Consider the following 55,891-nt stretch of genomic DNA (forward strand, 5'->3'; position numbering starts at 1 on the left):
CGATGCGCGCCCATTGCGCGTCCGTCAGCATAAAGTCCATCCTCCAAAATAATACCTACTGTTAACACTTCCTAGCTGCTTATGACTGTTAACTCTCCCGACGACACCCTCCTGCACGAAGTCGCGCTGACGCTGTTTCCCGGCGTGGGGCCGCAGCTCACGCGGCAGCTGATGAGCTATGGGGGCTCGGCGCGGAATGTGCTGCACCTGCCGCCGGGCAAGCTGCTCAAGATTCCGGGCGTGGGGCCGGCCACGGTGGCCGTACTCACCGGCAAAGAGCGTAAGGCGGCCCTGCAGCAGGCGGAAGCAGCGGTGCGGAAAGCGGAAAAGGAAGGCATTCAACTGCTGTTTTACACCAGCAAGCAGTTCCCGGCCCGCCTTAAGCAGATTCCCGACGCGCCGGTGCTGCTCTACTACCAGGGCACCGCCGACCTCAACCAGCCCAAAACCCTGGCGCTGGTAGGCACCCGCCAGGCCACCGACTACGGCCGCGAGCAAACCGAGCGGCTGGTGCGCGGCGTAGCCTCCCACCGCCCGCTGATTGTAAGCGGGCTGGCCTACGGCATCGACATTGCCGCCCATCGTGCGGCCCTACAGGAAGGGCTGGAAACGGTGGGCGTCATGGCCACGGGCCTCGACGTGATTTATCCCCACGCCCACCGCAAAACCGCCGAGAAGATGCTTACGCAGGGCGGCTTGCTTACGGAGTTTCCCTTCGGCACCCCGCCCGACAAGTACAACTTCCCAGCCCGCAACCGCATTATCGCCGGGCTAGCCGATGGCACGGTGGTAATTGAAGCCGCGAAAAAAGGCGGGGCGCTGATTACGGCCGACCTGGCCCAGGGCTACGACCGGGACGTGCTGGCGGTGCCGGGGCCCCTGGGCTCGGCGGCCTCCGAAGGCTGCCACGAACTGATCAAAACCAACAAAGCCGCGCTCTACTCCGAGCCAGCCGATATCGAGCAGGTGCTGAACTGGGACCTCGCCCTCCACCTCACCGGCAAGCCCCAGGCGCCCGCCACGTTCGACCCGCTGGATTTCACGGCGGAAGAATTCGGGTTGCTGACGGTGCTGCAGGCCGCGCCCAACCGAGAGGAGCACCTCGATGCCCTGGCCTGGAAAGCCCAGCAGCCCGTGCACCAAGTATCTTCCCTCCTGCTGGGGTTGGAGTTTCGGGGGCTGGTGCGGGCGCTGCCGGGCAAGCGGTTTGGGCTCGTCTAAACCATATCAGCCCGAACTCTCTACGCTATGCGCATGATTAATAAGACCTTTCTGCTTCTCCTATTAGCCGCTGGCTTGGGCACGGCTGGCTGGGCGTACTATCGTGGGCAGGTGCGGCAGCAGGCTACACTGCAGCAATTTATTCTGCTTGACAAACGGCTAGCAACAAATAACCAACTGGCCAAGGAACGTGCTAGGACGACCATCGAGGGAATCATACAAGGGGTAAATCAAAATCGTCTACAGCGAAGGGATTTGGATATACTATATACCGCTGAAAAAATCCATAATCGTACTGAAAGCCTGTTAGATAGTCTACGAGCCTTGCGGCAGCAGCTCAACGGCGTTGCCAGGGCCAACTCCCTGAATGTAGCTACCCCCGCCACAGTTGGCCCAACGGCTAGCACTACATTAGGCGCAAACATTTATAGCTACATAGCTTTCATTCGCCAATTCATTCCTAGCGCTGCCCCGCTGACGCAATCACCTAATGGCTTTCTACTTTCTGATGCAATAAGGGTTGAGCATTTCAAGGGAATACCGTTAGTAGCTGCCCTTGCAACCTGCACACGACTGGAAACGCAGATAAGACGCTACGGAGAAGAAGCTTTGATGAGCCAAGCCATGAAAGTCAGTACTGGCTGTTGCTTATGCTTTGATAGAATAGGCCTGTGGGCGGTAGCCGAATCCAAAACGGTGGCACCAGGTGCTATCTACCGCTGTCAGTTATTCTTAACCCAGTCCAGTAGTGGTGGACACTACTCAAAAGCCACTGTCAATGGCAAATCAGTACAAACGCTATACCCTAGATATCCTAAAGCTGAGTTTCGCGCCGGGCCTGCCGGCCCGGCACAGCCCGATACGGTACGGGCCCAGTGGAAAGGTGTTATTCAAACTAAATGGTATCCAACTGATAAGGTTTGGCAGTTGACCGTGCCTTACTATATCGTGAAGACAGATACACCATGAGCCTACCTACGAGACTATTGGCTGGCTTGACTCTGCTGGTAGCATGCGCCATCGGGTATACCTTCTACCAGCAGGCAGCCCTGCAAAGCCGGTTGGACAGGCAGCTGGAGGAACTTGACTGGACTCTCGCCGGGCTGAATGAGCGCAACAATCAGGAAGCTAAAAGCCGCTTAAAAGGCATAGAAGCCGCTACTGTTAAAAATCGAAACACAACCAGCGACCTAGCCGTCCTTCATGCTGCCGAAAGCTTGCGCCGTCAGACCAACGCCTTGCTCGACACCCTGCATGCCCGCCGCGAAGCGCTGCTTCGAGCTACGGGCAACGTGCCGGGGGCCTCTGGGCTGCGCCGCTACAACGAGACTGACAACGTAACGCGGTGCGTAGGCTCTGGCACACCCGCCGAGCGGCAGCTGCAGCAACAAGTGGCTCAATACGCAGTCCTCACCCGGCAGCCGTACCTCATCGACTCGGTGCAACTAGCTCTTCCCTCCTTCCTGGATGCGCCCGTGGTAGTGGCGCTGGCGGCCCTCACGCAGCTTGAGGCCGACGTGCTGGCCCGGGAAATGCGAATTCAGCAGGAAATGGCCCGCCGGGTTGGCGCTGAAAAAATACCCAGCAGCTTAAGAATTATGGCCTCGGCGGAATCCAATACCGTGGCCCCCGGCGAAGTATACCGCGCTGAGTTTTTCGTGACGAAAGTGTTGGCCGTAAAGGGTGCCCAGATGTACTGCAACGGGCGGCCCCTAGAAGTAGATGCCGATGGCATAGGGCATGTACGGTTTCAGGCCCCAACCCGCCCCGGTCCCGCCAGCTGGCAGGCCACGATGCGCATTCGCGTCTATGGCCGTGACAGTACGTTCCGGCTGCGGCTGCCGTACCATGTAGCCCGCCAATAATTTCTCTGCTGATGCTGCTTCTCAACGGCCACTTGCGGCCCACAGCTGCCCTTTCCCTGCCCAACCGCGGCTTCACCTTCGGCGACGGATTCTTTGAAACCCTGATTTTTGCGGGCGGACGGCTGCACTTTGGCGCCCACCACTTTGCCCGAATGCAGGCCGCCGCCGCCGCTCTTTACCTGGAATTACCCAAAGCGCTGGCATCGGCGGAGCAGCTAGAGCAAGGAATGGGGCATTTGGCAGCGGCCAATGAGCTGACGGCCGCCCGGGTGCGTCTGCACATCTGGCGGGCCGGAGGTGGGCTCTACACCCCGGAAACGTCTTCAGTGGAATGGCTGGCTACGGCGGCTCCTTTCGTGCCGAATGAAGCTCCCATTGCGCGGGCTGCTTTTGCGCTCGGCACGCACGCCATCTATTCCCCCCTAAGCTTTTGCAAGGGGCCGCAGGCGTGGCTGTATGTGCGGGCGTCCCGGGAGCGGGAGCAGCGTGGCGTCGATGAGCTGGTATTGCTCTCAGCAGATGGATACGTGGCCGAAACCACTTCCGCCGCCATTTTCTGGGTGAAGGATAAGCAGCTCTACACGCCGGCCCTGACGACGGGCTGCGTGGCGGGCGTGCACAGGGCCGACCTGCTGGCTCGCGCATCGTCTCTGGGCATACCTGCTCACGAAGTATTGGCGACTCCCGACCAACTGCTACAGGCCGAGGCGGTGTTTACGGCGAATGTGGCGGGCTGGCGGCTGATTGCCCAGTTGCAGGAGCACCCGTACGCGCCCGAGCACGCGGCTGTGCTAACTCAGCTGCTGGCTGGCAGATGAGTTGGTCGTCAATAGTAGTAGTAGCTGTCAGTAACCAAGGCGCTGACAACTATCAACTTCCAAGAGGAAATTTATGCCGAGGCGGCCAGGGCAGGTCGTGACTGATGCTGCTGCCGCCGGGCCTGCATAGTTCGCCAGCTTTCCTCATGCGCGCGCAGGTCGGCCTCTGTTATATCGTTTTCCTCCAGGATTTGGGGGAGAGGCTTGCTTCCTGCTGCCAGGGAGTATAGGGCCACCCAGGCCCGCTGCTGGCGGGTAAGCGCAGTAACCGAAGATTCTTGCCGTGCTACCATAACCGAAAACGTAAGAGCGAACTTCTATCAGTTTTGCTTACGCACCAATAACGGTAGTTGGGTTTACATTCTTATAACTTTTTCATAAAAAATAGTTGAATATTCATATCAAGCTACTGCGTTCATCGCTACTGGCAGCAGCTACACGGCCACCGGCGCTTTAATAGCGGGGTGAGGCTCGTAGTTTTCCAGCGTGAAGTCCTCGTAGCGGAAGCTGAAAATATCCTGCACTTCGGGGTTCAGGCGCATCTGGGGCAAGGGCCGCGGCTCCCGCGTAAGCTGCAGGCGGGCCTGCTCCAGGTGGTTGCTGTAAAGGTGCGTGTCGCCGCCGGTCCAGATGAACTCGCCGGGCTCCAGGCCGGTCACTTGCGCCATCATGAGCGTGAGCAGGGCGTAGGACGCAATGTTGAAGGGCACCCCCAGGAACACGTCGGCGGAGCGCTGATAGAGCTGGCAGCTGAGCTTGCCATCGGCCACGTAGAACTGAAACAGGGCGTGGCAGGGCGTAAGGCGCATCAGCGGCAAATCGGCCACGTTCCAGGCCGAGACTACCATGCGGCGCGAATCGGGCTGGGTGCGCAGCAGGTGCACCATCTGGCTGATCTGGTCGATGCTCTGGCCGTCGGGGGCCGACCAGCTGCGCCACTGCTTGCCGTAAATGGGCCCTAGTTCACCGTTTTCGTCGGCCCACTCCCGCCAGATCGTCACGCCTAGGTCTTCCAGGGACTGGTTGCTGGTGTCGCCGCGCAGAAACCAGAGCAGCTCGTGAATGATGCTTTTCAGGTGCACCTTTTTGGTCGTCACCAGCGGAAAGCCCTCGGCCAGGTCGAACCGCATCTGGTAGCCAAACACCGAGAGCGTGCCCGTGCCGGTCCGGTCGGTTTTCTGGGTACCGTGGTCGAGGATGTGTTGGAGCAGGGCGTGGTACTGGCGCATCGGAAGGGAAAGCTAAGAAGGATACAGCTTCAAAAGTAAAGAAAGTAGCCCGAGGCCGACAAGGTTTATTGACTCTAATGCCGGCTTAGCGAATATGGCTGTGCAAGAAAAAAGCCGCTCGGGTTGGAGCGGCTCTTCACGCGGGGTTAGCACAACGTCCGGTTATAACGCTGGTACTGCAAAGTAGTATTCCGGCTCCTGCTGCCGCTATTTACTTGCGCCTAGCTTCTTCAGGTGCTCAACTGCGCCGGTATTTTTCGGATTCAGGGCTAACGACTGCCGGTAGTTGCTAATGGCCAGCGCGGTATTGCCCTGCATTTCGTAGGATTCTGCCAGGCTGTCGTAGGTATTCCAGCTGCCAGGGTGCAGACGCACGTTGAGCTTGAACAGCTCAATAGCGTGCCCGATGTTGCCCTGCCGAGCCAGCGTATAGCCCCATTCGTTTACAAATTCTTCCGACAGGTGCAGCTCAGGGTGTTTCTGCTTGGCAGCCTTAAATACCTCAAGTGCCTGCTTATACTCAGTAGCTGCCAGGCTCTTTCGGAAAGCCTGGAGGGCGGGCGGCACGCCGTACACGCCTTCCTGTATCTGGTCGGCCAGGGCCCACAGCCGCCCCTGCGTTTGCGGGGCCGATTCGTTGACCAGCAGCACGAGGCCGAAGCCCAGCTCGGGGTAAAAGCTGCAGTAGCTGGCAAAGCCAAACGTACCACCGGTGTGCAGCAACTGCCGTTTGCTGTCCGGGGTCTTGCGCACACTCCAGTTCAGGCCAATGGCCTCTTCGTCCACGCTTCCCCAGGTTGTCTGATGAGTTAGGGCTACAGCTTTATTGGATTTTGCGAGCTGGTACGCCAGGTACTTCGCCATATCGGCCGCGCTGTAGCGCAAGCCCCCCGACGGCTCCAGGCTCTCGATGAAGTGGTACGGCATCCGGTTGCCTTTTTCGTTGTGCCCCACCGCTAGCAGGCTGTTCCCGGCTTTTGCCTGCAGAGTGCTGCGCATCTGCAGCGGCTGTGCAATGTATTTTTCCACCAGCTGCTCAAAGGGAGCCTGGTAGACGCTTTCCAGAATGTAGGCCAGCAGCTGCGCTCCGGTATTGGAATGTCGCGGAATCAGCCCGGGCACGGTATCCAGCTTCACGGCGTGCAGGTCGGTGTAGAAATCCTGCCTGGTGTAGGCGCGGGCCGCCCGGAGAATAAGGAACGGCACTGAATCGGGCGGGGCTTGCTGCAGGATAGCGCTCCGGTCGGGCACGTTGTCGGGCAGGGCCGAGGTGGTGTTAGCCAGATGCACCAGCTTGATGGGCTTACCGGCGTAGGCCAGGTTCGGGTAGTCTCCGGGCAAGTACTTGCGGATGTCATCCGTCAGGCTCACCCGCTTTTCCAGCACGGCCTGGGCCAGCAGGAGGCTGGCAAACGTCTTGCTGACCGAGCCGATTTCGTAGATGGTATGCTGGGTGGGCACCTTGCCTGTTCCCTTCTCCGTGGTGCCGAAATTGTAAAAGTAGGTTTGCCCGTCTTTAACAATGCCTATCGAAAGGCCCACCGCGGTAGGCTCTTTGCTGAATGCCTCCCCCACTTGTTGCATTACTAAGTCAAGCTGTTTTTGGGAGTTGCTGCTGGCGGCGGGCCTCGTGGGCTGGCCAAACGCAAACGAAGCTGTCAGCAGCAACAGGCAGGTAAGCAGGGTAGCGCGGTTTGCAGTCATAGAAGGCTGGATTTTCCCAGGACACTGCCGCTGCCCGAAAAGGTTACAGCCTTGCATCAGGTTTTAGTTAAATAATTACTACCCTAGCATTGTGACTCCATGAGGCCAAAGCAGAAAGCCACTTAGCTATAACTCCGAATGACGGGCAATTTCCGGCAATACTTCCCGCCAAGCATCTGTCTCGGCGTAGTGCTTTACTACACGCCCCCGCTCTTCCAGAAAACGGCTTAGGTAGCGTTTCAGCACCAATGCATCGACTAGCTTACCTAGCCAACCTAATGGAGACTCAAACTGGAAAACGTCACGCATGACGGTAACCGAATCTACAGACGTGAAATGATGCTCATGCCGCATAGACCGAAAGGCTCCCTGTTGCATTTCATCACAGAAAAAAGCCGGTGCCTCGAACTCGGTTATTTTACTTGTCAGGCGTTGCCACACCCCAAAATGACGAGCCCGAAACGTAACTGAGTCGCCCAACCTCAGTAGGCCACTTCGAATGTCGCCTATGATTTCTTCCTGTGTCTGACTTGCAGAAACCGCGTGCAGATCAACGCTCAGCGCCAGATAGAAGCATCTTTCCTGAGGAGCGTTGATGCGGGTGAAGACCTCAATAGTTGCCACCCGCTACAATATCTGGAATGAAATTCTTGCTTCTTCTTCCGTCTCCGCCGCCGAAGGCTCAAAACGCAGGTGCTGAAGTAGCTCACGTGCATGCTGTAGCAGAGCTGCCTCGCCGACAGCGCCCGGCGGCGTGCTATTCTCAGCCACCGTTATGCGTATCACCCGACCCGTTGCATCTACAGAAAGCCGCAGCCAGATGGTTCCATCGGTTTGGGCACGTAAAGCTTCTACAGGGTACCTGATAAAACGCCGCACAAAATCTAAATACGGTTGATCTTCAGGGAATAATCGATTAGCACGTAACCGTTGACCAATCCCACGCCTGAGCGGAGGCGCTGTGTTCCAATAGGCTGCTTTGCGCGCAGAGTCCTGCTGCGCCTGTGTTCGAGATGCACGGGATGATTGGGGTGCAGGTACCGGGCGGGCTTCCCAGCGGTTATAGGTGGCCTGTGCTTTAACCTGACCTAAGCCGGTCACAAACAGAAAGCCACATATTAATATCTTTATGTAGCACATATTCGGTAGTCGTTACCCATTAAACGAAAACACCCCACGCAGCTTGTCTTCGTGAGGTGTTTTTCATGGTATAAATGAAATAACCGGCTGCTTACATCGACTTCACCGCCGGGGCAGCGGCCGGGGCGGGCGTAACGGCGGCAGTTTTGGCGCCTTTCTTCGCGCAGCAGGAGCCGCCCGCAGCTGCTTTCTCGCCGGGCGTGCAGTTGGCTTTGGTGAGGGTGGCGGTGGCTTTCCTAGACTTTTTGCCCTTGGCGTCGTTGGGGCCTTCGTTGGCCGCGGCCGAACCAACAAAAGCAAACAGGGCGAGGGCGAGCAGAGCGTTTTTCATGGCAGTACTGGGGAAACAGGAAACAAAACCGGAAAAGCGGCGGTTGGCTATCCGCCTGCTCCAAGGTAGCAAATAACCGGCGGCCCGTTGCACGCCTCGGCCGGTAAGCCCCTGAGCGCAGCGCGTTTTCATTGCCTATGCCCCTTCGCCGACTCGCGCACCTTACTCTGCTGGCCCTCGGGCTCCTCACGGCCCTGGCCGTGTTCTTCGTCGCTCAGCTGCGCTTCAACTACAACTTCAACGACTTCTACCCCGCCGGCGACCCGGACCTGGATTACTACGAGCAATACTCCCAGCGCTTCGGCAACGACAACGACTACGTGCTGCTGGGCCTGGAAGCCCCGGCCGGCCAGACCGTGTTCGAGCCCCGGTTCCTGACCAAGGTCGATTCGCTTACCCGATTTATTCAAAGCCGCCGGCACGTGACGCAGGTATCGTCGCCCACCACGGCTACCAACCCGGTGGTGGAAGGGCTGGGCGTGTTCAACGTGCCCTACCTGCACCCAAAGGAGCCACCGCGCCGGGCCCAGGACTCGGCGCTGGTGTACCGCACCCCGGGCCTTGTGGGCAACCTGATTTCCCGGGATGCGCGGGCCGTCACGGTGCTGTTCCAGACCTCCCCCAACCTCAGCAAGCCCCCCGGCGACTCGCTGCTGGCGGCCGTGCGCACGGAGCTGGCGCGCCAGGGCATCTCCGAAACCCAGTACCATCTGGCCGGTAAGCTGGTGGCGCAGTCGGTGTTTGTGGACCGGCTGCAGGTGGAGCTGATGGTGTTTATGAGCCTTTCGGTGGTGCTAGTGACGGGGCTGCTGTGGCTCACATTCCGCACGTGGTGGGGTGTGGTCTTGCCGCTGGTGGTAGTGCTGGGGGCCATTCTGTGGGGCTTGGGCGTGATGTCGGCTTTCGGAGTGAGCATTGATCTGATGACGGCTTTGCTGCCCGTGATGCTGTTCGTAGTGGGCATGTCCGATACTATCCACATCATCACGCGCTACGTCACGGAGCTGGGCTACGGGGCCAGCAAGAAGGACTCTCTGCTGATTGCCTTGAAAGAATCGGGCTTCGGCTCGGGGCTGTCGGCGCTGACGACCAGTATCGGGTTTTTCACGTTGATGACCAGCACCATCCGGCCGATTTACAACTTCGGGCTGTTCACGGGCATTGCCGTGCTGCTCACGTTTGCCCTCAGCTTCACCTTGCTGCCAGCCATGCTGGTACTGCTGCGCAAGCCTCAGCTGCGCATTCCGCGCGAAACCGGCCACAGCTGGGACGGGGTACTGGGCCGCATGTTCCGCACGGTGCTAGCCCGGCGGCACTGGGTGGTGGCCATCAGCGCCCTGGTATTGGGGCTGTCGGTGGCTTCGGCCTCGCGCATCCGCATCAATTCGGCGTTGCTGGATGACTTGTCGCAGAATGACCCAGTGAAGCTGGATTTCGTGTTTTTCGAGCGGCAGTTTGCCGGGGTGCGCCCCTTCGAGCTGGATTTGAAGCCCGCGCCCGGCCGCACCATTTACGACCTGCAGGTGCTGCGCCAGACCGAGTTAATCGAAACCTACCTGCAGAAAACCTACGGGCTGAACTTCGTGGCCTCGCCCGTCACCCTCATCAAATCGGTGCGCAAGGCCCTGAATGGCGGCTTGCTGACCGAGTACCGCCTGCCCGACTCGGAAGCCGAGCTGCAGCGCCTGACGCGCAAGGTGAAGCTGTTTCGCAAGAAGCCGGAGTTTCGGGCCCTGGCCCTGCCCGACGGCTCTGAAGGTCGCCTCACCGGCCGCATGCCCGACGTGGGCTCCATCCGGGCCGATGCGCTGAACGCGGATTTACGCAGATTCCTGCGCACCTCGGTGGATAGCACCGTGCTGCAAACCCGCCTTACGGGCTCGGCCAATCTCATCGACAAAAACAACGAAAACCTCACGCTCAACATGATTACGGGCATGAGCATCGACGTGGTGATGGTGACGCTGATTGTGCTGCTGCTGTTCCGCTCGGTGCGCATGACGGTGGTGGTGCTCATCCCCAACCTCGTGCCCATCCTGATTGTGGCCGGGGTAATGGGCGCGGCCGGCGTGAGCATGAAGGTGAGCACCAGCATCATCTTCACCATTGCTTTCGGCATTGCCGTCGATGACACCATCCACTTTATCTCGAAGCTGAAGCTAGTGCTGCTGCAGGAGCCCAGTTTGTTTAAAGCCGTGCGCAAAACCTACCTGATGGCCGGCAAAGCCGTTATCGTTACGTCCCTGATTCTGGTGGGCGGTTTTTCCACGCTGATCTTTTCCTCGTTTGACGGCACGTTTTACGTGGGTTTGCTTATCGGCCTCACGCTGCTGTTTGGGGTAGTAGCCGAGCTGACCTTGCTGCCGATTCTGATTCTGCGGTTTTACCGGCACAAGCCTAAGGAAATACGGCAGCCGGTGCCGCTGCTGGAAGCGTAGCATAGTGTTATATGCAAACGGCCGTTCCGCTTTTGAACAGCAGAACGGCCGTTTATGATAAAGCCGGTGCTCGGCTATGGCTTCGCCAGCGTTAACCCTACCGGAGCGAGCAAAGGACCAGAATCATACATATTGATGTACACCAGCAGCGGCTTTGGGCTACCCTCCCAGGTAAGTTCGTACACATCCAGTAAGCCGTAGCCCATTATACCATTCGGCGTTTCAAAGCCGCAACAACTCCCACGCCGCCGGTAGTTGATTTTTTCTCCATTGGGGCCTCGCAGAGCGTTCAGGTACTGGTGCTCATTTGCTACTTTCTCGCTCGATATTCCTGCCACACAGACTGGTTTCTTTTGGGTTATTCCAAAATCGGCATCAGTGCTGACGCCTGATACCTGTGCCGGCTCTCGTTGTTGGGCGGCATCGTAGTAGCTTTGAGGAGCCGAAGTAGAGCCAGTTATTCGAGGACCGCTATTGAAGCCAACTGCTGGCTTGGTAGTCTTACAGGCCGAGGTAATCAGCAACGCTGATAGACTTGATAGATAGAATATACGTTTCATACACTCGATTTAAGCAAAATCACCTTTCTCTCCACTCCTGCTCCCGTTTTGTCTTGATTTATTCATTCGCATCACGCCGCCTCTATCTATTCACCCTGGCAACCAGCCTGACTTTAAGCACCTCCTTTGCCCAAACCCCAAACACTAGCTCGCCCGACGACCCGCTGCCCCGCCTGATTCAGGAGCGCCAACAAATGGTGCAGCAGTACGAGGCCGCTGCGGCCCAGCGTAACGCCTTTCTGGCCAACAAGCCCAGCAAGAAAGACCTGCAGGAAGTCGTAGATGCCCTAAAAGGCATTATCCGCAAGGACACCGAGATTGTGCGGGCCGTGCAGGCAGCTACCCTGCGCAAAACCGCCGCCGTGGTGGTCGAAAACCAGCAGGTAAAGCAGCTGGCCAGCGTGGCCCAGACCGACCAGACCAGCACCCGGGAACGGTTCCACGACCTGGAAAACCAGATTGCCAACCTGCAGGAGCGGGACCGGCAGCGCGCCAAAAAGCTCCAGGAGCTGCAGGCTACCGCCGACGAAGCTACTCAGGCCCGCACCAGTCGTGAGCTGCTGGCCGCCGGTTTGGCCGCGCTATCAGCCGGGCTGTTGTTCTACGTGCTGAAGCTGCGCGGCCGCCTGAGCGCCGCCCCGGCCCGTCGGCGGAAGTAGAATATTGCTGAATGTTGGTTAAGTAAGCCGTCATGCTGAGCTTGTCGAAGCATCTCTACCGCTTCGTTGAATCATTGCAGACGAAGCGGTAGAGATGCTTCGACAAGCTCAGCATGACGTTCTTTTATTTCAACTTCGATACATCTTCATGCTCGTTCCCGCCGCTCAGTTTCTAAGCTATGCCGAGGCGGTAGCGCTGTACAATCAACTCAAGGCAGCAGAAGTTGACGCGCTGGTGAAGACTTGCGGGCCGCCCTCCTTCCCCTTCGGTGACGGCCTGTACTACCAGCTGCTGATTGAGGAGGCCGACGTGCCACTGGCCCGGGAAACAGTGAAAGTATTTGAGCAGCAGCGCACCACGCCGAAAGCCCTCCGCTGCCCCCGCTGCGGGGCCGAGGGCGCGGCGCCGCTACCCCGCCCGAAATGGTGGCAGCGGTTGTACTACGCGGGTACTAAGCTGCACAAATGCCCAAATTGCGGCGCGGTATTTCCGGTCTGAACCCCTACTTTGCCCCGGCACACCTAACCGCGACATCGTTTTGACCTGGACCGAAGAACAGGCCCGCGCCCTCATCACCGACTCCGGCACCCTCAAGCGCGGCCAGGAGTTGGCCGCTCCCGCCAAGTGGGGCAACCTGGGCCAGACCGAAACCGCCGCCTGGGGCGAGTGCAAAGGCAGCGGCAGCAAGCCCTACCAAACCGGCATTGACCTCACCGCCCCGGCTTTCAAATGTAGCTGCCCAAGCCGCGTGTTTCCCTGCAAGCACGGCGCGGGGCTGTTGCTACTACTGGCCCGTCAGCCCCAGCTGCTGAGCGGCAGTACGCCCCCCGTGTGGCTGCAGGAGTGGCTGGACAAGCGCCAGCAAACCCAGGAAAAGCAAGTCGCCAAAGCAGAGCCAGCCGCCGCGCCAGCTACCGACTCGGCAGCTGCTGAAGCAGCTGAGGCCGCTCGTCAGAAGCGGGAAGCCCAGCGCCAGACGCGCATGCAGCGTGGGGCCCAGGAGCTGGAAACCTGGCTGGTGGATATCATGCGGGCGGGCCTGGCCGCCACCGACCAGCAGCCGCGCACTTTCTGGGAAAACCAGGCCGCCCGCCTCGTAGACAACCAATTGCCCGGCCTGGCCACAGTAGTGCGCGAGCTGCCCACCCTGCGCCACCAGGGGGCCGACTGGCCCGGCCGGATGCTGGCCCGCCTGGGCGAACTGTACCTGCTGGTGCGGACCTTCCTGCGCCTGCCTGAGCTGGCCGAGGAAGCCCGTCAGGAGGTGCTGCAACAGGTAGGCGTGAACCTGAAAAAGGAAGACGTGCAGGCCACCCAGCCAGCCGTGGCCGACGAATGGCGCGTGCTGGCCCAGACCACCACCGAAGAAGAACGCCTGACCGTGCGCCGCTCCTGGCTGCGGGGCAACACCGGACGGTTTGCGCTGGTGGTGGAGTTTTCCTTCGGGGGCCAGCCGTTTGCCACGCCCCTGCTGCCCGATGGCTCCTATGCGGGGGAGCTGACGTTTTATCCCGGTTTGCTGCCGCTACGGACCATTCCCGGACAGCTCACCTTTCTGGGAATTCAGCCCGGCAGCCCTCTCCCCACCGGGGGCATCGGCCCCGGCCAGCTGCTGGATGAATACGCCGACGCGCTGAGTCGCCTGCCCTGGCTGCGCGAGTGGCCGGCTTTGCTCAAGGGCGGTGTCCCTACTCCTGCGACTGATGGCTGGGTGCTGCGGTTTCCATTGAATTCAGCCAGCGCAGAAACCCCGGCGGATCCAACTGCCCCGGGGAAGGACTTTACTGACCTTCCTCTGCTCTGCGACGACCTGTCGGGCTGGGAGCTGCGCGCCATCAGTGGCGGTGAGCCGCTAACCGTATTCGGAGAATGGAGCGGCCAGGGCCTGCGCCCGCTCGTGGGCTGGAATACCGTGGTTGAACCTGCAAACAGCCTGGTCGATGCCTGAACACCTCATTAACCTGGAAACCAGCCTGCGGCCAGGCGCCGACTGGCAGCGGCTGCAGCGCATCGGCCTGCTCGGCACCCGTCAAAGCCCCGACGAGCTGCCGGCCGTGCCCGGCTTCACCCTCGCCGAAGACACGCCTGACCTCCGTGAGAAGCAAGCCCTGCTCACGGCCGGCGTGCTCAGCACCATCCGCAAGGCCGGATACCAACCTGCCGCTACCGGGAAACCAGCCGAAGCAGTAGCCGCTCCCGAAACCCAGGATGCGCTTGGCTCTAACGGAACCCAGCTGCTCCAGCAGCTCCTGGAAGGCCAGTACCCCGAGCTGCTGCCGGAATTTCTGGTGGCGCTGGCCGAAAACCAGCGGCGGGTGCCGCACCAGCTGCTGGTGCAGCTGCTCGAACACGCCCGCACCCGTTCTGCCCTGCACCGCGCCGCGGCCGCCGTCCTGGGACAGCGCGGGGTCTGGCTGGCGGCTCAGAACCCGGCTTGGAAGTCGTTGCTGTCGGCTTCGGAGCAGGCCACGGAGGAAACGGGCTGGGAAACCGGCACCATCGGGCAGCGGGCCTCGTACCTGGAAGCCTTGCGCCGCCGCGAGCCAACTCACGCCCGCGAGCTGCTGGCGGCAGTACTGCCCCAGGAGCCCGTTAGGCACCAGGCCCAGCTGCTGGCAACGCTGCAGGAAAGCCTTTCCGTCGAAGATGCGCCCCTGCTGACCCAGTACCTCACGGCCAAAAGCAAGGAGGTGCGCCAAACGGTGCTGCCGCTATTGGTGCGCCTGCCCGGCAGCGCGCTAACGGAACGGCTGTGGCAGCGGGCCGAGCCGTTGGTGCGCCTGAAAAGTAACCTCCTAGGCAAAAAGCTGCTGGTAGAGCTGCCCGCCACCGACTGGGATAAAACCTGGCTCACAGATGGCATTGAGCAGAAGGATAACCGCTTTCAGGGCGAAAAGGCGGCGCTGCTGGGGCAGCTGCTGGCCCTTATTCCGCCCCGCCGCTGGACTGAGCACTGGAACCTCTCCCCCACCAAAATCCTCGACCTCGCCGTCGGCACTGAATGGGACGCACTACTGCTCACGGCCTGGGCTGAAGCGACCGTACTACACCGGGATACTGCCTGGGCTGAGGCTTTGCTGGAGTGGTATTATGAGCAGCCGCGCAAGCAACTCCCTGTGCTGCCCACCGCTGGTTTGGCGCAACTTCTACCGGCGGCCCGCCTCACCGATCTGGTGCTGCCGCTCATCAACGCTACCCCGCACTTCCATTCCGAGGTACGCTGGCTGCCGCTGCTGCTGCTGGTACCCGCGCCCTGGCCCGAGCGCCTCACGCGCCGCGTGGTGGAGGTGCTGCGCACAGCCCTCGGCAAGCCCGCCGAGCTGTACCGCATCCAATATGCGGCCTCCCAGTTGCTGGAGCACATGGCCCGCGTGGTGCCCGCCGACCAATACAGCCTCTGCGCCGAACCCCTGCAGCCTCTCCTGCAGGATGTGCCCTACCTCCACAACAGCCTCGCCCGTCTGCTCAACACCCTGCACTTCCGTCAGCAGCTCGCCGAAGCCCTGCATGAACCACCCGCACCCGGTTAAACGATGCAGAGACGCGACACTTCGCGTAGCCCGCCAGAACGACCAGTCTCATGCGTCATTCCGAGCGAAGTGAGGAATCCGGGTGAATTGTTGAATGGTGAATTCAGATTCCTCGCTTCGCTCGGAATGACACGTTAAACAACTTCAGCAACGCCCAGACGCGCCGCGTCTATAGCAAACCATCCTTCCTCTATGTCCACTACTGCTCCTTCCAACGTCCTGCGCCCGCACGCCGAGGATGTGTACGCCGAAGAACTGGCCGCCCTGCGCGCCGCCGACCACGACCGGCCCAAGCCGCCGAACTGGCACCTCTCGCCCTGGGCTACCGTCACCTACCTGCTGGGCGGCAAGCTGGACAATGGCTTCGAGGTGGAGCCCAAGTACATCGGGCAGCGGAGGCTGATGGAAATTGCTGTGGCTACCCTGGCCACCGACCGCGCCCTGCTGCTGCTGGGCGTGCCGGGCACGGCCAAAAGCTGGGTATCGGAGCACCTGACGGCCGCCATCAGCGGGCGGTCGGACTTGCTGGTGCAGGGCACGGCAGGCACCTCGGAGGATGCTATCCGCTATTCCTGGAACTACGCCCGCCTGATTGCCGAAGGACCTTCCTTGGGTGCGCTGGTGCCCTCGCCCCTGTTCAAAGGCATGCAGGAAGGCCGCCTGGTGCGCCTCGAAGAACTCACCCGCATCCCCTCCGACGTGCAGGACACGCTCATCACCATGCTCTCGGAAAAGGTGCTGCCCATACCCGAGCTTTCCACCGAAGTGCAGGCCACCAGCGGCTTCAACGTCATTGCCACGGCCAACGACCGGGACAAGGGCGTGAACGAGCTGAGCAGCGCCCTGCGCCGCCGCTTCAACACGGTGGTGCTGCCGCTGCCTACTTCCCAGGAAGAGGAAGTGCGCATTGTGCAGACGCGGGTGGAAAAGCAGGGCAAGGCCCTGCAGCTGCCCGTGGAGGCCCCTGCCCTGGAGCAAATCAGCCGCCTCGTGACCATCTTCCGGGAGCTGCGCTCGGGCGTGACGGAGAACGGAAAAACCAAGCTCAAAAGCCCCAGCGGCACGCTCAGCACCGGCGAGGCCATTTCGGTGATGAACAGTGGCCTGGCTTTGGCCGCCTACTTCGGCGACGGCAGCCTGCGCGCCCACGACCTGGCCGCGGGCCTCACGGGCGCCGTGCTCAAAGACCCCGTGCAGGACCGCACCGTCTGGCTTGAGTACCTCGAAACCGTGGTCAAAGAGCGGGACGGCTGGAAGGATCTGTACCGCGCCTGCCGGGAGGTGGTGGAGTAGAATTCGATTCGAAACTGAACGTCATGCTTAGCGGAACATCTTGCTCGTACTGGCCAACCTATTTTCAATGCGCTTCCTACACACGCACAAGAATCTGATTCCAGTATTACTGCTGGCCGTACTCAGCATTTATACCATTCTCACGGTTCTGTTTGTACCAGTGTACCAGGATGGCGAAGCGTACCAGCAGGCATTTACTCCAGCGCATTACGGCGCTTTTGCAGCCGTGTTCCTGAATCTGTTGGCCTACTTCCTTTTTCGCCCGTTCTTCAAACCGTTGCTCCTGCTAACGTTGGGGCTTACCCTGTTCAGCATCATTACCTTTTTACCGGATAATATCCGGTTCAACTTTGGTTTTGGCGACGTTGGAGTGGGCTTTTCAATCCTAGGGTTGGGGATGATGATGCTGTTTTACTTCCTGAATAAGCCGGCCGCTCATGCATTTATCAACCAGCACATTATTCCCACGCCTACAACCGAGCATGCAGCCCAACGCCGCAGACAGCGTATCGACCAGTTCAAGCAGAACTTCGCCTCCAAATCCAACGAGAGCCTGCAACTGATGCTTCAGGAGAAGAAAGTGGTGCCAGATGCCCTGGCAGCGGCGCAGGAGTTGCTGAAGAAGCGGCAGAGCATAGTAACTGATAACTAGCGTCTCATCATCCATGCCGAACGAGTCGCCCCAGGTTTATTGGACAGCCATTGCCAACATAGTGGCCGAACGCCCCTACGGCCCGGGCGGCCAGGAAACCCGTTCCGGCACCAAACACTTTCAGCCGGGGGCTAAAGTCTACATCATTGACTGGTTTCCGGGTACTTGTGATGCAGTTACGGTTATCGGCCACCATCGTAAGTCGCATCAACTTATGAAACTTGTCATGTCGGTAAATTTTCTGGAGAACTTCCGAACGAAGGTTTGCTACTCGCCGGCTGTCTGTAGAATCATAGAAGAATATGTTGCTGATGAAGGTGGCCCGCATAGCCTGACCCAAGAATTTGCTGAACAATTGTGCGAGGTTTTACCTGTGTGGAAAACAATGCAATAGCATGTTTGGACAAACTTTTCCAGCAACTGCCACTACACCCTCAGTAGCGCCGACAGCTTCTCTCAAATCTTTCTATGACCTTCCCTCAACTCCTCTCCCAGCTTGATACCCTCCTCCAACAGCACCGCCCGGAGTATTACGCGGAGCTCAACCCACCCGCCACAGCAGCTGAACTAGCGGCGTTTGAGACGGAAGTTGGCTTGACGTTGCCGGCGGAGCTGCGGGCGTGGTTCAGCTGGCACAATGGCCAGAACGACGAGTGTTTCGAAGGTTTGGTGGCCAACTACGAGTGCCCCAGCCTGAGCAGCGTGGCCGAAAGCATGCGCATCAACCGGGAACTGCTCGAAGCCGGCGACTTTGCGGCCAACTGGTGGCAACCCAACTGGGTGCCCTTCCTCACCAACGGCAGCGGCGACCATGTCTGCCTGGATCTGGAAGGCACGTTCACCGGTCAGCCGGGCCAGCTCCTTGAGCATTGGCACGACTGGGAGCCGCGCGACGTGGTGTTCCCAAACCTTACGGCCTGGCTGACCGCCGTGGTACAGGCCTACGAAGCGGCCCTGATCGAAACGGGCGAAACCGAATTGACCGATGAGCAAGTCCTGGACCTGGAGCTGGAATCACCAGCTGGGTTCCCGATTGAGTTCCGAGCAGGTTAGCCAATACTAATTCAGCCAAGCCGAATTCTGCCTAGCTACCCCTGCACCACACTATGACCGATTCTGCCTTTCATTCCATTGAAACCTGGCTGGCGGCGCATGCGCCCCGCATCCTGCATGTGTCGCTGAATCCCGGCGCTTCCGAAGAAGCCTTGGCGGCGCTGGAAAAGGTCCTCGGCCGCCCACTGCCCGACGATTATAAGGCCCTGTACCGCTGGCATAATGGCCTGGATGAGGAGGCCGAGAACTTCGGCAACTTCGTGTATGGCCTGAGCTTTTTGCCCCTGGAAGAAGTAACAGCCAACTTCCATTCCCGCACGCAGAATACCGAGGCCGTTCCCCTGGAGCACACCACGGCCGAGGTGCGCGCCGACCATGTGCTGAACCCGTATTGGCTGAGTCTGGGCTTCGATGGCTCGCACGCGTGGCTGTACGTGGACCTGGACCCCACCCCGGCCGGCACCTACGGGCAGGTAATTTTCCTGGATGAAGTAGAGGAAACCGCCTTTCTGGTAGCCGATTCGGTAACCAGCCTGCTGACCGGTTTTGCGCAGGACCTGCAACAAGGCCGCTATTCCCTCAACCCCGATGCGCTGGAGGAAGACGACAACGAGTTTCTGGCCCCGGACTTCACTATCGACCTGGTGAACTGGTACACTGCCCGCCGCTGGCAGTCAGTGCCCCGGCTCTAGTCCTCTTTTCATCGGCCACAGCGTGTAGGCTATTTTTCAATAATCATGAAATAACCTACACATCCGACCCTTCTCGTTACTCATGCCCACCGACCTCCGCCTTTTCGGTATCCGCCACCACGGGCCCGGCAGCGCCGCCAGCCTCGTGCACGCCCTCGACGCCTACCAACCCGATATGTTGCTGCTGGAGTGCCCCGCCGATGCGGAAGCCGCGCTGGCGGCGGCCACGCACCCCGAGATGGTGCCGCCCGTGGCCCTGCTCGTGTACAACCCCAAACAGCACCAGCAGGCCTCGTTTCTGCCTTTCGCCGAGTTTTCGCCCGAATGGCAGGCCATCCAGTGGTGCCACCGCCACGGCGCCCACCTCCGCTGCTTCGATTTGCCGGCGAGTATGCGCTTCGCCCAAGAGCCCGCAGAAAGTCAGGAGGTGCTACCGAGTAGTGAGCCGGCCGAAGCCGATTTGGCTATTGACGCACCCAAGCCCGAACGCGAAAGCGAAACAACTGTACTGCCGGAAGCAGACACGCCCCCACTGCCTTCTCCCAAAACCGACCCCATTTCCTACCTGGCCGAGCTGAATGGCTACACGGACGGGGAGCGGTGGTGGGAGCTACGCCTGGAGCACGCCCCCGGCCATGCCGATACCTTCGCGGTGGTGCTGGACATGATGACGGCCCTGCGCGAAGAGCTGGACTTGCCCGAAACCGAGGAAACACTGCTCCGCGAGGCCTTTATGCGCGAAACCCTGCGCACCACCCTGCAACAGGGCTACCAGCGCGTGGCGGTGGTGTGCGGGGCCTGGCACGCGCCGGTACTACGGCCCGAGCTGCTCAAAAAGGAAGACAAAGCCCGCCTCAAGGGCCTGAAGAAAGTGCCCACCGCCGCCACCTGGATTCCGTGGACGTTCGAGCGGCTGTCCTATGCCTCGGGCTACGGGGCCGGGATTTTGTCGCCGGCCTGGTACGAGCTGCTGTTCACCGTGCCCCGGGCCGAGGTCGTCACGCACTGGATGGTGCGCGCCGCCCGCCTGCTGCGCACCCGCGACCTGGACGCCTCCGCCGCCCACGCCATTGAGGGTGTGCGCCTGGCCGAAACCCTGGCCGTCGTGCGCGGGCGGGAGCTGCCGGGCATTGAGGAGCTGCAGGAAGCCGCCGTGGCCATTCTGGGCGGGGGCTACGCCGAGGCGCTGGACCTGGTGCAGCGGGAGCTGGTGATTGGGGAGCGGCTGGGCGCGGTGCCCCCCGAGCAGCCCGCCACACCCCTGCAGCAGGATCTGCAGCTGCAGCAGAAAGTTACCCGCCTCAAGCCCGAAGCCACCGCCAAAACCCTCGACCTGGATTTGCGCAAGGAGTTGGACCTCAGCCGCAGTCACCTGCTGCACCGCCTGCGCCTGCTGGGCATCCGGTGGGGCGAGCCGCGCCGGGCCCAGGGCAAGGCGGGTACCTTCCACGAGCTGTGGGAGCTACAGTGGCAGCCCGAATACGCCCTCAATGTGCTGGATGCGGGACGCCTGGGCAATACTATATTGGCCGCGTCCGCCGCCAAAGCTGCCGCCCGCGCCGCCGAAGCCTCCGACCTGGAAGCGGTAAGTCACTTGCTGGAAGAAGCCTTACAGGCCGACCTGGGTCCGGCCATCGGGACGTTGGTGGCGCGGCTGGAAACCCTTTCCGCCGGCACCCGCGACGTGACGCACCTGCTGGCGGCCCTGCCCCCGCTAGTAAACGTGCTGCGCTACGGCAACGTGCGCCGCACCGAAACCGCCCAGGTAGCCACCGTAGTACATCATCTGGTACCGCGCCTGTGCATCGGGCTGCCCCAGGCCTGCACCGGCCTCGACTACGACGCGGCCCGCCAGCTGCTGCCCCGCATCGAAGGCACCCACCAGGCCATCCGGCTTTTGCAGGACGAAGCCCAGGAAGCTGATTGGTACGATGCCCTGGCCGTGGTCCTGCGCAATCCGGCTTCGTCGGGGTTGCTGGCCGGGGCGGCGGGACGACTGTTGTTTGATGCCCACCAGCTGGCGCCGGAAGCCGCGGCCACGGCCCTCGGCCTGGCCCTGGCTCCGGCTCAGCCCACCGACTACGCCACGGCCTGGATTGAGGGTTTCCTCAGCGGCAGCGGGCTGCTGTTGCTCCACCACCGACCCCTGTTCGACCTGCTCAACGACTGGCTTGGGGACCTGCCCGAAGACACCTTCCGCGAAATCGTGCCCCTGCTGCGCCGCGCCTTCACCGACTTCAGCCTACCCGAGCGCCGCCAACTCCTGGATCTTTCCCGCCAGGGCCACCAGCCGGTAGCCGTAGCCGGAGAAGAGGAATTCGACCTGGAGCGCGGCTTGAGGGTGCTGCTGGGGCTGCGGGCGTTGCTGGGAATGGCAGTGTAGAACGCCTGAGGTGAGTTTGCAGACGGGAAAACCCGCTAATGAAAGCTCTTGTCACAACGGGGTTGGGCTAAGCTAAGCGCCCGAGCGTTGCCAGCTTTCACTCATTGCAAAGTATCCACATTAGATAACCCGATAACGATATCCGAAACGACAACCAAGTGTAATATGGACAAGCCCTTTGTGCTGGAGCAAACGTACGACGCCCCAATTGAAAAAGTCTGGCGAGCATTGACTACTCCTGACCAGCTAAGAGCATGGTATTTCCCTCAGCTAAAGAAATTTGAACCAGTGGCTGGCTTCGAGTTTGAGTTTTTTGATGATGGCTCTCCTTATCAAAAGGAATGGCAGGTTACACACGTCGTAGATGGAAGCAAGTTAGCCCACAGCTGGGGGTACAAAGGCTACCGCGGCATCTCCGAAGTAACCTTTGAATTGGTTGAGCAGGGAATGAAGACCAAGCTACTCCTGACCCATACCGGCCTGGCAAGTTTCCCAGCTGACCCGCATTTTGCCAGGCACCGATTCGAAAATGGCTGGCAGCAAATCCTGACCAGCAATCTAAAAACCCATCTTGAACTTCGTTAATGAGCTGTCTTTCTTAAGGGCCGTGAAGTCTGGTGGGCGTTTAAGTGCCTTTTGTGCCCCGCCTGTCTATCGGCACTCTTTGCCGGTTGCCCTCTGAATAATCCTCTAGCAATAAAGCCCAGCTATTGCGTGGAGGGCACAGCATTACATCGGTATGAGAAACTCCGGTGCCAGTGAAAAGTACGCCCTCAGCCGCCGCTAACTACCTTGCCGGCTCTTACTCTTCGTCTCACCTATGCCTACTACTTACCCTTTCCAGGTTGCTGATTTAGCGGAGCGGGCCGAGCCCGGCCGCCAGGAGCGCATTTTGGTGAATCTCTCCAACATGGAGGATTACTACAACGTGTTCGAGAAATACGGCTTCAGCGGCAGCGGGGCCAGTTGGGCCGAGCACATCGAAACTATTCTGGAGGAACACGCGCCAGCCCTACTGGAGCACGTGGAACTGGCTGGTGAGGGCGAAATTTTTCTAGCTTTCACTGATGGACCCGCCGCCACCGAGCAGTTCCTGGCCCTAATTCGGCCCATATTCAGTGACCTGGGCAGCCTCAACAAATACCTCAGCCAAGCCGATCCGGACGACTTTTTCGAGTAGAACCCTATCCTATGAAACCCGCTACCGACAACGCCACCCGCTGGAAGCTCGTGCTGGGCTCCGAGGCCGATGCGCAAAACCAGCTTGCCTTCGATGCCGACTACAAGGGCATGGACGACGTGCTAACCTCGCTCTACGACCAGTCGGAGCGCAAAGCCGGACTGGGTGGTTCCGCGCCCCGCGTGAGCCGCTGGCTGGGCGACATCCGCGCTTATTTCCCCTCGGAAGTGGTGGCCGTGATGCAGCGCGATGCTATGGACCGCCTGGGCCTGCACCAGCTGCTGATGGAGCCCGAAATCCTGCGCACCGTGCAGGCCGACGTACACTTGGTGGGCACGCTCATGTCCCTGAGCCGGGTAATGCCGCAGAAGGTGAAGCACACGGCCCGCGAGGTAGTGGGCAAGGTGGTGAAAGAGCTGGAGCAGAAACTCTCGAACCCGCTGCGGCAGGCGGTGCAGGGTGCCCTGAGCCGGGCCGTGCGCAACCCTCGCCCCCGCTACCGCGAAATCGACTGGGCGGCCACTATCCGCGTTAACCTCAAGCACTACCAGCCCGAGCAGCGCACCATCATCCCGGAGCGGCTGGTAGGGTTCGGACGGCGCGGCCAGGCCCTAAAGGAAATCGTGCTGTGCGTGGACCAAAGCGGGTCCATGGCTTCATCGGTGGTGTATGCGGGCGTATTTGGAGCGGTACTGGCCTCCATTAAAGCCGTAAAAACGCACATGGTGGTCTTTGATACCAGCGTAGTGAACCTGAGCGAGGACTTGCAGGACCCAGTAGATTTGCTGTTCGGGGTACAGTTGGGCGGCGGCACCGACATTAACCTGGCCCTGGGCTACTGCCAGCAACTCATCATCCGCCCCACCGATACCATTCTGGTGCTCATCAGCGACCTGTACGAAGGTGGCAACGAACGAGAAATGATTAAGAAAGCCGCTGCCCTGCGCGCCGCCGGCGTGACGGTAGTGGCCCTGTTGGCTCTAGCCGACGACGGAGCACCTTCCTTCGACCGGCGCGTGGCCGAGCAGTTTGCGGCGCTGGATATTCCCTCCTTCGCGTGCACACCGGGCCAGTTTCCGGGGCTGATGGCGGCGGCCATTCAGGGGCAGAAGCTGCAGGTGTAGCTACACCGTGCGGGACTTTTCCGGGAGTTGGCGGTTGTAAGAAGTCTGGGCCGGTTTCACGACGAATTCGGCCGGGCTTCTCTTCTAATCTATTACCGAATGAGCAACGCAACCACCCCCGCCAAAACCTTCACCTTGGGCGGCGACCTGACTGTTAACCGCATGGGCTATGGCGCCATGCGCATCACCGGCGACGGTATCTGGGGTCCGCCCCAGGACCACGCCGAATCCATCCGCGTGCTCCGGCGCGCCCTGGAGCTGGGCATCAACTTCATTGACACTGCCGACAGCTACGGCCCCCACGTATCGGAGGAGCTGATTGCCGAGGCCCTGCACCCCTATCCGGCCGGACTCGTCATTGGCACCAAGGGCGGGCTACTGCGCACCGGCCCCAACCAGTGGCCCATTGATGCCAGCCCCAAGCACCTGCGCGAGGCCCTCGAAGGCAGCCTGAAACGCCTGAAGCTGGAACAGATTGACCTCTACCAGCTTCACCGCGTTGACCCGAACGTGCCGTTTGAGCAGACCCTGGAATTTCTGCAACAGGCGCAGCAACAAGGCAAAATCAAGCACATCGGCCTCTCGGAGGTGACCGTGGAGCAGATTCAGCAGGCGCAGCAGTACGTGAAAGTGGTGTCGGTGCAGAACATGTACAGCGTGGACAACCGCAAGTGGGAAGATGAGCTGACGTACTGCGAGCAGAACGATCTGGCTTTCATTCCGTGGTACCCGCTGGCGGGCGGCAACCAGGAGGCCCTGAGCAAGCTCACCGAAATCGGTCAGCGGCACCAGGCCAGCACCCAGCAGGTAGCCCTGGCCTGGCTGCTGCACCGCTCCCCCAACATCCTGCTCATTCCGGGCACCTCCAGGGTGAAGCACCTGGAAGAAAACGTGCAGGCCGCATCCATTGAGCTTTCCGCCGAGGATATGGCCGCGCTGGATAAGCTGGGCGGCGAGTAAATGGCCTCCATATTCCTAGAAGAACGTCATTCCGAGCGCAGCCCAGTAATCTTGCGTGCTGACGTTGGATTACTATTGCAACGTTAGCACGTAAGATTCCTCGAATTTGCGCGGAATAACGTTCAACGATTATTATCACCAATCAACTGCGCAACCATATGCCCCAGCAACCCCACCTGCAACGCTTCCTCGACGCCCAGCAGCGCGACTACGCTACGGCCCTGGCCGAAATCCGGTCGGGGCGCAAGAGCAGCCACTGGATGTGGTACATTTTCCCGCAGATACAAGGGCTGGGCTACAGCGAAACGGCCCGCTTCTACGCTATCCAAAGCCGGCAGGAAGCTGAGGCGTATTTGCAGCACCCGGTGCTCGGCCCGTGCCTGGTGGAAATCAGCGAAGCACTGCTGAAGCTGGAAAGCAGCGATGCCACCCGTATTATGGGCACCCCGGACGATGCGAAGCTTAAGTCGTCGATGACGCTGTTTGCCACACTGGAAGGCTCCAACCCCGTTTTCCAGCGGGTGCTGGATAAGTTTTTCGGTGGAGCCCAGGACGCCAAAACGCTGCAGATTCTGCGGCAGAACCCGTAGCGAAATGCCAAAACACCTGTCACTCCGAACGCAGTGAGGAATCTGGAGCAGCCTTCTATGGTTTAACTCAGATTCCTCACTGCGTTCGGAATGACATCTTTAGGGCTTCAGTACTGTCTCAATCCGCGCCAGCTCCTCCGGGCTAAAGCGAATGTTTTCCAGGCAGCGCAGGGAATCGGTGAGTTGCTCGGGCTTGCTGGCCCCGATGAGTACGGAGGTAATCCGCTCGTCGCGCAGGATCCAAGCCAGGGCCATCTGGGCCAGGCTCTGGCCGCGTTCCTGGGCGAGGTCGTTGAGTTGGCGGATTTGGGTGAGGCGCGCTTCGGTCAGCTGGTTTTCGGTGAGGAAGCCCACGCCCTTGGCCACGCGCGAATCCTCAGGGATGCCGTGCAAGTATTTGTTGGTGAGCAGGCCCTGGGCCAGGGGCGAAAATGGGATGCAGCCCACGCCTTCCTCGCCCAGCAAATCCAGCAGGCCATCTTCCACCCAGCGCTCAAACATGGAGTACTTGGGCTGATGAATCAGGCAGGGCGTACCCAGCTCCCGCAGAATACGGATGGCCTCGGCGGCCTCGGCGGGCTGGTAGTTGCTGATACCCACGTACAGGGCCTTACCCTGGCGCACCACGTGGTCGAGGGCACCCATAGTTTCTTCCAGGGGCGTGTCGGGGTCGGGACGGTGCGAGTAGAAGATATCCACGTAGTCCAGCTTCATCCGCTTGAGGCTCTGGTCTAGGCTCGAAATGAGGTATTTGCGGGAGCCCCACTCCCCGTAGGGACCTTCCCACATGTGGTAGCCGGCCTTGGTGGAAATAATCAGCTCGTCGCGGTAGCCGCGGAAGTCTTCCTTCAGGATGCGGCCAAAGTTGGTTTCGGCCGAGCCGGGCGGCGGGCCGTAGTTGTTGGCCAGGTCGAAGTGGGTGACGCCGCTGTCGAAGGCCCGGTGCAGGATGGCGCGGAAGTTCTGGAGCACGTCCACGTCGCCGAAGTTGTGCCAGAGGCCGAGCGACACGGCGGGCAGTTTCAGGCCGCTGCGGCCAATGCGGCGGTAAGGCATATCGGCGTAGCGGCCGGGGCTGGGTTGGTAGGGCATGGTTGCGGATTTAAGTAGCTTGGGCCGGCAAGTACGCAGGAACCCGCAAAAAGTAAGCGCCGCGACGGCCGATTTTTCCGCCAGCAGCCCTACATTCTCGGCCCTTTGCCCGGTATGAAGTCCCCGACTTTACAAGCCCCACATGAGCAACCTGATTCCTACCTACCGGCTGCAGAGCTTTTCCCGCCCCGAAGAAGAGCCGGCGGAGGTGTTTTTCATGGACGAGCATAGCCACACCACGGGGCCACCCCTGGGCGTGCCGTACCGGGGCAACTACTACAAAATCGGTATTTGCCTGCGCGGTACGGCCGAGCTAAAGGCCAACCTGGAAACCTACCACATCGAGCCCGGCAGCCTGATGCTCATCACGCCCCACATCATCAAGGAGTGGACGGCCTTCTCGGCGGACCACGACAGCCTGTCGGTTTTTTTTACCCCCGAGTTCATTACCACCCGCAACCACATTCCCGTCGACAACTTCCAGTTTCTGGAAAATGCCACGCGGCACGTGCTGGCGTTGGCTCCAGCCGAGGCTGCAAGCATTACGGCCTCGCTGCGCCTGCTGCAACAGAAATTCGACGCGCCTCAGCCCTACCGCAACCAGGTTATTAAAAACCTGATCAACAGCCTGCTCTACGAAGTGGTGGGCGTCTACGACCAGCAAAGCGCGGCGCTCCAGGCTTCCCAGACCCGCAGCCAGCAACTCACCGCCGAATTCAAGCACCTGGTAAACGCGCACTGCACCACCGAGCGGAGCGTGCAGTTCTACGCCGGCCGCCTGTGCATCACGCCCAAGCACCTGACCGAAAGCGTGAAGCAAACCACGGGCAAAACCGCCGGCGAGTGGATTGAGGAGGCTGTGATGCTGGAAGCCAAGGCCCTGCTGCAACACGGGCAGCTCTCCGTGGCCCAGGTAGCCGATCTGCTGCATTTCACCGACCAATCAGCCTTCAGCCGGTTTTTCCGCAACAGCCTCGGCCTCTCGCCCACGGCGTACAAGCAGGCGGGATAGGTTTTTGAGAAGAGAACCGCATGCTGAGCTTGTCGAAGTATCTCTACCTCTGGCTAACTCAATCGTGCAAACGAAGCGGTAGAGATGCTTCGGCTTCGCTCAGCATGACGTTCTATGCTGTAGACATTGCTGCTTACTCTTACCGAGCCTCTCTTCCCGACTTTTTGCCCAACCTTCCCGCCCTTTCGCTCTGGTAGTGCGCCTGAAGGCGGGCCACCTTTGCAGCACCTGCTTCCGGCCGGATCTGGAGTCGCTAATTCCGGCAACTACCGGCCGGCGCGGGCAGTGTTTCTCTTTCCTATTTCCCTTTTCGTATGATTCTGATAACGGGTGCTACCGGCCACATTGGGTCGGCGGTGATTGAACGGCTGCTGCAACTAACCGCCCCCGGGCAGGTGGCCGGCCTGGTGCGCGACGAGGCCAAAGCCGCCGGCCTGAAGGCGCAAGGCGTGCAAATCCGGGTGGGCGACTACAACGACCCCGCCTCCCTCGACCAGGCTATGCAGGGCGTCACCAAGGTATTGCTGGTCTCGGGCGGTGGCGACGATGATGGCCTGCAGCAGCACTACAACGTAGTGGATGCCGCCAAGAAAGCCGGCGTTGGGTGCCTGGCCTACACCAGCCGGGCCCTGAAAAATCCTGATACGCTGGTCAACCAACTGATGGTGCGCCACTTCCAGACGGAGGACTATATCCGGGCCAGTGGGGTGCCCTACATCCTGTTCCGCAACATTCTGTATATGGACACGCTGCCGCAGTTTGTGGGGCCGCAGGTGTTTGAGAAAGGCATCCGGCTGCCCGCCGGCCAGGGCCGCGTGTCGTTTGCCCTCCGTCGCGACATGGGCGAGGCCATTGCCAACGTGCTGGCCGACAGCCGCTGCGACAACCGCATCTTCACGTTCACCGGCGACGCAACCTACTCCTTTGCCGATGTGGCCGTGGCGCTGAGTGAGTTATCCGGCCGGCCGGTGGAGTACCACGCCATCGGGCAGGAAGCCTTTGCGGCCCGCCTGCAAGCGCAGGGTCTGCCCGTCGGAGCCATCCAGCGCATCAACGGCTTTCTTACCGACATCAAGAACAGTCAGGAAGACACCATCAGCTCCGATTTGTCGGACTGGCTGGGGCGCCCACCTACCCCGCTCAAGAAAGGACTCAAAACCATCTTCAAGCTGTAGAATCTATAGGCAGAAGCACCAAAGCCCGGCAGCAGTGCCGGGCTTTGGTGGGTTTGGCCAGCGGCTGAATTGACCGATAACCCCCATATTGGCGCCTGGTTCTGCTGGTCGTTTTCCGCAAAGCCTTTCCAAACTCCCAGGCTGTACTATGACTTCGCAAATCCGCTCCCTGCGGCCTTTCATCGGCTCCCGTGACTTTGCCGTTTCGCGCCGCTTCTATCGCGCCTTCGGCTTCACCGAAACGGTGCTGTCGCCGGCCATGTCCTTGTTTACGTTGGGAGGTGTGAGCTTTTACCTGCAGGACTACTACGTGGCAGACTGGGTTGACAACACCATGCTGTTTCTGGAGGTCGAGGATGTGGAACAGTACTGGCAGGAGCTAAGGGCGCTGGATTTGCCCGGCCAGTTCGCGGGGGTGCGGGTGGTGCCCATCCGGCACGAAACCTGGGGCAAGGAGGGTTTTGTGTACGACCCTGCCGGCATCCTTTGGCACATCGGCGAGTTCACTCAAAGCGCGTAAGTCTCACTTTCTTCTCTTCAGCCTACTCTCCCATGACCGCGCAAGACATCATCCGCCAGCTGCATTTGGCGCCCCACCCCGAAGGCGGCTACTACCGGGAAACCTACCGTTCGGCCCAAACCCTGGAAACAGCGGATGGCCAAACCCGCCACGTCAGCACGGCCATCTACTACCTGCTCGAAAACGAAGACAAGTCGCACTTTCACCGCATCAAGTCCGATGAGCTGTGGTTTTTTCACCAGGGACAGGCACTGGAAATCATTCTGCTCACCGATGGCCAACCCACCCGCATCGTACTTGGTAGCAACTTCGCAAACGGTGAATTGCCCCAGGCTGTCATTCCGGCCAATACCTGGTTTGCGGCCCACCTGCCGCAGCGTACAAGCTACGCGCTGGTCAGCTGCGCTGTGGCTCCCGGCTTCGACTTCGTTGACTTCGAGCTGGCGGAGCGGGCGGCGCTGACTCATGAGTTTCCGCAGTGGCCGGAGCTGGTGGAGCAGTTTACGTGAGCCAGTCGAACACAACTAAACTGCTGATAGAGCAAACTCCCTGCTCTATCAGCGGCTTGAGGAATATTTCTTATACTTTGGAATAGATGATAACTGACAATGCTAAATGCTAGACGAAGCAGAAAATACCGACAGTCCTTTTAACGAGAAATTCTGCGTTCATCTCGAGTACCACTTGGGAGAAACGTTTGCGAATTCCAGCCGAGAAGATGTAAGAGGATTCTGGTGTGACGGAGTTTCCTGGGAGCCATACTCCAGTAGTCAGCTTAGCAAAAAGAGTGTAAATGATACCAGACGAATTATAACCACCGCCTGGCTTGGTAAAGATGGACAGGACACATACGAAATGACTATCAAGTTCGGCAAATACTCGTTAAGGAGATACGCTAGAAGCTCACCTATAACTGATTGTATACCAAGCAAGGACTCTATGGATTGGATAGATATTGACACGACAAATAAGAAGATTGTGGTAAAACTTCAATAGCTTTCTGTAAATCAATCATAAAGCTATTTCTCGTACTATACCGACACGCCTACTCTCATCGTCTGTGCAGTACAAAACAAGGCTGTCAGGCAAATAGATAGTGGGGAGCATTGCCTTATTGGCTTGTATTGCCTGTGCTGCTCTTCAGGCAGCACAGGCGCGCTGCCGTTGCACTTCAGCCCGTACCCAGTTAACGACGGCCAGCCGCTGCGCGGGAGTAAAGCGGCTGAAATACAGGCGACGGGCCTGGTTCCTGGTCGTGAGAAAGTCCACGATTTCCTTGAGCGAAAGTTCCGCCTTCTGCTGGTGCAGATACTGCGCATGAGCGGCGCGGGTCAGCAGTAGTACCGCCTCTTCGCCCGCCTCCATATCGTTGAGCGAGCAGCTGAGCCCGTACCACTCTGCCAGCGGAATAACCTGGTGCTCGATAAGCTGATCGGTGGCGTGGGCCGCCTCTACATAGGCCACGGCAGTCGGGCTGAACACCAGGCCGTAGCGCCGATGGTAATCCAGCCACATCCGCCGGGCCTGGCTGCCCATAATGACCAGAAAAACCAGCGCAATGAACGCTAGGACGGCATATGCAAAGGCCGCCGGCACCATCATGGGCCGGGCCACCAGAAAAAACAGACCAAGCGCGCCGCCAAAAAAAACCAGAACTACCAGCCAGCTCAGCACCTGCCGGCCAGCCAGCTCATTGCGCCAGCGGATGGTTGTGAGGCCAGCCTGGGTACTATGCTCCACCTGCGGGGGCAGCTGCGGTGGGGGTAGCGCGGCCACCCCAAGCTCGGCCGCGGCTACGGCGGCTACCAGCTGGCGCAGCTGCGCTTCGGCTAATTCCGGGGTATTTTCCCGCGTGAGGTACCAGCGGCCGCCGTCGTGGAACTGCATGACCACGTGGTAAGTGTAGCTTGTCCAGGTATAAGTGCTGTTGGAGGAAGAGTGAGTTTCGGCATGGGTATGTACCCGCAAATCCGCAATATCAGCGTAGGCGAGGCAGACTTCCGCCGGCTCGCCCTCCCGGGCGCGCACCCGCACTGCCCCCAGCCGTCGGTCGAATACCAGCGCCGCCAGGGCCGGGCGCTGCTTAACGCTCAGGAAAATGCCCAGCAGCAGAAAGCCCAAGCCAACGTACGCCAGTGTACCGGCAATCAGGGTATCGGCATCAAGCGTACCACCACGCCGGGCGAACAGCAGGCCGCCGCCTATCAGCACCGCCAGCAGGCCGAAACCGCTGAATAGCCCGCGCACGCAGCCCGTCTTTACAGGAACCGGCAGCAGCAGAAGCTCGTCGGTTGTTTCGGCAGCAATACGGTACGGCATGATCAGAACGGCTGGAGGTGCGCCCTAAACTACGGGCTTTGCGAGGTACGTTGACTAGCGCCGCCCCGCTGCAACGCCGTTGATAAGAAAGCACCTTTGTATTGGAAGTTGTTTTTAGCCCGCCGAAGACGCAGTAGAACGCCCTCCGCGCCCGCTGCGCAATCCTCGGCGTCCTAAGCGGGCTAAAGCTCGTCCACCGCGCCATTCCCAAATTCCTCCCGACCTTCGGCCACCTTTTCCCCGGTTTCGTTGTTATCAACGATTCGCAAAAGAACCCATCAGTTGGCTGAACAACCTACCTATACCGACCCTTACGCCATCGAGAAAGAGCTGCGCAAGGTGCAGGCCCTCATGAAGCTCGAGCAGCAGGAGGACCTCGAACAATTCAAAATCAAGAGCGCCCAGGCCACCATTGCCGAGCGCCAAAAGCGGGGACTCACCTGGTACCCGGTCAAAATCACCAAGGAAGACATTGGCTTCGGCGGCAAGCTCGTCATTGAGCTGGAGCGCTCCTCCGGTCAGGCCGGGCTGCACCTGTTTCAGGTGGGCAAAAACGCGGCGTTGTTCGGCAACATTCCAGGCCGCTCCGGCTCCGACCGCCCCACGCTCTCGGGCGTCATCACCAGCGTGAAGCGCAATAAAATCCTGCTGGCCACCACCAAGGAAGACCTGCCCGACTGGGTGGAGGAAGGCAAGCTGGGCGTGGACCTGACCTTCGACGAGGTGAGCTACCGCGAGATGGAGTATGCCCTGGGCAAAGTCATGGGCGCCTTCGACTCGCGCCTGGCCGAGCTGCGCGACGTGCTGCTGGGCGCCAAACCGGCCCGCTACAAGCCCGAAGCCGAAGCCCAGCTCTACTACCCTTCGCCCCTGAATGAAAGTCAGCTGGCCGCCGTGCGCCACGTGCTGGCGGCCCAGGATGTAGCCATTATCCACGGCCCGCCCGGCACCGGCAAAACCACCACGCTGGTGCAGGCCATCCTGGAAACCATCCGCCGCGAGCGGCGGGTGCTGGTGTGCGCCCCCAGCAACACGGCTGTGGACCTGCTCACTGAAAAGCTGGCCGAGCGCGGGGTGAATGTGATTCGGATGGGCAACCCTTCTCGCGTGTCGGACCTGCTGCTGGAGCACACGCTCGATGCCCAGATCATGGCGCACAAAAGCTACCCCGAACTGAAAAGCATGCGCCAGACGGCCGAGCAGTACCGCGAACAGGCCGCCAAGTTCAAGCGCCATTTCGGCTGGGAGGAGCGGGAGCAGCGCCGTATGCTGAAAGAACAGGCCCACCTCATGCTCCAGGATTCCGACAACCTGGAACGCTATATCACCGAGGATTTGCTGGAGAAGGTGCAGGTGATTACCTGCACGCTGGTGGGGGCCGGCAACCGTGCCATTCGCCACCTCACCTACGAAACTGTGTTTATCGACGAGGCAGCTCAGGCCTTGGAGCCGGGCTGCTGGATTCCCATCACGAAGGCGAACCGCGTAGTGCTGGCTGGCGACCATCAGCAGCTGCCACCCACCGTGAAAAGCGAGAAGGCCGCGGCCCAGGGGTTGCGCGAAACGCTGTTCGAGAAGTGCATCAAGCGCCAGCCCGACACGGCCCGCATGCTGGAGGTGCAGTACCGCATGCACGAGCAAATCATGGAGTTCAGCTCGGAGCAATTCTACGAAGGCCGGCTGAAGGCCGCGCCCACCGTGGCTCACGCCGACCTGCCCGCCTACGACCTGCGCTTTGCCCCCGACTTGGCCGTGGAGTTTCTGGACACGGCTGGCTTCGGCTTTCAGGAGCTGGGCATTGAGGAAAGCCGCTCCATTGCCAACCCCGAAGAAGCCGACCTGCTGTTGAAGCGCCTGTCGCAGCTGCTGGAAGTCTACGACCCGGCCGACCACACGGAGGATCTGCTCACTATCGGCGTCATTGCCCCCTACCGCGCCCAGATCAACTACCTTAAGGATGCCGTGGAAGACAACGACGAGCTGGTGGGCCTGATGGAGCACCGCATGCTTAGCATCGGCACCGTCGACTCGTTTCAGGGCCAGGAGCGTGACATCATTGCCATTACCCTCACCCGCTCGAACCCTCAGGGCGAAATCGGCTTCCTGAGCGACATTCGCCGCATGAACGTGGGCATGACGCGCGCCCGCCGCAAGCTCCTCATCGTCGGCGACTCGGCCACGCTGGGCGGCCACCCGTTCTATAAGGCCTTCCTCGATTACGTGGAAAGCATCGGGGCGTACCGCACGGCCTGGGAGCTGCAGTAAGCCGCTAGAAGCCATGTAATTTGCACCTGGCTCCGTGTTTTTCCGGATGTCTGCTATTAACCCTGAAAAGCCCCGTTCTCAGAAACGGGGCTTTTTTTTGTGCGTATCAGCCCTACCATCCTTCCAAAACCACCTTGTAGTATGAATAAGTACGCTATTGTCATTCACGGAGGCGCCGTTACCATGGACCCCAGCGAGCTACCCCCCGAGGAAGAAGCTGCCCAGCGCGAAGGACTCCATGATGCTCTGCAGGCCGGCTGGGAAGTGCTACACCGCGGGGGCTCGGCCCTGGAAGCCGTAGAAGCGGCCGTGAACAGCATGGAAAACAACGAGCACTTCAACGCCGGCCGGGGCAGCAGCCTCAACAAGCAGGGCGAGGTGCAGATGGATGCTTCCATCATGGACGGCAAAACGCTGAAAGCCGGCGCGGTAGAAGGTGTGCGCTACGTCAAAAACCCGGTGAGCCTGGCCCGCACGGTGATGGAGAAGTGCGAGCATGTGTACCTCTCCGGCGAGGGCGCCGTCGAGTTTGCCCTGCAGCACGGCCTCGCTATCGAAGCTGTGCACTACTTCATCACGGAAAAGGCCCAGCAGGAGTGGCTGGAAATCATGCAGGAAGAGGCAAAGGTGCCCCAGAAAGATACTGTGGGCGCCGTGGCCCTCGACCAAGACGGCAACCTGGCCGTGGCGACCAGCACGGGCGGCATTGAGGGCCAGCTGAAAGGTCGCGTGGGCGACAGTCCGGTGCTGGGGGCCGGCTCCTACGCCAGCAACGAAGCCTGCGCCGTGTCGGCCACCGGCGACGGCGAAGTTATTCTGCGCGGGGCCCTGGCTCACGAGGTGTACGCCTTGGTGAAGTACAAGGGCCTGCCCGTAAACGAAGCCTGCCGGGCCGCCATTGAGCTGCGCGACGAAGACCTGAAGGGCGACAAAGGCCTGATTGCCGTGGACAGAGAGGGCAACATTGCCCTGGAAACCAACACCAACATCATGCGCCGGGGCTACCGCGTGGGTGAGCAGGAGCCGTTCGTGGCCATCTGGAGCGACGAAGGGTAAACGGCGGATGCTGACTTGGTTTCAGCGCTGCTTACAACCACTTGTCTATGTGCCGGATGCTCACGAAACCGCGCCGCTGCACCGACTATTTCGGGCTATTTCCGTAACTAGCTAGCTGAAACCCAACCATCCATTTCTACCCCCGGGCGCCAGCGTCCACCCGCAGCATGGCTCAAATCAGCGAAAACAAAGTCGTTACCATCACCTACGACCTGAGCGTAACCGACGAGAATCAAGAGAAAGTATTGGTAGAATCGGCTGAGGCCGATGCGCCCATGGTCTTCCTGTTTGGCCAGAGTGGCCTGCCCGAGGAATTTGAGAACCAACTCAACGGCAAGCAGGCCGGCGACACGTTCACCTTCTCCCTTACCCCCGAGCAGGCCTACGGCGACTACGACCAGCAGGCCGTGGTGGAAATCCCCAAAAACGTCTTCGAAATCGACGGTCAGCTCGACAACGAGATGCTGCAGGTGGGCAACTTCCTCCCCATGGCCGACAACCAGGGCAACCACATGCAGGGCAAAATCGTGGAAATCACCGACGAGGTGGTGAAAATGGACTTCAACCATCCCCTGGCCGGCATGGTCATGCACTTCGACGGCAAGGTAGCCGCCGTGCGCGACGCCACCCGCGAGGAGCTCGACCACGGCCACGTGCACGGCGAAGGCGGGCACCACCATTAATAGCTCTGGATTAGCTATAAACCGAAAGCGGCGGGACCGGTGGTTCCGCCGCTTTTTTGGTCGCCGTTTATACTTCTGCTCGTGAAACGCCAGCTCGGCTTTGCAAGGGGCCTTATTCCACTTGGATTCAGCGGCCTCAATGCTGTTGATAATGCCCATGACCAATGCGCTGTTAGCGCATATATTCGGCTCCTGCGGTTTTTGCAGGCTTTGTAGGCCGCATCCAGGAAACCCTCCACCCCTCTGATTTCGCAGGGTGCCGCCTCCTTAGTATCGCCGGCAGCAGTACGCCTCTGCGAAATAGATTTATTGCCCGCACAGAAATATTTAACAGCGTCTCCCTTGCCGTGGGAAGCCATTTTACGATGGCCAAGTCATTATCACGCTCTAGGATATAAGAGTAGTGGTATTATTAAGCGGCTGGATTTTGCTCATCAGTAAGGGAATTATAGCATCGCCATCAGGTAGCCCTTGTTGGCGCCAGATTTCAACCCCCTGCTGCACCAGTACCATGGCCGGCAGCTCATCCGGCTGAAAGCTGCGCACCACGGCGGGGTGGCTGGTTTCCGGAATGCGCAACAGCCGGATTATAGAACCTAGCTTATGCTGCAAGGCATTGAGGTCAGCATTCAGTGCGTTCTGTGCCGTATGAGTCGTGCCCATAGTCACTGGCAGCAACACCAGCAGCACTGCCGCCTCAGCTGGCCCGGTAGAAGGGGAGGTGGGGGTTGTCATTGAGACATGAAACAAGCGTGGAGCTACAAACTTATGGCCCTACCCTTGCCGGAGGCATGATGCCCATCAGCTGGCTGGCTGACTTTTATCAGCTCCCCGGTATTGCTTTCAGGTATGCTCACCTGCTTATCTTAGAGGCAGCATTAGTGTTTAAATTCCTGTGCCCCTTCCATACCCTATGCTGCCCACCGCTCACGCCACTGCCCTGCTTGAAGTACTCTATGCCCGTGCGCCGGAGTTTGTGGGTATCTATGATCTGAGCGCGGGCTGGTTTACGCAGGTTAATCCGGTGGGCGTGAAGTTGCTGGGCTACCCATCGGAAAAGGCACTACTGGCCGTTCCGCTCCGCACGCTGCGCGTCCTCCCCTGGACCGAGGAGCAATGGCAGGACCTGTGCGAGCAAACCCGCCGCAACGGCCGCCACGAGTTGGAAGCAGAACTTCGGGGCTACGCCGGCAACTCGTTCTGGAGCCGTATTGAGCTCACGTACTTTGAAGCCGACGGGCAACCGTTCTTTCTGGTCCGCCTCGCCAAACAAAGTCGCCTGCAACAGACTGAGCGGGAGCTGGCCCATAGCGTACGGCGCTTCGAGGCGGTGTTTGCCAATGCCACCATCGGCATTATTGTGTGCGACCGGCCCGGCACTATTGTGTCAGCCAATGAGCTTTCCGGTAAGCTGTTTGGTTACGACGTGCAGGAGCTGGTGGGCCGCAGCATCGATGTGCTGGTGCCCAACGCGGCCGGCCGCAACCACCAAAAGCTACGCGAGTCCTTCAACGAGCGGCCCGCCGTGCGTGGCATGGGCCACAACCGCGACCTGCTGGGCCAGCGCAAGGACGGCTCCGTGTTTCCGGTGGAAGTCAGCCTGAGCTACTTTCACCTCGACCAGGAGCTCTACGTGGTGGCCTATGTGCTCGATATCACCTTTAAAAAGGTAGCTGAGAAGGAGCTCATTGCCCAGCGCCAGTACGTGGAGCGCCTCAACGCCGACCTGGAGCAGAAAGTGGCCGACCGCACCCACGCCCTGCTCAGCACCCTTGAGCAGCTGGAGCAGCGCGGCCAGGAGCTTACCCAGGCCCTGGCCGCAGAGCAGGAGTTGGGGGAGCTGAAGTCGCGCTTTGTGAGCATGGCCTCGCATGAGTTTCGCACCCCGCTCACGGCCGTGCTCACCTCGGCTACCCTCATCGAGAAATACCCCGCCTCCGAGCAGCAGGACAAGCGCCTGAAGCACCTGCAGCGTATTCGCGCCTCGGTAAATCACCTGAACGATATCCTGGAAGAGTTTCTGTCCGTGGGCCGCATCGAAGAAGGCCGCATTGTAGCCCACCCTACCGATCTGGACCTGGCGGCTCTGCTGCTGGAAACGGCCACCAGCGTGCAGGGCATGCTCAAGAACGGGCAGCGCATCGAGCAGCACCTGGCCTGCCCCGGCTCGGTACGCATAGATGCGTCGCTGCTGCGCAAAATCCTGGTGAACCTGCTCTCCAACGCCATCAAGTACTCGGGAGAGAATTCCGTTGTTTCGCTGCAGGCCGACTGCCGGCCCGGCCTGCTGACGTTGCGCGTGCAGGACCAGGGCGTGGGTATTTCCAAAGAAGACCAGGAACACTTATTCGAGCGGTTTTTCCGGGCACGCAACGCAGCCAACGTGCCGGGCACGGGCCTGGGCCTCTACATCATTGCCAAATACCTGGAGCTCATGCGCGGCACCATTTCCCTGCAGAGCGAGCTGAACGCGGGCACCACTGTGACCATTACCATTCCTTATGAAGACCACCATCCTGCTGATTGAGGACAACGAGCTGATTCGCGAAAACACCGCCGAGCTGCTGGAGCTGGCCGGCTACACCGTCTTGACCGCCGAAAACGGAAAAATAGGCGTGGAGCAGGCCCTGGCCACCAGGCCCGACCTGGTAGTGTGCGACATCATGATGCCGGTGCTCGACGGCTACGGGGTGCTGCAGATCTTTACTCAGAACCCGCAGCTCTCGGGCGTCCCTTTCATCTTCCTGACGGCCAAAACCGAACGCACGGACCTGCGCCGCGGCATGGAGCTGGGTGCCGACGACTACCTGACCAAGCCCTTCGACGAAGCCGAGCTGCTGAGCGCCATTACCGGGCGGCTCAACCGCTTCCGTCACCTCAAGGCAGAGTACGACCTGCAGGCCCCCAACGGGCTAAGTGAGTTTCTGGATGATGCCCGCGCCGTGGGCAACCTCCAAAGCCTCTCAGCCGATCGTAAAGTGCATAGCATCCGCAAAAAGCAGGATATCTACCTGGAAGGTGATGAGCCCACGCGGGTGTATTTCGTGAAGGCCGGCCGGGTGAAAACGCTTAAAGCCACGGCCGGCGGCAAGGAGCTGATAACGGGCCTTTACGGGCCCGGTGAGTTTTTCGGCTACCTGCCCTTGCTTGAGCAAACACCCCACAGCGACTCGGCCGTGGCCCTCGACGACTCAGAGCTGGTTTACATTCCGCGCGACGACTTTTCCCAGCTGCTGCGCAACCCGGCGGTGGGTCATCAGTTTATCCGGCTGCTGGCGGGCCGGGTAACCGAGCGGGAAGAGCAGCTGCTGGGCATGGCATACAACTCTATCCGGCGCCGCGTGGCCGATACGCTGCTGCGCATGCACGAGCAGGCCGCCACCGCGCCCGACGCGGCCATCTACCTCTCCCGCGACGACATGGCGGCCCTGGTCGGCACGGCCCCCGAGTCGCTGATTCGTACCCTGAGCGAGTTCAAAAACGACGGTCTGATTGAGCTGACCCCCAAAAACATTCGGGTACTGCAACCCGACAAGTTGCGCCGGGCACATTGGTAAGCCACTGATTTGAAAAGCTTTTCAGCAAAGCCGTCGAGCCCCGACGGCTTTTCCTGTATTAGGCCCAAGCAAGTCCTGGCTGCTTTTTGCACAGCCTGCTACTACTCAGCGGAGTTCGTGATTTTCGTCATGGGTAAGCTGGGGCAAATGCTCGTGCTTTAAGCCAGCAAACCGGGCCAGGCCCGTCCACCTCATCCCCATTCCTCATGTACCCACCTCTGAAAAGCGGTAGCCTGCTAAGCGGCGGCCATATCCCCGTCGGCGAGCAGAAAGCCCTGGTGTTGCTCGATAAAAGCGGCCAGAAAGTTATTTACAAGACCTTCCGCGCCGGCGAGGCTATGCCCACTCACAACGCGCCCGTCGATGTATTTGTGACGGTGCTGGCCGGCCGCCTTATCATTACGCAGGAAGACCAGCCCACTGAAGTTACGGCCGGTGACTACGTCATCCTATCCGCCGGGGCGCCCCACTCCCTGTCCTGCCTGGAAGAAGCCCGCATTCTGATTTTCCGGTAGAGGCTACTGCCACCAACAAGGGGCTGCCAACCTGGGTGTTGGCAGCCCCTTGTTGGTGGCAGTACTTATTTTCTACAGCAAGGACAGCGGGTCGCGCTTGCGCAGGCGATACTCAAACATCGTGGCAATATTCAGGGCCCGTACTTTGGCGGTATCGGCTACGGGGCCGGCGAAAAGCTCATCTACCGTTGCTTCGAAAAGCTGCAGCCAGCGGTTAAAGTGCGTGGCATCCACGGGCAGTGGCATATGCTTGGGGAAGGGTCGGCCGCTGTAGCGCGAGGTGCCCAGCAGCAGGCTGCTCCAGAAATCGTACATAATAGGCAGGTGCCGGGCCCAGTCGACGTGGGCAAAGCCGTTGAAGACCGGGCTAAGCAAATCGTCCTGGTTGACTTTCAGGTAAAACGCGTCAACCAGGCGCTGCACGTCGGCTTCGGTTTGAATATCGGGGCGGGAATCACTCATAGCAGAAACAAACAGGTATTATTCAGGCGGCCAGCTGCCCGGGGCGCTGGTTGAGGCCCTGTCCGCGGGCGGCCTGCAACGTCCAGCGAAACGCCAAAGCTCCTGTGAGCAGCAGGGTAACCAGCTTCACAACTTCCAGCCCAATATAAACCATGTGCAGGGAGCTGGGCGGGGCCGGGCGGCCGGCCAGCAGCGCCAGGGCCCGCACGTCGAGGGCCGGCAGCAGCCAGAAGGTCTGGAGCAGCAGAATACCGCTGAGCAAACCCAGCGCGCCCGCCAGGTGAGCCGGCACACGCACGTAAACTGCGCTGCCCACGGCCACGGCGGCCAGCAGCAGCTCCGCTTTATTCAGGGCGGCAAACACGATGCGGCCGATGCCCAGCCCCAGTGGCACAGTGATGTGGGGAGCGGTAAACTTAAGTGGGGCTTCGAGAAAGGAAATACCGCCAACCATACCGGCCCACACGAACAGGGCCAGTACCAGCAGCAACAAACCAGTGGCAAAGGAACGGGGCATAAAAACAGGCAAAAACGGCCGAACCGAAAGCTGCTTCCGCCCGACCGTCCTAGAACAACAGCACAAAGATGCGGGTTCGGTCCCAGCTTGGGGGCTGAGATGAATCAGCCTGAGGGCTGACGTTCGTCAGCTTTTTGTCGGGCAGCGTGCCGGAGCTTTGGGTTTCCACTAGTCTGCCTGCCTGTGCCTACTGCCACTGCCTCAGCCCCGACCCTCACTTACCTGGCCTGCTCTCACTGCGGCGACGACTGCCCCGCAGAGCCTATCCGGCTGGAAGCCCGGCCCGCGCTGCACTTCTGCTGCCAGGGCTGCAAGGCCGTGTATGAGCTGCTCGACGCCAGCAATCTGTGCAGCACGTACTACCGCCTCGACGAGAAGCCCGGCCAGAAAGTAAAGGAAGTGGAGCTGCCCGGCCGCTTCGACTACCTCGACCTGGAGTCGGTGCAAAGCCAGCTGCTCGTGTTTCGCTCGCCCACGCTCAGCCGGCTCACCCTCACTATTCCGCAGATGCACTGCGCCTCCTGCATCTGGCTGCTCGAAAACCTGTTCAAGCTCAACCCCGGCATCTCAGCCTCGCGAGTAAACTTTCTGCGCAAAGAACTGAGCGTAAGCTACCAGCCCCAGACAACAAGCCTGCGGGAAGTGGTGCAGCTGCTGGCCTCGGTAGGCTATGAGCCCCAGATTACCCTGGCCGAGCTGGGCGCCCAGCCCCACCACGGCAGCCGCCGCCTTACCTACCAGCTGGGTTTGGCCGCCTTTGCCTTCGGCAACGTGATGCTGATGGCCTTTCCTGATTACTTTTCCTTTACCGAGCAGCTGCAGACGCTGTTTGGCAGCTTCTTTGGCGGGCTGAGCTTTCTGCTGGCTTTGCCCGTGCTGCTGATCTGTGCCCGCGACTTTTACCGCTCGGCCTGGCAGGGCCTGCGCCAGCGCCATATCAACCTCGACTTTCCCATCAGCCTGGGGCTTACGGCGCTGTTTGCCACCAGCGTCTTTGACATTGCCACCGGGCGCGGCCCCGGCTACTTCGACTCGTTTACGGGGCTGGTATTTTTCATGCTCATCGGCAAGTGGGTGCAGCAGCGCACTTACGACGCGCTGCGCTTCGACCGGGACTTCACCTCTTACTTCCCGGTGGCCGTGACCCTGCTGACCAAGGACGGGGAGCAGTCGGTGCCGGTGCGGGAGCTCAGGGCCGGGCAGCGCATCCGGGTGAGGCACCAGGAAATTATTCCGGCCGACGCGGTGCTGCTGCGCGGCGCGGGGCAGATTGACTACAGCTTTGTATCGGGCGAAAGCGTGCCGGTGCCCAAGGAACCCGGGGAGGTGGTGTACGCCGGCGGCCGGCAGGTGGGCGAAACCCTGGAGCTGGAAGTGGTGCGCGAAGTGTCGCAGGGCTACCTTACCCAGCTTTGGAACAACCCCGCATTCCAGAAGGAAACCAGGCCCACGCTGGAAACCTACGCCAACAAAGTGGGCCGCTACTTTGTGGCCGTGACCCTGCTGCTGGCCCTGGGCGCGGCGCTGTACTGGTACCCGCAGGACTCACAAATGGCCCTGCGGGCCTGTACCTCGGTGCTCGTCATTGCCTGCCCCTGCGCCCTGTCACTGGCCACGCCCTTTGCGCTGGGCGCCGCTCTGCGGGTGCTGGGGCGGCGCCGGCTCTACCTGAAAAACTCCGCCGTCATCGAAACGCTGGGCCGCGCCGATACGCTCGTGTTCGACAAAACCGGCACGCTTACCGACACCAGGCGGGCGGTGGTGAGCTTTTGCGGACCGCCGCTGAGGGAAGCCGATGAGCAGCTTGTGGCCGCGCTGGTTCGGCAGTCGACGCACCCGCTAAGCCAGCGTCTGGCCGAAAAACTGGGGGCGTCTACCCTGCCGGTGTACGCCTGCCGGGAAACCCCTGGCCAAGGCTTGTGCGGGCGCGTGGCCGGCCGGGACGTGCGCCTGGGCTCCGCGGCTTTCGTGGGCCTGCCCGCGGCCCCGCACGGCGGGCGGCAAGCCCGCGTACATGTGGCTTTGGATGGGCAGCCCGTGGGCTGGTACGAAATAAGCAACGAATACCGCGCCGACCTGCCTGGCCTGCTGCTGGAGTTGGGCAAAACCTACCAGTTGGCCTTGCTTACCGGCGACAACGATGCCGACGAGCCCCATCTGCGCCAGCTTTTTGGTCCTTCGGCCGAGCTGCGCTTCAACCAGTCGCCGCTGGATAAGCTGCGCTACGTGGAAACGCAGCAGCAGCGCGGCCACCGCGTGGTTATGGTTGGCGACGGGCTGAACGACGCCGGGGCCCTGCAGCGCGCCGATGCCGGCTTGGCCCTGAGCGAAACGCTCACCAACTTCTCCCCTGCCTGCGACGCCATTCTGGACGCGGACAGCTTAAAGCAGCTCAGCACGTTTTTGCGTTTTTCGCAGGACTGCCTGCAGGTGGTTCTGGCCACTTTCGTGTTGTCGTTCTGCTACAACGGTATCGGGCTGGGCCTGGCCGTGCAGGGCCGATTCACGCCCATTGTGTCGGCTGTTCTGATGCCCATCAGCTCCCTGAGTGTGATGGTGTTTGCTACCCTGCTGGTTCGGTACGCCGCTCACCGGCGGGGCCTCTAACCTCCTTTTGTCATGACTATTATCTTTCTGCTGATCGGCATCAGTCTGCTGGTGGCGCTTACGTTTCTGGGCGGCTTTCTGTGGGCCGTGCGCTCGGGCCAGTACGAGGACGACTACACGCCTTCGGTGCGCATGCTCTTTGAGGATGAGCCGGAGGAGTAGAGTTGCCCGCGCGGCTTATCCACACTGACTTTCGGGCCCTGCCCGACCAGGCAAGGGAGTCATTTTCAGGCAGCACCCAGCCAAATGCGGCGGCCCTTTGCGGCCGGCCTGATATCAATCAGGTCCACGGCTGACATTCGTCATCTTTTCGAAATCGGCCCGGAAAGACCTTTGGAGAAGTAAATCATCCACTTCTGAAGGCCATGCAAGTCGAATCCCTACCGCCGGTAGCCGCGCCCAAGCCGCCGCTGGTTGCCCGCTCAGCCAGCCGGGCAATTGACACGTTCTTTTACGATAACCGCATCGTGCGCGACTTCGGTATTGCCACCGTCATCTGGGGCATTATCGGGATGCTGGTGGGGGTGCTGGCGGCGTTTCAGCTGGCCCGGCCCGAGCTGAACATGGGCACGGCCGCTACTACCTTCGGCCGCATCCGGCCGCTGCATACCAACGCCGTCATCTTCGCCTTCGTGGGCAACGGCATCTTCACCGGTGTGTACTACTCGCTGCAGCGCCTGTGCAAAACCCGGATGTTCTCGGACGTGCTGAGCAAAATCCACTTCTGGGGCTGGCAACTGATTATTCTCTCGGCTGTGGCCACACTGCCCATGGGCTTCACCACCAGCAAAGAATACGCCGAGCTGGAGTGGCCCATTGATATTGCCATTACGCTGGTGTGGGTGGTGTTTGGCTGGAACATGTTCGGCACCATTGCCCGGCGGCGCGAGCGGCACCTGTACGTGGGCATCTGGTTTTACATTGCCACCTTCCTGACGGTCGCCGTGCTGCACATCGTCAATTCGGCGGCGCTGCCCGTGAGCTTCATGAAAAGCTACTCGGCCTACGCCGGCGTGCAGGATGCCCTGGTGCAGTGGTGGTACGGCCACAACGCGGTAGCCTTTTTCCTGACCACGCCCTACCTGGGGCTGATGTACTACTTCCTGCCCAAGGCGGCCGAGCGGCCGGTGTACTCCTACCGCCTGAGCATCATCCACTTCTGGTCCCTGATTTTCATCTACATCTGGGCTGGTCCTCACCACCTGCTCTACACCGCCCTGCCCGACTGGGCCCAGAGCCTGGGCGTGGCCTTTAGCGTAATGCTGATTGCGCCCAGCTGGGGCGGCATGATCAACGGTCTGCTGACGCTGCGTGGGGCCTGGGACAAAGTGCGCGAGGAGCCCGTGCTCAAGTTCTTCGTGGTGGCCGTGACGGCCTACGGCATGGCCACCTTCGAGGGGCCCATGCTAAGCCTCAAGAACGTGAATGCCATTGCCCACTTCACCGACTGGATTGTGGCCCACGTGCACGTAGGCGCCCTGGGCTGGAACGGCTTCCTGACCTTCGGCATGCTCTACTGGCTGTGGCCGCGCCTTTACCGCACGCCCCTGCATTCCAAAAAGCTGGCGAATACCCACTTCTGGCTGGGCACCCTGGGCATCCTGTTCTATGCCCTGCCCATGTACTGGGCCGGCTTCACCCAGGGCCTGATGTGGAAGCAGTTTAATGCCGAGGGCATGCTGCAGTACCCCAACTTCCTGGAAACGGTCATGCAGATTGTACCCATGTACTATCTGCGGGGAATCGGCGGGGTGCTGTACCTGAGTGGGGTGTTTGTGATGATGTTCAACCTTTACCGAACGGCCAAAGCCGGCTCTCTGCTGGCCAACGAAAAAGCCCAGGCCGCGCCTCTGATGTCCGAATCCCAGGACCCGCACGCCCAGGGCGGCCACTGGCACCGCTGGGTTGAGCGGCGGCCTTTCCAGCTGGCCGTGGGAGCTACCGTCGCCATTCTTATCGGCGGTGCCATTGAAATGATTCCCACGTTCCTGGTAAAAAGCAACGTGCCCACCATTGCCTCGGTGAAGCCCTATACCTCGCTCGAGCTGCAGGGCCGGGACCTGTACATCAAGGAAGGCTGCTCCAACTGCCACACCCAGATGGTGCGCCCGTTCCGCTCCGAAACCGAGCGGTACGGCGAGTACAGCAAGGCCGGCGAGTTCATCTACGACCGTCCCTTTCTGTGGGGCAGCAAGCGTACCGGTCCCGATTTGCACCGCGTGGGTCAGAAATACCCGCACTCCTGGCACTACAACCACATGCTGGACCCCACCAGTATGTCGCCCGGCTCGATTATGCCCGCCTATCCCTGGCTGTTCGACAACGACATCGACTATTCCACGCTGCCCACCAAGATCAGAGTATTGCGTGACCTGGGCACCCCTTACCCCGCCGGCTATGAGCAGCAGGCCGTGGCCGATGCCCAGCGTCAGGCCCAGGGCATCGCGGCCGAGCTGAAAAAGGAGGAAATCGAGGTGAAGTCCGACAAGGAAATCGTGGCTCTGATTGCTTACCTCCAGCGCCTGGGCACCGACATCAAAGTAAAGCCCGAGCAAGCCGCGGCAGCTAAGTAACACCCGGATTTCATCCCAGCCGCTGCTTCCCTAACCCTCCCCGATCATGCACAAGAACGTGTTGCAATCCATAGCGGGCATTGAGATATACCCGCTCATTTCCTTTGTCATCTTCTTTCTCTTTTTCCTGGGCCTGCTGGTGTATGTGGCCGTGGCCAACCGCCAGCACATCAGCGCCATGAGCCAGCTCCCGCTGGCGCCTGACCACGACGAACCCCTGAATCATCACTTTAACCACGACGTGCTATGCTAACCAAACGCACTCTTCTGCTGATCGTCCCGGGCCTGCTCGCCAGCTATGCGGCGGCCGCCCCAACCCCGGCTGCCACCGGTCCCACTCCTGGTTCTCTGCTAAGCCTGGCGGCCTGGGGCCTGGCCGCCGTGGTGTTGATTTTTGGGATGATGACGGCCACCTCCCTGGCATCCGCCGCTGCCGCCGCTGCGCAGCAGGAGGCCGGGCAGCAAGAAGCCGTACAGGCCGATGGGCTGGCGGCCGCCCCAACTGAAACCCCCGCCCCGGCAACGGCCGGGCAGCGCATTGCCGCATGAGGTACTATCCTTTCTCCTGGCGCGTAGCCGCCTCCGGCGCGGGCCTGGTAGTGCTGGCGGCCGGTCCGGCGCTGGCGCAAACCCCGGAAACCAAGGCCGGACCAGCCGATTCTCAGCTGCTGCTGCTTTGGGTGCTACTGGCTACGCTGGGCCTGGTTATCCTGTTGATGGTGCTGCTGGCGGCCACGCTGGTAGTACGCCTGCGGCCTCAGCTGCGCCGCCTCTACGAGCTGCCCACCGTGCGCCCTACCTGGAGCGGGCGGGTGCTGGGCCTGCTCGTAGGCGACGCCACGCTGGTACGGGGCGAGGTGCGCGACGAGCTTCTGGACCACGACTACGACGGCATCCACGAGTTCGACAACGACCTGCCGCCGTGGTGGAAATACAGCTTCTACGCCACCATTCTGTTTGCCGTCGGCTACCTCAGCTACTATCACCTGGCCGAAGCCGGGCAGCTGCAGGGCGCCGAGTATGCCGCCGAAATGCAGCAGGCTGCCCTTTTCGTTTCCACCGAGGCCGACGACCCCAACAAGCTTACTACCTACCAGCCCTTGACGGCCGCCGATGACCTGAGCAGCGGCAAAAGCCTCTTTACCACCAACTGCGCGCCCTGCCACGGGGCCAATGCCGAAGGCAAAGTAGGTCCCAACCTGACCGACGAGTACTGGCTGCACGGCGGCGAGGTAAACCACGTCTACAAGACCATCAAATACGGCGTGACGAGCAAAGGCATGGTGGCTTGGAAAGGAAAGCTCTCCGGCAAGCAGATCCTGCAGGTCAGCTCCTACCTGTTGAGTTTGCAGGGCACCAAGCCGGCCGGAGCCAAAGAGCCGCAGGGCGAGAAGGAAGCCCCCGGCCAGCGCGTTGCCCGGCTGTAAGCTCTTTTTGTCTGTCATCCTGAGCACAGCGAAGTGGAGGGAAGAACCTTCCTCACCTACTTCACTGCTGTTCGGTACCAACGTGACAAAGCTCTTTTACCACTGACTTACTAAAAGGTTTGTCAGAGTGTACAGAGCCTGCCACAACATGGAGGCAGGGCCTTCGCTCTGCTCAGGATGACAGGTTAAACAACGATTCAAAGATTCCGCCTCATGGCTACTACCCAACCCCAGCCCGCCGCGTCTTTCCGCGACACCATTGCCACGGTGGACGCGGCCGGCAAGCGGGTGTGGCTGTACCCCAAGAAGCCCGGCGGCCGGCTCTACCACTACCGCAAATGGCTTAGCTACGGGCTGCTGGCACTGCTGTTTGCCGGCCCCTGGCTGCGCATCCACGGCCTGCCGCTGCTGATGCTGAACCTGCCGGCCCGGCGCTTTATCATTCTGGGGCAGATTTTCTGGCCCCAGGATTTCTTTATCCTGCTGCTGGGCAGCCTCACCTTCGTGCTGTTCATCATCATCTTCACGGTGGTGTACGGGCGGGTGTTCTGCGGCTGGGTATGTCCCCAGACCATCTTCCTGGAAATGGTATTCCGGCGCATCGAGTACTGGCTGGAAGGCGACGCGCCCCAGCAGAAGGCCCTTGACCGCGCCGACTGGGACTGGAACAAAACCTGGCGCAAAGCCACCAAGCACGCGCTGTTTCTGATCCTGTCCTTCCTGATTGCCAATACCTTCCTGGCCTATATCATCGGCACCGACGACCTGCTGCAAATCGTGACGGACCGGCCCGCCGGGCACCTGGGCGGCCTGGCTTCGATGGTGTTGTTTACCGGCCTGTTCTACGCCGTGTTTGCCCGGTTCCGGGAGCAGGTCTGCACCATTGCCTGTCCCTACGGGCGGCTGCAGGGCGTATTGCTCGACAAAAACAGCCTCGTGGTAGCCTACGACTACAAGCGGGGCGAGCCGCGGGAGAAGCTCCGCAAAAACCAGGAGCGCACCGCCGGCGACTGTATCGACTGCCACCAGTGCGTGCAGGTGTGCCCCACCGGCATCGACATCCGCAACGGAGCCCAACAGATGGAATGCACCAACTGCACGGCCTGCATCGACGCCTGCAACTCGATAATGAACCTCGTGAACCTGCCCGAAGGCCTGATCCGGCACGCCTCCGAAAATGACATTATCCAGGGCACCCGCCCGCGGTTTACGGGCCGCATGAAGGTGCTGTCGGGGGTACTGGGCGTATTGCTCGTGGTGATGACGGGGCTGCTGGTATCCCGCGCCAACGTGGCGGCCACGGTGCTGCGCACGCCGGGGCAGCTGTTTCAGAAAACCGACCACGGCACCATCACCAACCTCTACAACATCTCGGTTATCAACAAAACCAACCGGCCTTACCCGCTCACGCTACGGGTGCTGGAGCCCGTTCAGGGCACCATTTCCCTGGTAGGCACGGCCAGCCTGAAACTACCTGCCCAGGGCATGACCGAAGGTGTATTCTTTGCCGAGCTGCCCCGCCGGGCCCTGCTGCGCACCAACCAGAAAATCCGCATCGGCCTGTATTCGGGCAACGAGCTGATTGCCGAAACCAGCACCAAGTTTCTCGGGCCGGTACAGTAACATTTCAGGCACTATTCCTATGGCAACGCCCTCCCCCAAAACCCGCACTATCTGGCCCTACGCCATTGTGATGACCTTCGTGCTGTTTGCCGGCTACATCGGCTACATGGTGCAGCAGGCCATGCGCACCAGCGTCGACCTGGTCAGCCCCGACTACTACCAACAGGAGCTGCGCTACCAGCAACAGATGGAAACCGTAGCCCGTACGGCCGCCCTGCCCGCGCCGGTAAAGCTGGAGCATAATGCTGCCGCTCACCGCCTGACCCTGCAGCTGCCCGCCGAACTGACCACACAGACCGTGCAGGGCCAAGTGCACTTCTTCCGGCCCTCCGACCAGAAGCTGGATTTCTCCCTGCCTTTGCAGCCCGCCGGTGGTGTGCAGCAGATCAATACCGGCCAGATGAAAGCCGGCTACTGGCGCGTGCGCCTCGATTTTACCGCGGGCGGGCAGGCCTACTTCTTGGAAAGAAATATCACCCTGACTGACTGACTTTCATCATGTGAGCCCCGGTCCGGGCGGCCGTACTTGCCGGCCAAATCAGCTACGCCATTTCTCTACTGCCAATGCTTTGGGCCGGGTTTGTTTTTGGGTTATTGGGCAGCTTCCACTGCGTGGGCATGTGCGGGACCATTGCCTTGGCGCTGCCCGGCCGCACGCAGGCTGCCTCGGCGTGCTACGTGGGCGGGCGGCTGCTGTATAACCTGGGCCGCATCACAACCTACGCTACCCTGGGCGCGGCCGCCGGCCTGCTGGGCCAGAGCCTGCGCCTGGCCGGGCTGCAGCAAAGCCTCTCCATTGCCTCGGGCCTGCTAATTCTGCTGCTGGTGGGGCTGCCCCCGCGCTACGCCGACCGGCTGGCCGCCGGCCTGGGTTTGCGCCGCCCCCTGGCCTGGGTCAAGAACACGCTGGCCGGGCTTTTTCAGCAGCCTTCGTGGCGGGCCTTGTACCTCACGGGCATCCTCAACGGGCTGCTGCCCTGCGGCCTGGTATACCTGGCGTTGGCCGGGTCCCTGAGCGCGCCGGGCATACCGGGCGCAGCGGCTTACATGGCCAGCTTTGGCTTGGGTACGCTCCCACTGATGCTGGGTCTTTCTCTCTCCGGGCGGCTGGTGCCGCTGCTGTGGCGCACCCGCATGCGGCAGGCGGTACCCTACGCAGCTTCGGGGCTGGCCGTGCTTTTTATCATGCGCGGGCTGGGGCTGGGCATTCCGTATCTGAGCCCACAGCTAAGCGCGCCGGAGAAAATCCAGGCTCGTCAGCCGCAGTCGGTGCACTACTGCCGGTAGGGTCTGCTGCTTCCTTTTTTTCCTCCCTGCTTTCCTTTCGTTACGTTTCTCCTTATGAAAACCATTCTCGTCCCCATCGACCATACTGCTGCGGCTGAACCCACGCTGGCTTACGCCAACAAGCTGGCCGTGCGCTGGCCTGCCGAAGTGGTGCTGCTTTATTGCCACCCCGAATCGGATGGTATGGCGGCAGCGGAGAAGGCGCTTGACGTACAGGAACAGCGGCTGCGCGGCCTGGTGGAGCGCCTGCGCTATCAGCAGCTTACCCGCCAGGATGGCCGCCGCATTCAGTACCGCTACCGGATTCTGAGCGGCTGCCTCCACGACTATGTGCAGGCCGAAGCAGCCCGCTGCGCCGCCGACCTGGTGGTGATGGGCCTCGAGCACATCGACTGCGGTAAGCAGGCCGCGCCCGGCAACCACGCCGCCTCCATCACCCGGCTAGTCACGTGCCCGGTGCTGGTAGTGCCGCCAGGGCGCCGCGCTCTGCCTGCGCGGGTGGTTTTCGCCGCTGATTTCACCGCCTTAAATACCGACATCCTGCCCCGCTTGTCAGCGCTGGAAGGTGCTTTCCCGGCCCCGTTGGATCTGGTGCAGTTTTATTCGCCGGCCGAGCGGCCCCGGCGGCGCCAACTCAAGCAGGCCCTCGGCAAGGTCGGGGCTCAGCTCACCTGGCTCACTACTACTCCCCACTTGGTGGAAGATGATGCCCCGCTGGAAGGCGTCGGCGAGTTCTGTGCCCGGCAGCAGGCCCAACTGCTCATTATTGCCCCCAACAGCGAGACGGAGCTGTTACGCTACTTCGACTCGTGCTACACCACCACCCGTGCCTACCACACCCAGATTCCGGTACTGGTACTACGGGCCGTGGAGCGCCAGCCCCAGGTAGCCTGCTGCGCCCGGTGTGCCGAACGGCTGGAGCAAGAGCACACCAAAGCGCTGTTACCCGACTATTATGCCGTCCATTGGGCCTGATTTCCGGCCCGGATACCCTACACAGCTTTTACCTTCATGCTTACCATGACTACCGCTGCCCTCGCTGTTGCTCCGCCCCGCATTTTGGTTGAAAACTGGATGCGCCAGTTTCAGGACTGGCTCTGCCACCGCCTCGAAGCTGCCGATGGCAGCGGAATACGCTTTCAGGAAGACGCCTGGCAGCACATTGGCGGCGGCGGTGGGGCCACCCGCGTGCTGCAGAACGGGGCGGTGCTAGAAAAAGGCGGAGTTGCCTTCTCAGCCGTGTGGGGGCAGATGAGCGAGGCGGCAGCCCGCGCCCTGCTTATGCCCGACCCCAACTACTTTGCCACGGGTGTGTCGGTGGTGCAGCACCCGGGCAGCCCACTGGTGCCGATTTCCCACATGAACGTGCGCTACTTCGAGGCCGGCAACGGGGAAGCCTGGTTTGGCGGCGGGCTGGATCTGACGCCTATCTACGTGGATGAAGCCCAGGCCCGCTGGTTTCACCGGCAGATTAAGGAAATGTGTGACCAGCACACCCCTGCCTATTATCCCCGCTTCAAGCAGTGGGCCGATGAGTACTTCTTTCTGCCCCACCGCCAGGAAACCCGCGGCATCGGCGGCATCTTCTTCGACCGGCTCACCGTGGGTAAGGACGGCTCGTTTGAGGAGCTGTTCGCCTTCGTGCAGGATGTGGGCGAGGTCTACGGCCGCACTTATGGTACCATCATGCGCCAGAACGCCAGCCTGCCCCACACCGAGCGGCAGAAGCAGTGGCAGCTGGTGCGCCGGGGCCGCTACGCCGAGTTCAACCTAGCCATTGACCGGGGCACCAAGTTCGGGCTGGAAACCGGGGGCCGCACCGAGAGCATCCTGATGAGTCTGCCACCCCAGGCCGAGTGGCACTACAACTTCCCCATCGAGCCCGACTCTCCAGAGGAAGTTACCCAGCAGTGGCTGCGCAAAGGCGTGAACTGGATTTAAGCGGGCTAGGCTCGGCAAAACAAGCTTTCAGTATAGCTAACGCGGTGGTGTAGGCTTGATACTGATATAAAAAGGAGGATTCTTCTGTTATGGCAGCAAAACAGCTGGTCGCCGCCCATTAAAAGGGGTACGAAGGCCGTGGGCTCATCCGCTACGGGTTGAACGCGCATGGACTGCGGGACCAGCAGCCTCGCTCTTAGTCCCACGCACCGCCAATTGCGCTCCGGTCGTACCTAGCGTACCAGGTGCACGCCGACCAGGGCAGTCAGCACCGGACCGCCTGTTTCAAGGCCGAATTAATCGACGGCATTGCGCACTTGTTTACCAGACTCCGAAACGCAACTGCAAACCACGTCTCAATTGTTTCCGGCTTAGCCAGACAACTCCACCTTCATGGGCTTGACAAACATCATCATAATGTGAACGGGCTGACCAAGTGATACGACATCCAGTTTAAAAACAGCTCTTTATACAGCATTCATCGTCGCGCCTACCCTGATCCGGCCTATGACCAGCTCCCTGTTCATACCTTGCTTTAAGCCAGGCCGCGGGTTATGGACCGTGCGCGGCGCATCCCAAAAGGTCCTGGAAAAAGTGTCTTCCGCTAAAAATCAGGCAGAAGCCTGAGTATTGTCATAGGGTGCCCTTCGCCGCTGCCGTACTCTTGCAACTATAGACTGGCTTTTCTCCCTGCTGCTTGATGCCAACCCGCTGGAGAATATCAGCTACCGTCAACAGGGGCGGGCCGTTGTACTGCGCGGCCGGTTATTCGACCAGGCCGCCTTGCAAGCAATGCTCCTTGAGTTTCGGCAACTGCTCCCGGTAAGCTCGCAAGTGGCAGTAGCGCGCCAGCGCGGCCGCTTAATTTCACTTCCTGCTCTCCATTTTATCTTTTGCTTATGCTGGCTGCTCTTCGCTCCCTATCCTGCTGCCTCGGCATTGCGCTGGCCGTGCAATGGTGCGGCGCTACGGCTGAGCGGCCAGGCATAGCCTCCACTACCACCCTGACGCCCGAAACCAGCAGGCAAGTTGAATCCATAGCCCCGCTTATCCGGGCCTTGCTCGACACCAGCGCGGCCAGCACCAGCCGTGCGGCCTCTCTCCGCCTGCTAGCCGGTAAGGAAGTCCGGCAACTGTATGCACCTGATTTTGCGCCGGTCTGGACAAGTACGCAGGAACCGCTCGGCGCCAGCGCAGCCGCGGCTATCAATGTATTGGCCCGTGCAACGGAGTATGGCCTGCGCCCTAATGATTACGGTGTGCCCCGGCTGCAGGCCCTTTGGGACTCTCTGGCCAGCCCAGGCCAGCTTCCCCAGCGCGCCGCGCAGCAGGCGCAGCTGGAGGTGTACCTGAGCGACGGAGTGCTGCGCTTTATGCGCGACCTGCGCCGCGGCCGGCTACACCCTTATACCATTTCCCCCGCTGAAAAAGCCGCCGGACCTGCCGGACAGCCGGTGGTCATGTTACGCGACGGCTTGCGGCGCTCTGCCGTACCGGCCGCAATGGTGGCCGGCCAGCCCCAGAACCGTGAGTACCGGCTCCTGCAGCAGGCCCTGGCCCGGTGGCTGGCTACGCCCTCGGCGCAGGATTCGCTGGCGAAGTACCCGGCCCGCTACCAGCAGGTGGCGGTTAACCTGGAGCGCTGGCGCTGGGAGGCCTTTGCCCCGGACTCCGACTACGTGCTCATTAACGTGCCCGCCTATGAGCTGCAGGTAGTGGCTGCGGGCGTGGTGGAGCGCCGACACCGGGTAATTGTCGGCAAGCCGGGTACCACAACGCCAACGCTCACCAGCTCCATCCGCTACTTTACCCTGGCGCCGGGCTGGCACGTGCCGCACTCCATTGCCACGCAGGAGATGCTCCCCCGCATCAAGCAGGACGCGGGCTACCTGGAGCGCAACAACCTGGCTGTCTATAACGACCGGGGCCGGCAGCTGGATCCCGCCCGCATCGACTGGACGAAGGTCACGGCGCAGCACTTCCCCTACACGGTTCGGCAGTCGGCGGGGTGCGACAACGCGCTGGGCAACATCGTCTTCCGGTTTACGAATCCCTACTCGGTTTACGTACACGACACGCCCCTGCGCCAGCTTTTCGACCGGCCCACCCGCGCCCTCAGCCACGGGTGCATCCGGCTGGAGCACCCCATGCAGCTGGCCGCGTATCTGCTCGGCCGCGAGGGCAACCTGGCCCGGCTGCCTACCGAAGATGAGTGCGCCCGCTCGCCCGTCTCCCGCGACATCCGCCTGCGCCGGCCCATGGCCTTGTTTGTGCGCTATGCCACCTGCACCGCCGAAAACGGCCGCCTGCGTTTTCTGCCCGACATCTACGGGCGCGACGAAGTGCTGCGCCGCGGCCTGTTTGGCCCCAAGCTTCCGGTACGGGCCGGCAAAGCGCTGGCACGGGATGCCACCAGCACCCTCGACACGGCAGAGTTTGTAGCGAAGTAACTTGCCGGCCATTTAATACCCGGGCGGCGTACTGCCCGCAGCCAGCATGAGCAGTGTAGCTCAACCAGAGGAGCTTACTTGACAAAAGTCAGGCAAGAGGGCTGTTATCGTCATGGCTAAGGGCATGGAAGGAGTGGACTTTTGTGCCAGTCTCCTTTCCATTCAACCCCAACGCCATGAACCCGCTCCTCGCAATTCCGCTGGTCGCCTCGTTCTCTGCCCTTCCTGCCTGGACCGGGGAACTGCCCGGCGCCCACGCGGCTCACGAAGCCGGGGCCCGCGGGGTAAACAACCACTTGCCGGCGCAGCCTGCTGCGTCAGCTCATAGCCAGCCGCTCGCTGCCCCCGCTCATGGAAGCCTCGCATAGCGTGGGCAGGCGCCGTGAGCGGGCACGTCACGCCGGCTCCGACCCGCTGGTCAGCGCTGCTACCCGGCACTGGGTTCAGGAGGCAGATACCACCATGGCCTGGGAAGCAGCCGGGCCTGAGCTTTCCCAGCCCGCAACGGGGGCTCCACACCATCCTGCTCTCCTGTATTTCCGGCCTTAAAGCGCGCAGCTTCTCCTGCGCGAAGGCTTTTCCCTTCATCTTTTTTTCCCGGCTGCCATGACTCCTTCCCTTGTTGTTCTGACCGACTTTTTTGCCGTTACCAACCGGGCCCTCTCGTACGCAGCCAGCCTGGCAGTGCCGCTTGGCGCGCAACTGGTGCTGCTGCACGTGCGCTACGATGGTAGGCCTGTGCCCGAAGGTTACGGCGGCCGGCACACCCCGCGCGGCGAACAAAAGACCGACCAGGCCCTGCTCAAACTAGCCGCCGAACAAACCATACGCACGCAAGTGGATGTGGCCGAAGGCCTTCTGCCAGAAGCGCTGACCGAGGCCATCCGCCGCCACCACCCCCTGTTTATGGTGCTGGGGCGACACAGCGACTCCATGGAATCGTCCGAGCTTTTTGCCAGCGTGGTGATGGATTTGCTGCGCCACGCGCCCCACCCTCTGCTGATAGTGCCCACGGTAGGCTGGGATGCCTGTCCGCCCCGTCGCCTGCTGCTGGCCGTGGATGGGGAGCCGTTCTCCTTGGCCGACGAAGACCACCAGGAGGTCCTCAGCCGCCTGCTGCACGCTACCCAGGCCACCCTGGACGTGGTGCACGTGACCGAGGAGCAGGTGCGGCCGAAGGAAGGTGTCGTGCTGGAAACCGTGTGTGCCAACGACCTGGTAAGCCACTTTGCCGAAAGCCGATTGCATGTAGTATACAGCTCGACGGTGGTGGGCGGCGTGCTGGAGGAAGCCGCCCGGCAGGAAGCCGACATGCTGGTGGTGGTGGCGCGGCGTCACTCCTTGCTGGGCAGCCTGTTTCACCGCAGCATCACGGCCCAGCTCATTC

The 55,891-nt window shown here is 60.9% G+C and carries 56 protein-coding genes (1 of these 56 cut by a window edge); 44 read left to right on the forward strand and 12 right to left on the reverse strand.

Annotated elements, in window-relative coordinates; translation table 11 throughout:
- Window positions 1–81 precede the first annotated feature (81 nt).
- From dprA to I5L79_RS21975, 4 genes are read left to right on the forward strand one after another with little or no spacing between them, the layout of a single operon-like run.
- A complete protein-coding gene (dprA, locus tag I5L79_RS21960) occupies window positions 82–1,221 on the forward strand; it encodes a DNA-processing protein DprA (RefSeq protein WP_196957242.1) in 1,140 nt (379 codons plus the stop codon).
- Between the two features lie 33 nt (window positions 1,222–1,254).
- Window positions 1,255–2,190 (forward strand): hypothetical protein, encoded by a 936-nt coding sequence (locus I5L79_RS21965; protein WP_196957243.1) that lies wholly within the window; start codon window positions 1,255–1,257, stop codon window positions 2,188–2,190.
- Window positions 2,191–2,207: 17 nt separating this feature from the next.
- The gene (locus tag I5L79_RS21970) at window positions 2,208–3,086 is read left to right on the forward strand and encodes a hypothetical protein (RefSeq protein ID WP_196957244.1); all 879 of its coding nucleotides are present in this window, start codon (window positions 2,208–2,210) and stop codon (window positions 3,084–3,086) included.
- 11 nt (window positions 3,087–3,097) lie between these two features.
- A complete protein-coding gene (locus tag I5L79_RS21975; protein ID WP_196957245.1) occupies window positions 3,098–3,904 on the forward strand; it encodes an aminotransferase class IV in 807 nt (268 codons plus the stop codon).
- Between the two features lie 71 nt (window positions 3,905–3,975).
- Here I5L79_RS21975 and I5L79_RS21980 read toward each other — a convergent pair whose 3' ends face one another.
- From I5L79_RS21980 to I5L79_RS22005, 6 genes are all read right to left on the reverse strand, one after another.
- Window positions 3,976–4,197 (reverse strand): hypothetical protein, encoded by a 222-nt coding sequence (locus I5L79_RS21980; protein ID WP_196957246.1) that lies wholly within the window; start codon window positions 4,195–4,197, stop codon window positions 3,976–3,978.
- 141 nt (window positions 4,198–4,338) lie between these two features.
- A complete protein-coding gene (locus tag I5L79_RS21985) occupies window positions 4,339–5,133 on the reverse strand; it encodes a thymidylate synthase (RefSeq protein WP_196957247.1) in 795 nt (264 codons plus the stop codon).
- A gap of 207 nt (window positions 5,134–5,340) precedes the next feature.
- Complete coding sequence (locus I5L79_RS21990) at window positions 5,341–6,837, reverse strand: serine hydrolase (protein ID WP_196957248.1); 1,497 nt, start codon at window positions 6,835–6,837, stop codon at window positions 5,341–5,343.
- A gap of 126 nt (window positions 6,838–6,963) precedes the next feature.
- Window positions 6,964–7,461, reverse strand: a complete 498-nt coding sequence (locus tag I5L79_RS21995; RefSeq protein ID WP_196957249.1) for an SRPBCC family protein — start codon at window positions 7,459–7,461, stop codon at window positions 6,964–6,966.
- Between the two features lie 3 nt (window positions 7,462–7,464).
- Window positions 7,465–7,977, reverse strand: coding sequence for an energy transducer TonB (locus tag I5L79_RS22000; RefSeq protein ID WP_196957250.1), 513 nt, complete (start codon window positions 7,975–7,977; stop codon window positions 7,465–7,467).
- Window positions 7,978–8,068: 91 nt separating this feature from the next.
- On the reverse strand, window positions 8,069–8,308 hold the full coding sequence (locus tag I5L79_RS22005; protein WP_196957251.1) for a hypothetical protein: 240 nt from the start codon (window positions 8,306–8,308) through the stop codon (window positions 8,069–8,071).
- Between the two features lie 137 nt (window positions 8,309–8,445).
- Between I5L79_RS22005 and I5L79_RS22010 the strand changes: the two genes are divergently transcribed.
- Window positions 8,446–10,746: an efflux RND transporter permease subunit gene (locus I5L79_RS22010; protein WP_196957252.1), complete on the forward strand. Its 2,301-nt coding sequence runs from the start codon at window positions 8,446–8,448 to the stop codon at window positions 10,744–10,746.
- Between the two features lie 74 nt (window positions 10,747–10,820).
- Here I5L79_RS22010 and I5L79_RS22015 read toward each other — a convergent pair whose 3' ends face one another.
- Complete coding sequence (locus I5L79_RS22015) at window positions 10,821–11,306, reverse strand: hypothetical protein (RefSeq protein ID WP_196957253.1); 486 nt, start codon at window positions 11,304–11,306, stop codon at window positions 10,821–10,823.
- Between the two features lie 53 nt (window positions 11,307–11,359).
- Between I5L79_RS22015 and I5L79_RS22020 the strand changes: the two genes are divergently transcribed.
- From I5L79_RS22020 to I5L79_RS22090, 15 genes are all read left to right on the forward strand, one after another.
- A complete protein-coding gene (locus I5L79_RS22020) occupies window positions 11,360–11,965 on the forward strand; it encodes a hypothetical protein (RefSeq protein ID WP_196957254.1) in 606 nt (201 codons plus the stop codon).
- A gap of 148 nt (window positions 11,966–12,113) precedes the next feature.
- Complete coding sequence (locus tag I5L79_RS22025; RefSeq protein ID WP_196957255.1) at window positions 12,114–12,464, forward strand: hypothetical protein; 351 nt, start codon at window positions 12,114–12,116, stop codon at window positions 12,462–12,464.
- 40 nt (window positions 12,465–12,504) lie between these two features.
- Complete coding sequence (locus tag I5L79_RS22030) at window positions 12,505–13,914, forward strand: hypothetical protein (protein ID WP_196957256.1); 1,410 nt, start codon at window positions 12,505–12,507, stop codon at window positions 13,912–13,914.
- The gene (locus tag I5L79_RS22035) at window positions 13,907–15,496 is read left to right on the forward strand and encodes a DUF5691 domain-containing protein (protein WP_196957257.1); all 1,590 of its coding nucleotides are present in this window, start codon (window positions 13,907–13,909) and stop codon (window positions 15,494–15,496) included. Before I5L79_RS22030 ends, I5L79_RS22035 begins: the two co-directional genes overlap by 8 nt.
- Window positions 15,497–15,688: 192 nt before the next feature.
- Complete coding sequence (locus I5L79_RS22040; RefSeq protein WP_196957258.1) at window positions 15,689–16,789, forward strand: ATP-binding protein; 1,101 nt, start codon at window positions 15,689–15,691, stop codon at window positions 16,787–16,789.
- Between the two features lie 40 nt (window positions 16,790–16,829).
- Window positions 16,830–17,441 carry a hypothetical protein gene (locus I5L79_RS22045; protein ID WP_196957259.1) on the forward strand — a complete coding sequence of 204 codons (612 nt, stop codon included), beginning with the start codon at window positions 16,830–16,832 and terminating at the stop codon, window positions 17,439–17,441.
- Between the two features lie 13 nt (window positions 17,442–17,454).
- Window positions 17,455–17,835 carry a hypothetical protein gene (locus tag I5L79_RS22050; RefSeq protein WP_196957260.1) on the forward strand — a complete coding sequence of 127 codons (381 nt, stop codon included), beginning with the start codon at window positions 17,455–17,457 and terminating at the stop codon, window positions 17,833–17,835.
- A gap of 74 nt (window positions 17,836–17,909) precedes the next feature.
- A complete protein-coding gene (locus I5L79_RS22055; RefSeq protein WP_196957261.1) occupies window positions 17,910–18,494 on the forward strand; it encodes an SMI1/KNR4 family protein in 585 nt (194 codons plus the stop codon).
- A gap of 53 nt (window positions 18,495–18,547) precedes the next feature.
- Window positions 18,548–19,186 carry an SMI1/KNR4 family protein gene (locus tag I5L79_RS22060; RefSeq protein WP_196957262.1) on the forward strand — a complete coding sequence of 213 codons (639 nt, stop codon included), beginning with the start codon at window positions 18,548–18,550 and terminating at the stop codon, window positions 19,184–19,186.
- Between the two features lie 82 nt (window positions 19,187–19,268).
- A complete protein-coding gene (locus I5L79_RS22065) occupies window positions 19,269–21,569 on the forward strand; it encodes a DUF5682 family protein (protein ID WP_196957263.1) in 2,301 nt (766 codons plus the stop codon).
- Window positions 21,570–21,734: 165 nt separating this feature from the next.
- Window positions 21,735–22,154: an SRPBCC family protein gene (locus I5L79_RS22070; protein WP_196957264.1), complete on the forward strand. Its 420-nt coding sequence runs from the start codon at window positions 21,735–21,737 to the stop codon at window positions 22,152–22,154.
- Between the two features lie 235 nt (window positions 22,155–22,389).
- Window positions 22,390–22,749 (forward strand): Imm51 family immunity protein, encoded by a 360-nt coding sequence (locus I5L79_RS22075; protein WP_196957265.1) that lies wholly within the window; start codon window positions 22,390–22,392, stop codon window positions 22,747–22,749.
- 11 nt (window positions 22,750–22,760) lie between these two features.
- The gene (locus I5L79_RS22080) at window positions 22,761–23,873 is read left to right on the forward strand and encodes a VWA domain-containing protein (protein WP_196957266.1); all 1,113 of its coding nucleotides are present in this window, start codon (window positions 22,761–22,763) and stop codon (window positions 23,871–23,873) included.
- A 99-nt stretch (window positions 23,874–23,972) separates the two neighbouring features.
- Window positions 23,973–24,833, forward strand: a complete 861-nt coding sequence (locus I5L79_RS22085) for an aldo/keto reductase (protein WP_196957267.1) — start codon at window positions 23,973–23,975, stop codon at window positions 24,831–24,833.
- Window positions 24,834–24,991: 158 nt separating this feature from the next.
- A complete protein-coding gene (locus I5L79_RS22090; protein WP_196957268.1) occupies window positions 24,992–25,423 on the forward strand; it encodes a DUF1810 domain-containing protein in 432 nt (143 codons plus the stop codon).
- Between the two features lie 99 nt (window positions 25,424–25,522).
- Here the strand turns inward: I5L79_RS22090 and mgrA are convergent, their stop codons facing one another.
- A complete protein-coding gene (mgrA, locus tag I5L79_RS22095; RefSeq protein ID WP_196957269.1) occupies window positions 25,523–26,515 on the reverse strand; it encodes an L-glyceraldehyde 3-phosphate reductase in 993 nt (330 codons plus the stop codon).
- A 142-nt stretch (window positions 26,516–26,657) separates the two neighbouring features.
- Here mgrA and I5L79_RS22100 point away from each other — a divergent pair, with 142 nt between their 5' ends.
- The 4 genes from I5L79_RS22100 to I5L79_RS22115 all read left to right on the forward strand — a co-directional run bounded on the left by I5L79_RS22100 (window position 26,658) and on the right by I5L79_RS22115 (window position 29,731).
- Window positions 26,658–27,527, forward strand: a complete 870-nt coding sequence (locus tag I5L79_RS22100; RefSeq protein WP_196957270.1) for an AraC family transcriptional regulator — start codon at window positions 26,658–26,660, stop codon at window positions 27,525–27,527.
- 314 nt (window positions 27,528–27,841) lie between these two features.
- Window positions 27,842–28,702, forward strand: coding sequence for an SDR family oxidoreductase (locus I5L79_RS22105; RefSeq protein WP_196957271.1), 861 nt, complete (start codon window positions 27,842–27,844; stop codon window positions 28,700–28,702).
- Window positions 28,703–28,850: 148 nt separating this feature from the next.
- The gene (locus I5L79_RS22110; RefSeq protein WP_196957272.1) at window positions 28,851–29,222 is read left to right on the forward strand and encodes a VOC family protein; all 372 of its coding nucleotides are present in this window, start codon (window positions 28,851–28,853) and stop codon (window positions 29,220–29,222) included.
- Between the two features lie 32 nt (window positions 29,223–29,254).
- The gene (locus tag I5L79_RS22115; RefSeq protein WP_196957273.1) at window positions 29,255–29,731 is read left to right on the forward strand and encodes a cupin domain-containing protein; all 477 of its coding nucleotides are present in this window, start codon (window positions 29,255–29,257) and stop codon (window positions 29,729–29,731) included.
- 631 nt (window positions 29,732–30,362) lie between these two features.
- Here I5L79_RS22115 and I5L79_RS22120 read toward each other — a convergent pair.
- The gene (locus tag I5L79_RS22120; RefSeq protein ID WP_196957274.1) at window positions 30,363–31,541 is read right to left on the reverse strand and encodes a hypothetical protein; all 1,179 of its coding nucleotides are present in this window, start codon (window positions 31,539–31,541) and stop codon (window positions 30,363–30,365) included.
- 282 nt (window positions 31,542–31,823) lie between these two features.
- Here I5L79_RS22120 and I5L79_RS22125 point away from each other — a divergent pair, with 282 nt between their 5' ends.
- The 3 genes from I5L79_RS22125 to I5L79_RS22135 all read left to right on the forward strand — a co-directional run bounded on the left by I5L79_RS22125 (window position 31,824) and on the right by I5L79_RS22135 (window position 35,545).
- Complete coding sequence (locus I5L79_RS22125; RefSeq protein WP_196957275.1) at window positions 31,824–33,806, forward strand: AAA domain-containing protein; 1,983 nt, start codon at window positions 31,824–31,826, stop codon at window positions 33,804–33,806.
- Between the two features lie 141 nt (window positions 33,807–33,947).
- Complete coding sequence (locus tag I5L79_RS22130) at window positions 33,948–34,862, forward strand: isoaspartyl peptidase/L-asparaginase family protein (RefSeq protein WP_196957276.1); 915 nt, start codon at window positions 33,948–33,950, stop codon at window positions 34,860–34,862.
- 167 nt (window positions 34,863–35,029) lie between these two features.
- A complete protein-coding gene (locus I5L79_RS22135; protein WP_196957277.1) occupies window positions 35,030–35,545 on the forward strand; it encodes an FKBP-type peptidyl-prolyl cis-trans isomerase in 516 nt (171 codons plus the stop codon).
- 387 nt (window positions 35,546–35,932) lie between these two features.
- Here the strand turns inward: I5L79_RS22135 and I5L79_RS22140 are convergent, their stop codons facing one another.
- The gene (locus tag I5L79_RS22140; protein WP_196957278.1) at window positions 35,933–36,280 is read right to left on the reverse strand and encodes a thioredoxin; all 348 of its coding nucleotides are present in this window, start codon (window positions 36,278–36,280) and stop codon (window positions 35,933–35,935) included.
- Between the two features lie 178 nt (window positions 36,281–36,458).
- Between I5L79_RS22140 and I5L79_RS22145 the strand changes: the two genes are divergently transcribed.
- The 3 genes from I5L79_RS22145 (at window position 36,459) to I5L79_RS22155 (ending at window position 39,617) form a co-directional block, all read left to right on the forward strand.
- Window positions 36,459–38,072: a sensor histidine kinase gene (locus I5L79_RS22145; protein ID WP_196957279.1), complete on the forward strand. Its 1,614-nt coding sequence runs from the start codon at window positions 36,459–36,461 to the stop codon at window positions 38,070–38,072.
- Window positions 38,047–39,102, forward strand: coding sequence for a response regulator (locus I5L79_RS22150; RefSeq protein WP_196957280.1), 1,056 nt, complete (start codon window positions 38,047–38,049; stop codon window positions 39,100–39,102). The genes I5L79_RS22145 and I5L79_RS22150 overlap by 26 nt, the downstream gene beginning before the upstream one ends.
- Before the next feature lie 206 nt (window positions 39,103–39,308).
- Window positions 39,309–39,617: a cupin domain-containing protein gene (locus I5L79_RS22155; RefSeq protein WP_196957281.1), complete on the forward strand. Its 309-nt coding sequence runs from the start codon at window positions 39,309–39,311 to the stop codon at window positions 39,615–39,617.
- 72 nt (window positions 39,618–39,689) lie between these two features.
- Here the strand turns inward: I5L79_RS22155 and I5L79_RS22160 are convergent, their stop codons facing one another.
- Together I5L79_RS22160 and I5L79_RS22165 are read right to left on the reverse strand one after the other, a co-directional pair.
- Window positions 39,690–40,079, reverse strand: a complete 390-nt coding sequence (locus I5L79_RS22160; RefSeq protein ID WP_196957282.1) for a group III truncated hemoglobin — start codon at window positions 40,077–40,079, stop codon at window positions 39,690–39,692.
- A 22-nt stretch (window positions 40,080–40,101) separates the two neighbouring features.
- Window positions 40,102–40,596, reverse strand: coding sequence for a hypothetical protein (locus tag I5L79_RS22165; RefSeq protein ID WP_196957283.1), 495 nt, complete (start codon window positions 40,594–40,596; stop codon window positions 40,102–40,104).
- Window positions 40,597–40,779: 183 nt separating this feature from the next.
- Between I5L79_RS22165 and I5L79_RS22170 the strand changes: the two genes are divergently transcribed.
- The 14 genes from I5L79_RS22170 to I5L79_RS22235 form a co-directional block, all read left to right on the forward strand.
- Window positions 40,780–43,203 carry a heavy metal translocating P-type ATPase gene (locus I5L79_RS22170; protein WP_196957284.1) on the forward strand — a complete coding sequence of 808 codons (2,424 nt, stop codon included), beginning with the start codon at window positions 40,780–40,782 and terminating at the stop codon, window positions 43,201–43,203.
- Between the two features lie 12 nt (window positions 43,204–43,215).
- Window positions 43,216–43,365: a cbb3-type cytochrome oxidase assembly protein CcoS gene (ccoS, locus tag I5L79_RS22175; protein ID WP_196957285.1), complete on the forward strand. Its 150-nt coding sequence runs from the start codon at window positions 43,216–43,218 to the stop codon at window positions 43,363–43,365.
- Window positions 43,366–43,568: 203 nt separating this feature from the next.
- Window positions 43,569–45,776: a cytochrome-c oxidase, cbb3-type subunit I gene (gene ccoN, locus I5L79_RS22180; RefSeq protein WP_196957286.1), complete on the forward strand. Its 2,208-nt coding sequence runs from the start codon at window positions 43,569–43,571 to the stop codon at window positions 45,774–45,776.
- Between the two features lie 46 nt (window positions 45,777–45,822).
- Complete coding sequence (locus tag I5L79_RS22185) at window positions 45,823–46,029, forward strand: hypothetical protein (protein WP_196957287.1); 207 nt, start codon at window positions 45,823–45,825, stop codon at window positions 46,027–46,029.
- Window positions 46,023–46,325 carry a hypothetical protein gene (locus tag I5L79_RS22190; protein ID WP_196957288.1) on the forward strand — a complete coding sequence of 101 codons (303 nt, stop codon included), beginning with the start codon at window positions 46,023–46,025 and terminating at the stop codon, window positions 46,323–46,325. Before I5L79_RS22185 ends, I5L79_RS22190 begins: the two co-directional genes overlap by 7 nt.
- The gene (locus I5L79_RS22195; RefSeq protein ID WP_196957289.1) at window positions 46,322–47,203 is read left to right on the forward strand and encodes a cbb3-type cytochrome c oxidase N-terminal domain-containing protein; all 882 of its coding nucleotides are present in this window, start codon (window positions 46,322–46,324) and stop codon (window positions 47,201–47,203) included. Before I5L79_RS22190 ends, I5L79_RS22195 begins: the two co-directional genes overlap by 4 nt.
- A 213-nt stretch (window positions 47,204–47,416) precedes the next feature.
- On the forward strand, window positions 47,417–48,826 hold the full coding sequence (ccoG, locus tag I5L79_RS22200) for a cytochrome c oxidase accessory protein CcoG (RefSeq protein ID WP_196957290.1): 1,410 nt from the start codon (window positions 47,417–47,419) through the stop codon (window positions 48,824–48,826).
- Window positions 48,827–48,845: 19 nt separating this feature from the next.
- Window positions 48,846–49,316 (forward strand): FixH family protein, encoded by a 471-nt coding sequence (locus I5L79_RS22205; protein ID WP_196957291.1) that lies wholly within the window; start codon window positions 48,846–48,848, stop codon window positions 49,314–49,316.
- A gap of 74 nt (window positions 49,317–49,390) precedes the next feature.
- The gene (locus tag I5L79_RS22210) at window positions 49,391–50,113 is read left to right on the forward strand and encodes a sulfite exporter TauE/SafE family protein (RefSeq protein WP_196957292.1); all 723 of its coding nucleotides are present in this window, start codon (window positions 49,391–49,393) and stop codon (window positions 50,111–50,113) included.
- A 54-nt stretch (window positions 50,114–50,167) separates the two neighbouring features.
- Window positions 50,168–51,088, forward strand: a complete 921-nt coding sequence (locus tag I5L79_RS22215; RefSeq protein WP_196957293.1) for a universal stress protein — start codon at window positions 50,168–50,170, stop codon at window positions 51,086–51,088.
- Between the two features lie 36 nt (window positions 51,089–51,124).
- The gene (gene hemF, locus I5L79_RS22220) at window positions 51,125–52,054 is read left to right on the forward strand and encodes an oxygen-dependent coproporphyrinogen oxidase (protein ID WP_196957294.1); all 930 of its coding nucleotides are present in this window, start codon (window positions 51,125–51,127) and stop codon (window positions 52,052–52,054) included.
- 899 nt (window positions 52,055–52,953) lie between these two features.
- A complete protein-coding gene (locus I5L79_RS22225) occupies window positions 52,954–54,504 on the forward strand; it encodes a L,D-transpeptidase scaffold domain-containing protein (RefSeq protein WP_196957295.1) in 1,551 nt (516 codons plus the stop codon).
- A gap of 176 nt (window positions 54,505–54,680) precedes the next feature.
- On the forward strand, window positions 54,681–54,872 hold the full coding sequence (locus tag I5L79_RS22230) for a hypothetical protein (protein ID WP_196957296.1): 192 nt from the start codon (window positions 54,681–54,683) through the stop codon (window positions 54,870–54,872).
- A 238-nt stretch (window positions 54,873–55,110) separates the two neighbouring features.
- Window positions 55,111–55,891: the 5' portion of a universal stress protein gene (locus I5L79_RS22235; RefSeq protein WP_196957297.1), read on the forward strand. It continues 44 nt past the right edge of the window; the window shows 781 of its 825 coding nt (coding positions 1–781); it begins with the start codon at window positions 55,111–55,113; the stop codon falls past the right edge of the window.

It is taken from the genome of Hymenobacter guriensis, assembly GCF_015773195.1.
Taxonomy (GTDB): domain Bacteria; phylum Bacteroidota; class Bacteroidia; order Cytophagales; family Hymenobacteraceae; genus Hymenobacter; species Hymenobacter guriensis.

Coding starts and splice junctions, on each gene's coding strand:
- I5L79_RS22070 (WP_196957264.1), top strand. CDS start 21,735: ATGGACAAGCCCTTTGTGCTGGAGCAAACGTACGACGCCCCAATTGAA.
- I5L79_RS21985 (WP_196957247.1), bottom strand. CDS start 5,133: ATGCGCCAGTACCACGCCCTGCTCCAACACATCCTCGACCACGGTACC.
- I5L79_RS22165 (WP_196957283.1), bottom strand. CDS start 40,596: ATGCCCCGTTCCTTTGCCACTGGTTTGTTGCTGCTGGTACTGGCCCTG.
- ccoG (WP_196957290.1), top strand. CDS start 47,417: ATGGCTACTACCCAACCCCAGCCCGCCGCGTCTTTCCGCGACACCATT.
- hemF (WP_196957294.1), top strand. CDS start 51,125: ATGCTTACCATGACTACCGCTGCCCTCGCTGTTGCTCCGCCCCGCATT.
- I5L79_RS22055 (WP_196957261.1), top strand. CDS start 17,910: ATGACCTTCCCTCAACTCCTCTCCCAGCTTGATACCCTCCTCCAACAG.
- I5L79_RS22160 (WP_196957282.1), bottom strand. CDS start 40,079: ATGAGTGATTCCCGCCCCGATATTCAAACCGAAGCCGACGTGCAGCGC.
- I5L79_RS22105 (WP_196957271.1), top strand. CDS start 27,842: ATGATTCTGATAACGGGTGCTACCGGCCACATTGGGTCGGCGGTGATT.
- I5L79_RS22115 (WP_196957273.1), top strand. CDS start 29,255: ATGACCGCGCAAGACATCATCCGCCAGCTGCATTTGGCGCCCCACCCC.
- I5L79_RS22040 (WP_196957258.1), top strand. CDS start 15,689: ATGTCCACTACTGCTCCTTCCAACGTCCTGCGCCCGCACGCCGAGGAT.
- I5L79_RS22010 (WP_196957252.1), top strand. CDS start 8,446: ATGCCCCTTCGCCGACTCGCGCACCTTACTCTGCTGGCCCTCGGGCTC.
- I5L79_RS22025 (WP_196957255.1), top strand. CDS start 12,114: ATGCTCGTTCCCGCCGCTCAGTTTCTAAGCTATGCCGAGGCGGTAGCG.
- I5L79_RS21975 (WP_196957245.1), top strand. CDS start 3,098: ATGCTGCTTCTCAACGGCCACTTGCGGCCCACAGCTGCCCTTTCCCTG.
- I5L79_RS22150 (WP_196957280.1), top strand. CDS start 38,047: ATGAAGACCACCATCCTGCTGATTGAGGACAACGAGCTGATTCGCGAA.
- mgrA (WP_196957269.1), bottom strand. CDS start 26,515: ATGCCCTACCAACCCAGCCCCGGCCGCTACGCCGATATGCCTTACCGC.
- I5L79_RS22215 (WP_196957293.1), top strand. CDS start 50,168: ATGAAAACCATTCTCGTCCCCATCGACCATACTGCTGCGGCTGAACCC.
- I5L79_RS22110 (WP_196957272.1), top strand. CDS start 28,851: ATGACTTCGCAAATCCGCTCCCTGCGGCCTTTCATCGGCTCCCGTGAC.
- I5L79_RS22090 (WP_196957268.1), top strand. CDS start 24,992: ATGCCCCAGCAACCCCACCTGCAACGCTTCCTCGACGCCCAGCAGCGC.
- I5L79_RS22230 (WP_196957296.1), top strand. CDS start 54,681: ATGAACCCGCTCCTCGCAATTCCGCTGGTCGCCTCGTTCTCTGCCCTT.
- I5L79_RS22060 (WP_196957262.1), top strand. CDS start 18,548: ATGACCGATTCTGCCTTTCATTCCATTGAAACCTGGCTGGCGGCGCAT.
- I5L79_RS22085 (WP_196957267.1), top strand. CDS start 23,973: ATGAGCAACGCAACCACCCCCGCCAAAACCTTCACCTTGGGCGGCGAC.
- I5L79_RS21980 (WP_196957246.1), bottom strand. CDS start 4,197: ATGGTAGCACGGCAAGAATCTTCGGTTACTGCGCTTACCCGCCAGCAG.
- I5L79_RS22075 (WP_196957265.1), top strand. CDS start 22,390: ATGCCTACTACTTACCCTTTCCAGGTTGCTGATTTAGCGGAGCGGGCC.
- ccoN (WP_196957286.1), top strand. CDS start 43,569: ATGCAAGTCGAATCCCTACCGCCGGTAGCCGCGCCCAAGCCGCCGCTG.
- I5L79_RS22035 (WP_196957257.1), top strand. CDS start 13,907: ATGCCTGAACACCTCATTAACCTGGAAACCAGCCTGCGGCCAGGCGCC.
- I5L79_RS22205 (WP_196957291.1), top strand. CDS start 48,846: ATGGCAACGCCCTCCCCCAAAACCCGCACTATCTGGCCCTACGCCATT.
- I5L79_RS22195 (WP_196957289.1), top strand. CDS start 46,322: ATGAGGTACTATCCTTTCTCCTGGCGCGTAGCCGCCTCCGGCGCGGGC.
- I5L79_RS22005 (WP_196957251.1), bottom strand. CDS start 8,308: ATGAAAAACGCTCTGCTCGCCCTCGCCCTGTTTGCTTTTGTTGGTTCG.
- I5L79_RS22190 (WP_196957288.1), top strand. CDS start 46,023: ATGCTAACCAAACGCACTCTTCTGCTGATCGTCCCGGGCCTGCTCGCC.
- I5L79_RS22130 (WP_196957276.1), top strand. CDS start 33,948: ATGAATAAGTACGCTATTGTCATTCACGGAGGCGCCGTTACCATGGAC.
- I5L79_RS22225 (WP_196957295.1), top strand. CDS start 52,954: ATGCTGGCTGCTCTTCGCTCCCTATCCTGCTGCCTCGGCATTGCGCTG.
- I5L79_RS21965 (WP_196957243.1), top strand. CDS start 1,255: ATGATTAATAAGACCTTTCTGCTTCTCCTATTAGCCGCTGGCTTGGGC.
- I5L79_RS21990 (WP_196957248.1), bottom strand. CDS start 6,837: ATGACTGCAAACCGCGCTACCCTGCTTACCTGCCTGTTGCTGCTGACA.
- I5L79_RS22080 (WP_196957266.1), top strand. CDS start 22,761: ATGAAACCCGCTACCGACAACGCCACCCGCTGGAAGCTCGTGCTGGGC.
- I5L79_RS22015 (WP_196957253.1), bottom strand. CDS start 11,306: ATGAAACGTATATTCTATCTATCAAGTCTATCAGCGTTGCTGATTACC.
- I5L79_RS22185 (WP_196957287.1), top strand. CDS start 45,823: ATGCACAAGAACGTGTTGCAATCCATAGCGGGCATTGAGATATACCCG.
- ccoS (WP_196957285.1), top strand. CDS start 43,216: ATGACTATTATCTTTCTGCTGATCGGCATCAGTCTGCTGGTGGCGCTT.
- I5L79_RS22155 (WP_196957281.1), top strand. CDS start 39,309: ATGTACCCACCTCTGAAAAGCGGTAGCCTGCTAAGCGGCGGCCATATC.
- I5L79_RS22065 (WP_196957263.1), top strand. CDS start 19,269: ATGCCCACCGACCTCCGCCTTTTCGGTATCCGCCACCACGGGCCCGGC.
- dprA (WP_196957242.1), top strand. CDS start 82: ATGACTGTTAACTCTCCCGACGACACCCTCCTGCACGAAGTCGCGCTG.
- I5L79_RS22100 (WP_196957270.1), top strand. CDS start 26,658: ATGAGCAACCTGATTCCTACCTACCGGCTGCAGAGCTTTTCCCGCCCC.
- I5L79_RS22135 (WP_196957277.1), top strand. CDS start 35,030: ATGGCTCAAATCAGCGAAAACAAAGTCGTTACCATCACCTACGACCTG.
- I5L79_RS22000 (WP_196957250.1), bottom strand. CDS start 7,977: ATGTGCTACATAAAGATATTAATATGTGGCTTTCTGTTTGTGACCGGC.
- I5L79_RS22120 (WP_196957274.1), bottom strand. CDS start 31,541: ATGCCGTACCGTATTGCTGCCGAAACAACCGACGAGCTTCTGCTGCTG.
- I5L79_RS22140 (WP_196957278.1), bottom strand. CDS start 36,280: ATGACAACCCCCACCTCCCCTTCTACCGGGCCAGCTGAGGCGGCAGTG.
- I5L79_RS22145 (WP_196957279.1), top strand. CDS start 36,459: ATGCTGCCCACCGCTCACGCCACTGCCCTGCTTGAAGTACTCTATGCC.
- I5L79_RS22050 (WP_196957260.1), top strand. CDS start 17,455: ATGCCGAACGAGTCGCCCCAGGTTTATTGGACAGCCATTGCCAACATA.
- I5L79_RS22210 (WP_196957292.1), top strand. CDS start 49,391: ATGCTTTGGGCCGGGTTTGTTTTTGGGTTATTGGGCAGCTTCCACTGC.